Origin of the sequence: Corynebacterium sp. BF-R-2 (assembly GCF_024586525.1) — a bacterium.
Taxonomy (GTDB): domain Bacteria; phylum Actinomycetota; class Actinomycetes; order Mycobacteriales; family Mycobacteriaceae; genus Corynebacterium; species Corynebacterium singulare.
The window spans coordinates 1-56,681 of record NZ_JAMFTP010000001.1; the positions used below are offsets into that span (position 1 = coordinate 1).

Genomic DNA, 56,681 nt, shown 5'->3' on the forward strand with positions numbered 1-56,681 from the left:
GACTCGAGCACCTACGCGGCATCGCCTTAGGATTTAAAAACCTCAACCACTACATCTTGCGATGCCTAATCCACTCCGGACAGCTACAGGACAAAATCAACGCACTCTAAAACCGGAAGGGCCCCTTTGCTTCACGAGTTCAGCATGAGCAGTGAGCTACCGATTGCTCCAGTACCTATATTTTCAATTGACGCGATAATGCGACTGCGATTGTTATGACCCATTCTCTGCTCCTTTTCTTTATTTATGCGAACAAGAAACTTCTTTGAAAAAGGCTGACCTACACTTTCAATAATCCAAAGAGCAATCAGGTATAACACTGCTATTGCTAAGGTACCTAGGATGTCGAGTCCTAGATCACTGCTTAGCTCAACCCGCGAAGCACTATTGATTATATAACAGGAGGGAGACACACTCTCTGGAAAGATGGAACAAATGTTCTTAACGGGTTAGCTTCACAATAATAGAGAACAATAGCTCAGGGAGTCACGTTAAGCGTGACTCCCTCGACAAAACTTCACCACCTGCACCGAACGGCTTCCAGTCCGTTACTTCGGCCGTGACATAAACGACGCGAAATCAACAGAGCTGATAAAAGACCGAGGCCACTCCTCATCGTCGGTCAAAAGCATGTCCTCCCACAAACGTGACACAGCCGCCCCAGGCTCAATAGGCTCGTCGATCGTCCCTAATGCGGTGGAATAGCTATACATATTCCATTCATCCTCGTTAACCGGTTCATCACTCTGAGCCTGGAGATCATGGAGCAAGTTCTTTTTCACAACGGAATCCGACTCATCAATCTCCACATCAGCGACCAGATAGACGGTCGTGAACTGTTTCACGCGCTCCACTCGTTCAAGATAGCGCTGATAAAACCGAGGCAAATCCTCTTCTCTCGCAAGGAAATAGGTCTTTGTCAGGGTAATTTCGCTGGACATCATTTAGGGTTCCAACTCGTGTCATAGGCACCCGACGGACGGTACTTCCGCTGAGGATAGCAATGCCTCTTATGGGCATTGTTAAACTTGCTTTCATACAAATTTGCATCGGATTTGGCAGCATTAGGATCTGTTGGATGATTACCTATGACAAAGCCCACAATAGGATTGCCGGGGGCATTCTCCACTACCTGGCATTTCATGGTGATCATGCCTAGTTCATTTTTAACAACACCCGCTGCTTGCGCGACTTGCGTTTGAGCAAACACTGCAGAAGGAAGAGCGAGTGTAAGCGCCAAAGCACGTAATTTCTTCATTAGCAATTCTCCACTCGATCGATGCGAGTAATACCTGGAACCTTCGACTTGGAAACGGTTTCTTCAGCGCCCGGGGCAACCCCTGTGCACTCAATATCCTGAGAACCCACCCAACCCGTCATGATGACTTTCACCCGAACAGGTGTAGGGCAATTATTCCGAATTTTGATCTCAGATAGATGATGCTCAGCAGACACACACGCAGGGGCAGTGTTTGATGCATCATAGAAGCTTATAGTCGGCTCACCTTCCACATGGATTTCCGCTGACTGTTTCTCCTTGGCATCCGACAGGTCTACAGTCTTGGTTTCTCCGGAAGACAACTCAAATCCCGATTCACTGTCTGCAGCAGGAACCGTATCACCATCCAAGGTCGCTTCTGCATCCTGAGCAAACGCGCTACTGGGGGCGGCAAGAGCCAAGACAGCACCACAAACCAATGCCAAACGAACTTTTCTTGCAGACTTTTTAACCAGATTCTTTACCTTTCTTAGCGTTGGGAATGCACTTCACTCATGACAGTAGATGGAAAGTCCTCTCAAATCCATAGGACCTCCGTTCGGTACGCATAACTAAGAAGGATGAACACACGGATAAGCCCCGCGCCGTCGAAACAAACGATGAACCCAAAACTCACCCCGCACAACCCCAAGCCGTCGAATCAAACGACGAAGGGTCGCGGGAGCCGGGGCCGGAGGGAGATAAAGAAAAGCCTCCCTAATGGTAAAAAGTCGGCGCAGTTTTTTGGAACTGAGCGGAACTTTTAAGAGTTAGGGAGGCTAGATGGCCTGAGAATGCCCCTCGGGGTCCAGCGGGGTTAGGCAGTGATGCCCACGTGTTGCTGCTCGTTATGATGGTCTAGGAAGCTGGATCCTGCTGTCACAGCTGAAGGGATAAAAATGGCTCGATTGATTGCACCGACCACCGTCATCGGGGTCATCATTGCCGGATGTGCGTTGACCATCACCGCATGCTCTGATGGTGGTTCGCACACCACAAATTCACCTGCCTTTAGTTCGGTTGAATCCAGTCCGCGAGTTGCTGAAGCTCCAGCCAGTGAAAAAGTGACCCCAGAGGACTCGGGAGCGCAAAGCAGCTCGCAGACAACGACTTCAGCACAGTTTGCGGGCATGGGTACAGCAGCCCTGGATAATCAGCATCACATGCCCGAACGGCTTGGAGATCTCACGCCAACTAATGTGCGTGTGGGTGCCCACGATGGGTTTACCCGCGTAGTCATTGATCTCGAAGGAAGCGGCGAACCGGGCTGGTTTACCACCTACACAGATAGCCCAACTCAACAGGCCTCCGGTTACCCGGTTGAGGCAGAAGGAAATGCTTTTCTCGACGTCGGAATCGAGGGAACTCCTTGGCCATCTACGCCTGAGCTTGAACAACGGCACATTAAGCCAGGAGTCACTCCAGGTTCCGGCGTCGTGAGTGAGGTCGTCTACACCAGCTCATTTGAGTCACAATCGCAATTCATCATTGGTCTGCAGAAGAGGACGCCGTACTCGGTGACATTTCTCGAGGACCCCAAACGACTTGTACTTGATTTCCAGGACTAGCAGCTAGCACCCAACAAGCTAAGAGCCCCGCCATCGCAGCCCATGAACGAGCTGGAGAGCGGGGCTCTGGCTTATGAGGTTAGGGAATTAGTCTTCCTCAACCGGAACCAGGGAAATCTTGCCGCGGTTATCAATGTCGGCGATTTCGACCTGGATCTTGTCGCCAACGTTGACGACGTCCTCGACCTTTTCAATGCGCTCATCGCCGCCCAGCTTGGAGATGTGGACCAAGCCATCGCGGCCCGGGGTCAGGGATACGAAGGCGCCGAAGGCCACGGTCTTGACTACGGTGCCGAGGAAGCGCTCGCCCACCTTCGGCAACTGTGGGTTAGCAATGCTGTTGACGCGCTCGATGGCAGCCTCAGCAGCCTCACCGGTGGCGGCGGAAACGTAGACGGTACCGTCCTCCTCGATGGAGACGTCAGCGCCGGTTTCCTCGGTGATGGTGTTGATGGTCTTGCCCTTCGGGCCGATGAGCTCACCAATCTTGTTGACCGGGATGGTCACAGAGGTGATGCGCGGAGCCAGGCCGGACATCTCGTCCGGGCCCTCGATGACCTCAGCCATGGTCTCCAGGATGGCGGAACGGGCGTCGCGGGCCTGCTCGAGGGCATCGGCAAGCACATGCGAAGGAATGCCATCCAGCTTGGTGTCCAGCTGCAGTGCGGTGATGAATTCAGAGGTACCGGCGACCTTGAAGTCCATGTCACCGAAAGCGTCCTCGGCGCCGAGAATATCGGTAAGCGCCACGAACTTCTCCTTGCCCTTAACCTCACCGGAGACGAGGCCCATGGCAATACCAGCTACCGGAGCCTTGAGCGGCACGCCGGCGTTGTAGAGGGACAAGGTGGAGGCACAGACAGAGCCCATCGAAGTCGAGCCATTGGAGCCCAAGGCCTCAGAGACCTGGCGAATGGCGTACGGGAAATCTTCGCGGGACGGGATAACCGGAAGCAGTGCGCGCTCTGCCAGGGCACCGTGGCCGATCTCGCGACGCTTCGGAGAACCCACACGACCCGTCTCACCAGTGGAGTACGGCGGGAAGTTGTAGTGGTGCATGTAGCGCTTGGACTCAACCGGGGTCAGGGAGTCGATCTGCTGCTCCATCTTGAGCATGTCCAGGGTGGTCACACCGAGAATCTGGGTCTCACCGCGCTCAAACAGGGAGGAACCGTGGGCACGCGGGATGAGGTCGACCTCGACACCCAAGTCGCGGATGTCGGTGACACCACGACCATCGATGCGGAAGCCCTCGGTGAGGATCTTGGTGCGCACGATATCCTTCATCACAGCGTTGAAGGCGTTGCGGATTTGCTTCGATGCATCGGCTTCGTCGAGGTCATCGAAGTCCTCAAGGAGATCGGCCTCAACCTTCTCCATGTACTCGTTCGTCGCGTCGTCGCGCTCCTGCTTGCCGGGGATGGTGAGCAGCTTCTCCAGTTTCTTGGCAGCTGCCTTCTCGACGGCCTCGTACACGTCGTCACTGTAAGCCGGGAACAGCGGGAACTCCTGGGTCTCCTTCGCGGCGCGCTCAGCCAGTCCAGCCTGGGCTTCACACAGAGTCTTGATGAAAGGCTTGGCGGCTTCGAGGCCCTCAGCCACGGTGGATTCCTGCGGGGCCGGAGCACCTTCCTTGATACGCTCAGCCACGTTGACCCCGGCGCCGGCCTCCACCATCATGATGGCGACGTCATCCTTGCGGCCCTTCTTCACGATGCGGCCGGCCACAACCATGTCGAACAGTGCGCGCTCATGCTGTTCATTGTTCGGGAAGGCTACCCACTGGCCTTCTGGGTGCTTGTCGTCGGCGATGAGTGCCATGCGCACGCCGCCGACCGGACCAGAAACCGGCAGGCCGGAGAGCTGCGTCGAGGCAGACGCGCCGTTGATGGCGACAACGTCGTAGTACTCCTCCGGGTCCATGGACAACACCGTGACAACGACCTGGACCTCGTTGCGCAGGCCCTTGACAAAAGTCGGGCGAAGCGGGCGGTCGATAAGGCGGCAGGCCAAGATAGCTTCAGTGGAGGGTCGGCCCTCGCGGCGGAAGAAGGAACCCGGGATCTTTCCCGCAGCGTACATGCGCTCCTCCACGTCCACGGTCAGCGGGAAGAAGTCAAAGCCTTCGCGCGGCTGGTTGGACGCCGTGGTGGTGGACAGGAGCATGGTGTCCTCGTCCAGGTAGGTGGTCACGGAGCCACCAGCTTGGCGAGCAAGCTGACCGGTTTCAAAACGGATGGTGCGGGTGCCGAAGTCGCCATTGTCCAAAGTGGCGATGGCCTCGGTGATGCCATAGTCATCGTCGATGGCGAACTCGACGGTGTTGGTGGCGGCGTTCTTTACGTTCTTGGCGTTTCTAGCGCTCATCTCTGTGACTCTCCTTGGAGGTGTCCTGGCGATCTTCGGTGTCGCCTCTTCGATTCGGTGTTTCTGACAACGCCCAAGAATTTTACCAGATGGCATGAGAAAACCCCCGCACAGACAGTGCGGGGGTTGGTGGGGTGCGTGCTTAGCGACGCAGACCCAGACGAGAAATCAGATCACGGTAACGATCAACATCGTTAGCCTCCAAGTACTTCAGGAGGCCGCGACGGCGACCAACCATGAGCAGCAGACCACGGCGGGAGTGGTGATCGTGCTTGTGGCCCTTGAGGTGCTCGGTCAGGTTGTTGATGCGGGAGGTTAGCAGGGCAACCTGTGCCTCGGTGGAGCCGGTGTCGGTCTCGTGCAGGCCGAACTCCTTGAGGATTTCTGCCTTCTTCTCGGTGGTCAAAGCCATGGAAAATCTCCTATTGTATTTCAGTCCACATGAAATAGTGCGCTGTACAGCGCTGCCCGTGACTACTGTGAACCGCAGTCAGCAAGCCGAAGAAGAAGTATAGAGGCTGGTGAGCCTCGACATCAAATCAGCGAGGAATCGCTCGGTGTCTACCCCCACCGCCACGCGGGTGGTAGCTGGCGCGGACAAGCGCTCCGGGTCACCAATGGTGCGTCCAGTGTCCTCGCAGCGCAAGTTGAGATCGATGCAGGTCACCAGGGACGGGTCTGCAGCTACAGCAACAGCGAGCGGGTCGTGAAGGCCGCATCCTCCCAGATGTGGCGAGGTCGTCGCGTATGCGCGGATGTAATAGTCCACAATGTCGGCATAGACTCTGCCGACACGGGAATTACGCCACTGTGTCGTGTTCTCAGTGGTGAGTAGCGTGCGCAGCGTGACGTCGAGGCCCACCATCGTGAGGTCGTGAGCATGGCGGAAGACATAATCCGTGGCCCGCGGGTCTTGGTAGACGTTGGCCTCAGCGTACGGGGTGACGTTGCCAGGCACGGTGAGGGCACCGCCCATCATGACGATGCGAGCAGTGCGTGCGAAGTCTGGGCCCTTCTGCATGGCGGCCGCAATGCTTGTCGACGGCCCCGTGGGCACAATCACCAGGTCCTCTCCATGCTCCCGGACGGAGCGAATGAGGAAATCTACGGCGTCGCCCTGTGCAGCGCGACGGGGTGGCGGAAGCAGCACGTCGCCTAACCCATTGCGGCCGTGAATGAAGGCAGAAATGGGGGCCACTAAAAATCCTTCGCGGGTTGGCCCGGTGAAAACGGGAACGTCCTCGGCACCGAGGAGCTCAAGGAGGGCGAGTGCGTTACGTACTCCAAGGCCCACGGGAACGTTGCCATACGTTCCGGTGACACCGATCAACTCGAGGTCAGGGTGTGCCAGCGCATAGGCCAGAGCGAGGGCGTCGTCGATGCCGGTATCGAGATCCAGGATGAGTTTCACTTAGGCCTCCAGGGCAAGAATCTCGCGCACCCGCTCCACATCACGTGCCATTGCGCTCAACAACTCCTCGACGGAGTTGAATTTTTCCATGTCGCGCACGTGGTCCACGAAACGCACGGTGGCCTCGTGGCCATAGAGATCGGCGTCGCGGTCAAGGACGAAAGATTCAACTGAGCGTTCCTCATCACCAAAGGTGGGATTCGTACCCACGGAAATGGCCGCTGGGTACGGAACGCCAGGCTCCATATCACCCTCGACGGGCGCGCCCGTCGGTTCTATGACGAACCAGCCGGCATAGACGCCATCAGCTGGGATAGCTACGGATTCCGGGAAGTACTGGTTGGCCGTCGGAAAGCCCAGCTCTTTGCCTCCCCGACCCGCGCCGCGGACAACGGGCCCCGTTACTGAGAAGTGGCGCCCCAAGGCCCAATTCGCGCGGACGATGTCGCCTCTTTCTAGCGCGACACGGATGTTGGTGGAACAGATGCGCTCCCCATCGTCGTTGAGCAGCGGCACGATGTCCACGCTAAAGCCAAGCTCCGCGCCAAACTCTGCCAATGCAGGCGCGGTTCCGGCAGCACCTGCACCAAAAGTGAAGTTCTCCCCCACTACGACGTGCTCGGCGCAGAGACGTCCCACAAGCAAATCCTCGACGTATTCTCGGGGCTGGGCACCGCGTAACTCTTGGGTGAAGTCGATAACGAGCACCGCATCGATACCCATCTCCTCCGCTAGCTGCAGGCGTCGTTCCATGGTGAGGACGGCCACAGGTGCTCGTTCCGGAAGGAACACCGAGACCGGGTGCGGATCGAAGGTCACCATTACCGCACGTTCCTTATGGTCGCGCGCATACTTGACAGCCCTAGTCACAAGCTGTTGATGGCCGCGATGCAGGCCATCGAAAACTCCGATGGTCACCGACGTCGGACCGAGGTCCGTGGGGATGTTATCGATTCCGTACCAAATATCCACGGACACCATGCTATCCCACAACTACGTTTGCCCTAGACTGCAGTGCATGACTGATCCGCTCGCACGTTCCGGCCTGGTGGTCGTCGATAAGCCCGCAGGCATGACCTCACACGACGTCGTTGGCAAGCTCCGCCGCTACTTCCACACGCGCAAGGTGGGGCATGCCGGCACGCTCGACCCGATGGCAACGGGAGTGCTCGTGGTGGGACTGGAACGCGGTACGAAGTTCCTGGCACACATGGTGGCATCGACGAAGGCTTATGATGCGACGATTCGTCTGGGCATGGCAACCCACACCGATGACGCTGAGGGCGAGCGCACGTGGGGAGAATCCGCCGCTGCACTTGGCGATGCTTCCATTGCCCACGAAATCCAGAACCTCACTGGTGACATCATGCAGCGCCCTGCCGCCGTGTCCGCCATCAAGATCGATGGCAAACGCGCCCATGAAAGGGTACGAGCCGGCGAGGATGTGGACATTCCCGCGCGTCCAGTCACGGTGAGCCGCTTCGAGGTACTGGACACCCGACGTGACGGCGACTATGTGGATCTGGATGTGTCAGTGGCCTGCTCTTCGGGCACCTACATCCGCTCCTTGGCCCGCGATCTCGGCGAGGCTCTGGGCGTGGGCGGGCACCTCACCGCGCTACGGCGCACGGAGGTGGGGCCTTTTACGCTTGCTGACGCCCTCCCCCTCGCCTCCCTGGAGGAATCCCCCGTGCTCTCGTTGAGCCTCGACGAGGCGCTCGCGCGCAGCTACCCGGTCTTGGACGTCACCGAGGAGGAAGCCCAAGCACTGGCCATGGGAAAGTGGCTCGAACCGCGTGGGCTGAAGGGCATCCATGCCGCCGTGGACCCGCACGGCCGCTCGATCGCCCTCGTTAAAGAGAAGGGCAAGCGATTGGCCACAGTTTTCGTAGCGCGCCCGTCGACGCTCTAGCTTGAAGCGATGGAGCTAACCTGTAGCGTTGGCTCTCACCTGCCGCGTTAGGAGTCAAAGTTGAGTGCCGGGACCGAGGCGGACACGATGACGTAGCCTTCCCGGATAATCCAGCGACCCGTGATGAAAGGAACGGGTGTGGGCCGGGCCAAGATGTACGAAATGAGCGTGCCATCAAGGCGGAGATCAATTTCCGCCTGGTCAAAATCGAGCCAGCGCCGCGTCATGGGAAACCACGTTTTGTACGTCGCCTCTTTGGCACAAAACAGCAGACGATCCGGACAGGTGATACCGGCATCCTGCAAGCGAGACAACTGCGGCATCTCCCCTGCCCTGGCAATCATGGTGAGCACATGCTCCGGCAATGGTTCGGCTGGCTCCGCGTCAAGGCCCATCGAGCGCACGTGGGTCGTCGGTGCAGCCACCGCGGCGCGCAGGCCGTCCGTGTGGGTCATCGAGCCGGTGAAACCCTCCGGCCACAGCGGCATGCCACGCTCACCGCGCAAGATGGGCTCACCGCGGGTGTAATTCAATTCTTCGAGGGCGCGATGTGCGCACCAGCGCGCATCACCGAACTCCGCTTTGCGGATATCCACTGCTTGAGAAACCACCGAGCGCTCCTCTGGGGAGAGATGGTTGTAATTCAGCAGATCCGTCATCGACTCATCCGTGCGCACGTAGCAATAGCGCGCGGACTCCGGGAATAGGAAGGGCTCAAGCATGATCTGCCCTCCCTGTTTCCTCATCAATAGTCAGCACCGGATACGGCCACTGCTGTACGTCGCCGTGGGCCTGCCACTCACGTGGGTAGCCAAGAGACACCTCGATGTGGTCCACGCCGTCGATGTTGGTGCGGTTCGGCATGTGCAGGTGCCCGTAGATAACGGCCTTAGCGTTATAGCGCCGCGGCCACGACCTCGTATGGCGGGTGCCACACCACAGTGCGACTTCTGGCCAGCGCATATAGAGCGTCGGTTCCTGCACTAAGGGCCAGTGATTGACCAGAACGGTCTCGCCTTCCACGCGGGATAGGCGCTTGATGGAATAAGCCAGCCGGTCCCAGCACCACGCGCGCACATCAACGAACGGTGCGATGGCAAACTCATCCGTCATGACGATCTGCTTTTGCTTCGCACTGGCGAGTGCATGTTCCACCGTCGTTCCGGGTGGGCGGAAGCTGTAATCGTACAAGGTAAAGAGAGGTACGACGGTGACCCCACCAAAGACCGGAAATGGATCCTCCGGAGTCACGACGCCGATTTCGCGGCAGCCCTCAACGAGGCGATCGTATTTGTTGCGCCCTTGGTAGAGGTCTTGGCCGCGAGAGAACAGCTCATGGTTACCTGGGGCCCAGATGACTGTGGCGTAGCGGTTTTTCAGTCGAGCCAAGGTGCTGAGCACGAGGTCGATTCGCTCGGCAACATCCCCCGCCACAATCAACCAATCGCTGGGGTCTGGGGGGACGAGCTCGTCAATACGCTCACCATTGACGCGCACCGCGGCGTGAAGATCAGAGACGGCCCACAGGGTGGTCATGGCGCCTCCTTCACACGAACAGTCCCTCTACTTTTACCACAGGGTTAGGTTCGCGCCCACTGCATGGAGTAAAAGCGCCACACCACGCCTACCATGCGGATCACGATGAAGGCTGCAATGCCTCCCCAGACCCCAACAAGGCCGGCACCCAGGGCGTAGGCCAGCCACACACCAGGCAGGAAGCCCAGCAACACAGATGCCAGTGTCAACGTGCGAAGGAAGGCAGCGTCTCCCGCTCCCAAAAGCACGCCATCGAGGGCAAAGAGCACACCTCCAATGACCACAAGAAAGGTCATGACCCACCATGGCCCCGAGATCACGTCAAGGACCTCCGGGCTCGTGGTGAAGATGCGTGGGATCGCTCCAGCGCCGAGAGCCAAAACAGCGGCCAAAGCCACGGAGAACGTCGTGGAGTACAGAGTGACCTTGGTTCCCACCGTTCGTGCATAACGCGCGGAACCAGCACCGAGCGCAGCTCCAGTGAGGGCTTGAGCAGCAATAGCAAGCGAATCGAGCACCAAGGCGAGGAAGTTCCACATCTGCATCATGATCTGGTGTGCCGCTAGCTGGGCAGTTCCGATACGGGAGGCGACTGCCGCCGCGGAGAGGAAGGCCACCTGAAAACTCATCGACCGCACAATAAGATCACGGCCCAACACCAGCTGGCGACGGACAACATCCCACTTCACTTCCCAGGAGCCTGTGTGCTCTCGGCGCAGCTCCCGCACGAAAAAAGCCGCGATGATCCCCATGCCGAGGACAGTAGCGACGGCTGAGCCCGGCAGCCCCCACAAATGCACGAAGATGGGAACAGCGATGGCACCTGGGATCATGCCAGCCAAGGTGAAATACAAAGGCTTCCGGGTGTTGTGAACACCACGCATCCAACCATTTCCGGCCATTTCCACTAGCGTGAGAGGAATGGCGAAAGCGGCGATGCGCAGCCACTGGGCGGTGCCCTCAGCAGTCTCTGGGCTACCGGTCAGCCACATGGCAAAGACACCGGCAAACAGCCACATGATGGTTGCCAGCACCAGCCCCACGCCTACCGCGACCCATGTTGCCTGCACACCCTCAGCTACTGCTTCCTCACGTTTGCCCGCTCCAAACAGACGCGACGCGCGAGCCGTGGTGCCATAGGACAGGAAAGTGAGCTGGGTAGTCACAACGGAATGCAGCGTGGCAGCCGCTCCTAAAGATGCCAACTGGGAAGCGCCCAGACGGCCCACCACAGCAGTATCAAGTAGAAGGTACAGCGGCATTGCCGCCAAAACGCCGAGCGCAGGCACAGCAAGCCGAAAGACTTCACCGGCTGTGACCTTGACTGGTTGCTCCGAGGTCATTTAGGTCAGTGCACCTACTAGCTGTGCGGTGACCTCCTCAGGCGTGCCGTGTGCGGTGTAACCTGCCGCCGGGACATGCCCGCCGCCACCGAATGTAAGAGCCACGTCCGCGCAGTTCACAACAGAAGAGCGCAGAGACACCGCCCACACCTGAGGCGCCTGCTCCTTGAACACGACACCAATATCCGTGCCTTTGAGGGCACGAACGTAATCCACGAAAGATTCAATCGCGGAATCCGCGTGGGATGCAACCTCCTCATAAGGCACAAAGAGGACGGCAAGGCGGTGCTCCCCTGCCTTTTCGATGCTGAGTCCGGAGAGCACTCGCCCGATCATCTGCAGATCATCGGCAGTGTTCGAGTCCATAAGCTCGAGCGCAATTTGTTTGGTATCAAGCCCATAGAGCATGAGGCGTGCCGCAATGTCATGCATCGCAGGACGACCCCAGCGGAAATTACCAGTATCGGTCACGAGACCTGCGTAGAGGCAGTGAGCGATGACGCGATCGATCTGAATGGAGACTCTGTCGAGGATGTCCAGAAGCACCACCGTTGTGGACTCGCACACGGGGTCTACCACGTTGATGGAGCCGAAGCCATCATTGGACGCGTGATGGTCAATGCACAAGACTCGGCCGGCAGCCGCCATCTCAGCAATCTCGGCGGCTACTGAGCCTGTGCGATCCAGCGATCCGCAGTCCACGGTGACGTACAGGTCATAGCCCTTAGGGAGATCATCGACCAGCTCAATTTCATCCACGGTTGGAATGGAAAAGAGGTTGGCGGAAATATCACGGCGTTGACCAATCACCGTACGGGTCTCCTTGCCGCGCTGACGCAATGCAAGCGTCAACGCAGCTGCGGATCCCACAGCGTCAGCATCGGGGCGCAGGTGCGTGATGATACAGATGCTGCTGGCCTGGACCAGAGCATCCACTGCGCTTTGGTAGTTGGTTCGTGACACTTAATCCTCTTCTCTCTCCGAGGTTTTGTACGGGTTAGCGTCACCTGCTGGCTTCGCGCCTTCCTTGAGTTTTGCCAGCTCCTCATCGCGCGCGCGGGCGCGGGCGAGCAGATCCTCCATGTGTGCGGAGGCTTCCGGGACAGTATCGAGTTCGAAGGACAGCGTCGGCGTGAATCGCACGGAGAGCTGATCACCCACGATCTTGCGCAGCTGACCTTTGGCACGGTGCAGAGCTTCCGCCGCCTGCTCGAAGTCAGGCTCAGCGTCAATATCTTTACCGCGAACTGTGTAGAACACAGTGGCATCATGCAGATCACCGGTAACTCGGGCGTCCGTAATGGTTACCAGTTCGAGGCGGCGATCCTTGATCTGGCGTTCAATAGCACTGGCCACAATGGCCTGGATGCGCTTGGCCATGCGTGCGGCGCGTGCGTGATCAACCATGGTGATGCTCCTTTAGCTTCTACTCGTGATAACTAGTCTAGGATACCGATCCCCCTCGGCCTGCGAAAACCGCGGGGAAAGAATGCTGAAGCCCAGCCAGGAATCCTGGCTGGGCTTTGCTAACGAGTGTAAGTGTCACACGCGATTAGTCGCGCGGAACCTCGACCTCTTCGTAGGCCTGGATGATATCGCCTACCTGGATGTCCGGGTAGGACAGAACCATACCGCACTCGTAGCCGGCGTTGATCTCGTTGGCATCGTCCTTCTCGTGACGCAGCGACTCGATCTTTGCATCGGTCGTGATGACGTTGCCGTCACGCACGAGGCGAACCTTGCCATTGCGCTTGACCTTGCCCTCGGTGACCATACAACCAGCGATGGTGCCGACAGCGGAGGACTTGAACAGCGCACGAATTTCAGCTGCACCGGTGTCGCGCTCCTCGTAAATGGGCTTGAGCATGCCCTTGAGAGCAGCCTCCACCTCTTCGATGGCGCGGTAGATGACGGTGTAGTAGCGCACATCGACGCCCTCAGCGTTAGCTTCCTCGGTGGCCTTGCCCTCAGCACGAACGTTGAAGGCGATGATGACGGCGTCGGAAGCCGCTGCCAAGGAGACGTTGGTCTGGGTAACCGCACCCACACCACGGTCGATGATGTTGAGCTGTACTTCGTCGTCGACCTCGATGTCCAACAAGGCATCCTCGAGGGCCTCGACCGAACCGGCGTTGTCGCCCTTGAGGATGAGGTTGAGCGTCGAAGTCTCCTTGAGCACTGCATCCAGATCCTCGAGGGACACACGCTTGCGGGCCTTGGCCTGCAGTGCGGAGCGCTTGCGGGCGTCACGCTGTGCGGCAATCTGGCGTGCCACGCGGTCATCCTCGACCACCAGCAGGTTGTCACCTGCGCCAGGCACGCCATTGAGGCCCTGTACCTGAACCGGGCGGGACGGACCTGCCTCTTCGACGTCTTGGCCGAATTCATCAAGCATGCGACGAACACGACCATGCGAATCGCCGACAACGATGGAATCACCGATGTGCAGCGTACCGCGCTGGATGATGACGGTAGCCACCGGACCACGGCCGCGGTCGAGGTGTGCTTCGATGGCAGCACCCTGAGCGTCCATATCCGGGTTCGCGGTGAGCTCAAGAGCAGCATCAGCAGTCAGGATAACTGCCTCAAGCAGCTCATCGATGTTGATGTTGTTCTTAGCGGAGATGTCCACGAACATCGTGTCGCCGCCATACTCTTCCGGAATCAAGCCGTACTCAGTGAGCTGACCACGGATTTTATCCGGCTGAGCTTCCGGCTTATCAATCTTGTTGACTGCCACCACGACCGGGATGTCCGCAGCCTTGGCGTGGTTGATGGCCTCCACGGTCTGCGGCATCACACCGTCGTCAGCAGCGACGACGAGGATAGCCAAGTCCGTGGACTTCGCACCACGCGCACGCATAGCGGTGAAGGCCTCGTGACCCGGGGTATCCAGGAAGGTGATGGTGCGCGGGCCGTCCTCAAGGTCAACGACGGTCTGGTAGGCACCGATACCCTGGGTAATACCACCGGCCTCACCCGCACCTTCGTTGGTCTTACGAATGGTATCCAACAGGCGAGTCTTACCGTGGTCGACGTGACCCATCACGGTGACAACTGGCGGGCGCTTCTCCAGAGCCTCTTCGCCACCCTCGTCCTGGCCGAACTGAAGGTCAAAGGACTCAAGCAACTCACGGTCCTCGTCCTCTGGGGAAACGACCTGAACGTCGTAGTTAATCTCAGAGCCCAGCAGCTGCAGGGTGTCCTCGGAGACAGAAGCGGTTGCGGTCACCATTTCACCAAGGTTGAAGAGTGCCTGAACCAAAGCTGCTGGATCTGCGCCGATCTTCTCAGCGAAGTCAGCCAAGGAAGCACCGCGACGCAGGCGAACGGTCTTGCCGCCGCCGTCAGGCAGGCGTACGCCGCCTACCTCGTGCTTCTGCTGCTCTTCAAACTCGTGGCGCTTCTGACGCTTCGACTTCTTGCCGCGACGCGGAGCGCCGCCTGGGCGGCCGAATGCACCAGCGGTGCCGCCGCGACGACCGCCGCGACCACCGCGGAAACCGCCGGGTCCGCCACCGGGGCCACCGTGGCCCGGGCCACCACGGCCGCCACGGCCACGGCCGCCGCCTCCTCCGCCACCGGAAGACTTGGACGGCATGCTTGCCGGGTTCGGGTGGGACGGCATCATGGCCGGCGATGGACGACGACCGCCGCCGCCCTTGTTTCCGTCACCCTGCGGGCGACCGCCACCCTTGCCGCCGCGGTTATCGCCCGGCTTAGCGCCGGAACGCTGGCCCTTCGAGCCACCCGGACGCGGCCCAGGGGTTGGACGGTCACCGCTAGAGCCACCCGTAGAGAACGGGTTATTAGCTACACGGCGGGTGCCACCCGGCTTCGGCATGGAGCGCGGCGTAGCACCACGCTCGCCACCTTTAGCAGAGCTCTTCTGCTGTGCGCCCGGCTTGGGGGCGCCAGCACCTGGCTTCGGCGCAGCGGCGCCCGGCTTCGGAGCTACAGCACCTGGCTTGGGGGCGCCAGCACCTGGCTTCGGAGCTGCGGCGCCCGGCTTCGGAGCTGCAGCACCTGGCTTCGGCGCAGCGGGCTTAGCGGGCTTTTTCTCTGCCGGTTTGTTCTCTGCAGACTTCTTTGCTGCAGGCTTAGGCGCACTGGAGCCGGAAGCTGCAGGCTTATCCTTCTTCTCGCCGCTCTGAGCTTCCTTAGCTTCGTAGTGCGCGCGCATCTTCTTAACCACCGGGGGCTCGATGGTCGAGGATGCGGTTTTCACGAACTCGCCCTGTTCTTTCAGCGTGGCGAGTAGTTCCTTGCTGGTTACACCGAGCTGCTTTGCCAACTCGTGTACACGTAGCTTTCCGGGCACTTGTCTCCTCTTTAATCTTCCTAGGAGCCAAGGCCGCGAAAATACGGCTTGACCCCTAGTTAATGGCTATGGACTGTCATCGCTGATGCTGCTTCATGGTTGTGCGCTCATCAGTGTTCGGTCTTCCTTTTTAACTCTGGGTCGCACGGACTGACGCCCGCCGACGGCACCTGCTGCTGGGCAGCAAGGTACTCACGTACGTGACCTGTGTCCACGTCAGTGGACATTCGGAGCGCGCGCTTGAAGGCACGAGTTCGCTCCGCCAGCGCTACTGCTTCCAGATCTGGTCTGATCCATGCTCCCCTCCCAGGGAGCTGGCGACGCGGATCCGGAACGACACGGCGACCTTCGGGATCGTCCCTATCGGCGACAACCCTGAGCAGTTCCGTGTCGGGATGCTTCTGGCGCGTAGCGATACAGGTTCGGAGTCGCTGTCCTTGAGACATCCAACTCCTTACGTTGTTTCGCCACTGCTACTACGCCACAGCATTCCTGCATGTGGGCCGTTGTCTAGTCTACGCGAAAATACGCCAAACCTTTAATTCCGCCGCGGGTTAATCACGCGCTGCGTCAGAGTGAATATCAATCTTCCAGCCCGTGAGGCGGGCAGCCAGACGAGCGTTCTGGCCTTCCTTGCCGATGGCTAGGGACAGTTGGTAGTCCGGCACGGTCACCTTGGCCACTTGCGCTTCTTCATCGAGGATCTCCACGCGTACAACCTTGGACGGCGCCAACGCATTGCCCACGTATACGCTGGGATCTTCGTTGAAGTCGATAATGTCGATCTTCTCACCGCCAATTTCGCGCATGATGTTGCTCACTCGCGCACCCTTGGGACCGATACAAGCACCCTTGGCGTTCAGGCCCTTGGCATGTCCCACGACAGACACCTTGGAACGGTGCCCCGCCTCACGGGCGATGGCGATGAGCTCAACGGTGCCATCAGCAACCTCCGGAACCTCCAGCTCAAAAAGACCACGCACCAGCTCCGGGTGAGTACGCGACAGCGTAATCTGCACCTTCGCACCAGTGCGGTTGACGCCCACCACGTAGGCCTTGACACGATCGCCATGCTCGAGCTTCTCCCCCGGCAGTTGTTCGGCGGGCAGGAGAATGGCGTCCTGGGAATCGTGCTCGGTACCTAGCTGCACCACAACAACGCCACGCTTGTTGGCGTGAATGTCGCGCTGCACCACACCAGACACGACGGTGCCGATGAGCTCAGAATAGGAATCATAGGTGCGCTCAGCTTCGTCCTCACGCAGCTTGCGCAGGATGGCGTCACGGACAGCCTGCGCGCCGATGCGGCCGAAGTTCTCTGGAGTGTCATCGTATTCGCTGATGACCTCACCAGTTTCGGGATCGCTCTCCGTGACAATGACCGCCACCGCGCCGGAATCTGCATCGATGTCGACACGTGACTTCGTGCCTGCAGCCTTAGTCTCGGCTGACTCGGTGCGGTAATCCAGATAGGAATACAAAAGGGCACCCGCGATAGCTTCGAGCAGGTCCTTCACGTGGACGCCACGCTCGCGCTGAATCGTACGAAGTGCCTCTAGGTCAATATTCACTTATTAGTCCTCTCGGGTTGCCGAGTTCTGCTCGGCGAAATCGAACGTCTGCTTAGTCGCCTCCAGCTCCTGTACCGAAGGTTGAGCAAATTCAATTTCTACCACCGCACGGGTGAGGTTTTCCAATCGCTCGATCTGGTAGTGCACCTCCTTCTTCACAGTCGTGACGAGCGCCACGGATTTTTCGTTTTCTGAAAGAGCACCGATGCGAGCGACGTGGGTGGTATCGGGGACGTCGGCAAGCGCGAAGCCCACGAGCCGTCCACGGTTACGGCGCCAGTGACGTGCGGCGGTGAGTGGGAAGTCCACGCCGGGGGTTGAGACCTCGAGCGTGTAGCCGGCACCAAAGTTCAGTTCACCGGCGTCTTCCTTCGCATCAAACAGTGCTGAAATCTCCTGAGACAACTCCTCGATAAGGTCTGAACTCGGGCGCTCATCACCGTCAACGCGGATAATAACCTGGGATTTCTTGCCAGCCCTCGTGGTCTTCACGTCCTCGATGTCGAGGCCGCGTGGGGTGACGACTGGCTGCAGGATGTCAGTAAGTTGCGCGGGTGTTGGGAATGCCATGCGCTCTAGACTAGGCCACACGGGTAGGGTCTATCGCGTGAACCGCCGAGTAGTTGTGCCTGCCCTCGCCCTCGTAGCCGCGCCGTGGCTCAGTGGCTGCCAAGCCACCAATGCCGTTGTGGACTATTTTGGTCCGCGCGCGGATCCCGCCTTGACCTCCCTCGCTCATGCCGCGAGCGCCGATGCTGAAGCTTTACAGGCGCTCGATGCCGACGCTGCGGCGTTACGCTCGCAGCACGCGGAAGAACTCTATGGGGAAATTGATCGCCTGTGCGGACGGGATGAGAACGGTCAAGCCCCACGTTCCTGTGCGGTTGACAGGGACGTGGCGCCGCGTGAGGCCGCCGATGTTTCCACAGTGCTTCACGACGCCTCCACGTCCACCGAAGAACAACTCGACCACGTGTCCTCGGAGTCCCGTGCGCTTGTCGTGGCGCAGGCCATCGCACTGGAAGCGTGGACTGGTGACGAGCTCGGCGCGGCCCCGGCACTAACGAAGCCTGAAAGAGACCAAGCGGTCGATCTCCTCGAGTGGGAATACCAACAGGTCTACGCCCTCGACTTCGCGCGCTCCTACGCTGCATCGGAGCTGGAGGAGACCATCGATGAGCGCCTCGACGTACATGAACACCGCATTCTGGAGCTGCAGGTAGTTTTGGACAAGCTCGGCGCTGTGCCCCAACCCGCAGCGGCATATCAATCTCCCGGTGGGGCGCTACCCCAGGATGCAGATTCAGCACGTGAATTCATCGACACCGTCGCACACAATGACACTCTGAAGTGGACCGATGCTGCCACGCAGGCCGCGGCGACTGCAGGAAGCGATAGCGAGGCTGAAGCCACGTCGGCGTGGCAGCGTTGGCTTATCGCGGTTGCGGCGCAATCACACCGCTTCCACACCGCCTAAGCGTGTGGCCTACTTCTTGTCCGCGTACAGCGACCAGGCGTAGCGCATCACCGGGATCTGCAGCGGCAAGCGCACCGCGTGATAGATCTTCTTGCCGGTCGACGCTGTGCCGCTCGAAAGGTCCTTGTAGGCCTGATAGAAGTTCGCTGGCCAGACGGCTGCGAGCAAAGCAAAGGCGGACAGGCCGCCGACCTTGCGCGTCGAGGGATTGGCCAGCAGCCCACCTGTCACCACTTCCCAGGCACCAGAAGTGAAGTTGTAGAAGCGGGCCGGTCCCGGCAACTGCGGGGGAATGATCGACTCGAATGGCTCTGGCTTAGCAAAGTGCAGAATGCCCATTGTGGAAAGGGCGCCGGCCATCGGATATGTCAGGGCGGGCTTGTGTGAACTCATGCCCGCTAGCCTACGCTTGCTCCCCTCTTATCCGCGGATGAGCTCAGTGAGGGTATCGACGATCTCGTCAGCAGGGACCTCACGGGTCTCACCACCGCGGATACGCAGCTCAATGATGCCGTCAGCGAAGGAGCGTCCCAAGATAGCAATAAACGGCATACCGAGCAGCTCAGCGTCCTTGAACTTGACGCCTGGGGAGACCTTCGGGCGATCGTCGAAAAGCACCTCGATTCCCGCGCGGTCTAGGTCCTCCACGAGCTTTTGCCCTGCCTCCATGGCGGCAGCATCCTTGTTGGCCACGGCCACGTGCACCTGATACGGCGCCACAGCCACAGGCCAATTGAGGCCCTTCTCGTCGTGGCGCTGCTCCGCCAGAACAGCGAGCATGCGCGTCACACCGATGCCATAAGAGCCCATAGTCGGAACAGCACGCTTGCCATTCTCATCCAGGATGTGAACGTCAAAGGCCTCGGTGTACTTGCGGCCCAGCTGGAAGATGTGGCCGAGCTCAATGCCGCGCTCCAAGGTCAGAGTGCCCTGACCATTCGGGGCTGGGTCGCCTTCCTTGACTTCAGCGGCCTCGATGTATTCATCGACGGTGAAGTCACGTCCAGCGACGCATCCTTCAACATGGCGGTTCGGGGCATCCGCACCCGTAATCCAGGCAGTGCCCGACACCACGCGGGGATCGGCGTAAACCTTTACCTCGTTAGCGTTGAGGGCGCGCGGCCCCACATAGCCCTTGACCAGGAAGGGGTTCTTCTTAAAGTCAGCTTCACCGGCAAGCTCGAACTCAGCCGGCTCCAGGGACGCCTCGAGGCGCTTCTCATCCAAGCCACGATCACCGGGAATAAGAACCGCAGCCAGCTCCCATTCCTTCTCCTCTTCCGTGGCCGCGGGAGCGGCCACCTTGATCATCATGCACTTGAGGGTGTCGGCAGCGCTGACCTCGTGCCCGTCAACGGTGACGCCCGCGCTCTTGGCCCACTCCACCAGCGACTCGATGGTCTCCGCGTCCGGGGTCTCGTGCTCTTGGGCCTCCGGCAAACCATCGAAAGGAATTTCCTCCGGAGCCTGCATGACGACTGCCTCCACGTTAGCGGCGTAGTCGCCCTCAGTGGAACGCACGAAGGTGTCCTCACCGACCTCGGAGACCGCGAGGAACTCTTCGGAGGCCGAGCCACCCATCGCACCGGAGGTGGCCTTGCAGATGGCGTAGTCGATGCCGAGGCGGTTGAAGATGTTCTGGTAGGCCTTGCGGTGACGAGCATAAGACTCATCAAGGCCCTCATCGGACATGTCGAAGGAATAAGAATCCTTCATGGTGAATTCGCGGCCGCGCAGAACACCGGCGCGCGGGCGCTCTTCATCGCGATACTTCGTCTGAATTTGGTACAGCGTGACCGGGAAGTCCTTGTACGAGGAGTACATGTCCTTCACCGCGGTGGCGAACATTTCCTCGTGTGTGGGCCCGAGGAGCATATCAGCGCCCTTGCGGTCCTTGAGGCGGAAGAGGTTATCGCCGTACTCTGTCCAGCGGTTCGAGGTCTCATAAGGCTCGCGCGGCAGCAGGGCCGGGAACAGCATTTCCTGGCCGCCGATGGCGTTCATCTCCTCACGGATAACGTCCTCAATCTTGCGCATCGCGCGCAGACCCAGCGGCAGCCACGTATACACGCCTGGCGCGACGCGGCGCACATAACCTGCACGGACGAGAAGCTTGTGGCTGGGTACTTCGGCATCAGCCGGATCCTCACGAAGAGTGCGGAGGAAAAGCTCAGAAAGACGTGTAATCATGGTTGTTCAGTCTACATCGCTAGCATGTAGCCATGCTGATCATCCTCCCTCCTTCCGAGACCAAGGCCCATGGCGGCGACGGCGCACCCGTGAACTGGGACGCGCTCTCCTTCTCTGAGCTCACTCCGATCCGCCGCGAGATTGCCGCTGCGTTGTCATCCCTTGAGGTCGATGAGGCCCTCGCCGTACTGAAAATTTCGCAGAAGCTGCGTGCGGAGGCCGAATCCAATCGTGAGTTGGAGTCCTCTCCGACCATGCCTGCTCTTGAGCGTTTCACGGGCGTGCTGTATGACGCTCTCGATGCCTCTAGCCTTCCCGCTGACGCGCGTGAGTTCCTGGCAGTGGGCGATGCCTTGTTTGGGCTTGTGCGCGCCAATGACCTCATTCCCCATTACCGGCTGTCCGGGGGGACGAAGCTGGGTGGGCGCACGCTGAAATCACGCTGGGGCACGGCGATTACTGATGAGTTGCGTGCGCTTGCCGACGTTGAACTGATCATCGACATGCGCTCTGGCACCTACCAACAGTTGGGGAAGCTAAAGGAGGCTGCCACGGTGCGCGTGGAGTCCGTGCAGGAGGATGGCTCACGCAAGGTCGTCTCGCACTTCAACAAGCACTATAAGGGCGAGCTTGCCCGCATACTCGCACTGCGCGGCAGCGAGGTAAGCACCATCGAGGACGCCGCCCACATAGCTCAGGACGCGGGCATGCGCACCGAACTGCGCGGCAGCGAGCTGGTGCTCGTGGTCTGATTTATCTATTTATCAATTTATCAACGCCCGCCGATTTATCTATTTATCAATTTATCTGACTGCTATATACTCTCAGTATGACTGGAAACCCTTTTCGCCCAACCTTTGGCGCTAGCCCGCTAAAGTGGGCTGGCCGCAGTGCAGTTCTCAATGACTTCACGGTTGGGCTCGGCGGCGGAGTTGGAAACCCCAATCGCGCAATGCTTATTAGCGGCCATCGTGGGATGGGCAAAACAGTCCTGTTGACTGAGCTCGAGGACCTCGCAGCCCAACAAGGATGGGCTGTTATTCGAGTCAGTGGCCGAAGCAATTCAGTCACTCAGCTCATCGACTCCATCATTCCAGAAAAGATCAACCAGCTGTCTTCTCCATCAACCCGTCGAATCAAGGACATTCGCATTGCGGGCCTCGGTGGCATTGGTACTGAAGAGATCGGTACGCCACCGGTGCCAACATTGGAATCACGCTTGCGTGAACTCTCCGCTCATCTCAAAGACAGCGGAATTCTACTTACTATCGATGAGATTCAAGACGCCGATCCTCATGGCCTTGAGAACATCGCAGTCGCATTCCAGCATCTTGTTCGCGATGAACTCGACGTTGCCATTGTGATGGCAGGGCTTACTGCTGGTGTTGACAAGCTTCTACACCTACCGGGAACAACGTTTTTGCGCCGTGCCCGCCGATTTCACCTTGGACCTGTCAACCCGCAAGCTACAACCAGCGCTTTCAAAGATACTGCAGCACTAACATCGATTGCTTTCAACGACGAAGCTGCCGACCGCGCTACTGAAGCTAGCCACGGTTATCCCTTCCTCATCCAGCTCATCGGGTACTTGGCCTGGAACGCCGCGTCACAAGCCAGTGAAACGACCATTTCCTCAACAACCGTTGACGCTGTTCTCGATGAGGCAATCACGACAATAGGAACGCATGTGCATGATCCTGCGGTACGTGCACTAAGCCAACGCCAACTTGAGTACCTACACGCGCTGGCAGACATAGCAGATGAAGCTGGAACGGCCACCTCCGGTGCTATCGCTCACGAGCTCAAGACAACAACAACGTCTCTCAGTGAAGTGCGCGCGCGTTTGCTAGAACAGGGGCTTATCGACGCCCCACGGCACGGTACAGTTGCCCTAGCGCTGCCATACCTCCGCAATTATCTTCACGCAGGCGGCGAACAAACCTACGTGGATTAAACCTAGCCGATTACACCAGCGGGTGATAGCGCAAACTGTTGCGCTTGAGATCGCATTCAGTGGCGATGGCGATACCGGAGGCAATCTTCCCGCGCTCGCGAAGTCGGAAGAGAGCGTCCACAATACGATCGCGCAGGCTCCACGGATCAATGGTGTTGATGTAGACCTTCGTGCCGCCTTCAAAGCCGGCGAGGGTGGACACGCGCAGCTTGATCATGACGCGCCACGGCTGCGGCAGATCCATGCTCGGCGGGCGGTGATGCCATTCCTCATTGCAGGCCACATCGGGGCCCACAGCCGCGTGGGCTGCGTGAATGAGATCAGACATGCCGCGGACCTCGCCGGGGCTTTGCTCCCATGGCTCACAACACGGCGACTTGGAGTACACCTCCAAGGTGGGATAGCGGTGACCGAAGCCAGCGAAGAGCACGGCGTACTCGTTCTCCGCGATGACTAGGTTGCGCTTGGCTGCGTAGCCGACCGCCCAGTCGTTGTACATGTTGGGGTGCTTGCGCAGGATGGCGTTTTCCTGGTTAGCGGCCATTCCCAAGGCATCGATGGCAACGAGTTGCTTGTGGAGGTGGTCAAAGGACGCGCCGGCCGGTGACAGCCAATTTTGGAAGACGGCCACATAGTCCGCATAGCGGTTGCGCTGATAAAGCTCCCGCGTGGATTCCGCCGTGAAGGTCGTCAGCAAGAAGTGCTCATCCGGGCTCAGTGTGCCGGAGGACGCGAGCTGACTGTCATCCGTCGCGCCGTCCACAAAGTGCCGCGCACCGATGATGACATCGTGGCCGCCGCCGAAGAAACCATCAGCGAGGGCGAGGAGGGAGTCGTCGTCAAGCGCGGCGTCCCTGCCTGCGGCCTTGAGCTTCGTACGCACCACATTGAGCACGTGCGCACGCCCGGCTTCATCAGCCTCATAGCGTTCCTTATGACGGGCCAAATCCGGGTCCATGGTGTAGCCGTAGTTGTCGTGCCAATAATCATAAGAAACAATCTCAAACAAGTTGGGAACACGGCGGAAAGCCGGAGTCGAACTGTCGAGCTCATGCGGCAGCAGGCCGCTCTGGATCTCCCCAGAAGGGAGAATGCGAGACTTTTCCGGCGGAGTATCGAGCATGCGCCCTGAGCAGAATGCACAGGTCTGAGTATGCGCATCAGCTGTCAACGGCTGTGGATCCTTAGCCGAGTGCGACAACGGGCGGTTGCCGCGGCCAGGAACTGTCCACACCTCAGTCCCAGAGAAGGGGTTGATCTGCTTGACGGTTCCGTCCGCCATCGTCTGGATCGGCTCGACGCGGCTAAAGAGTGCTTCGCTCATGCAGCCCAGAGTAGACCTCCGTGCGGCACCGTGCGACTAGACTTGGAGTCCATGCAGCACCGATTCTTCGAAGTAGATGTCTTTGCCACCGGACCGTTCAGTGGAAATCCACTCGCTGTGATTGCTGACGCTGACGATTTGAGCGCCGAGGAGATGCAGCGCATCGCACACTGGACCAACTTTTCTGAGACCACGTTCCTGTGCTCACCTACTGACCCAGCTGCGGATTATCGAGTGCGGATTTTTACTCCGCACGAGGAATACCCCTTTGCCGGACACCCCACGCTCGGCAGCGCCCGCGTCGTAGCTGAGCTCCACGGCAAGACCGGAACTCTGGTTCAAGAATGCGGCGTGGGCCTCGTCACGGTGCGCCAAGAGGAGGGCCGTTTCGCCTTCGCCACCCCACCACTGGTGCGCGAGGGGGAACTTTCTGAGTCTGAGCTTGATGAAGCCGCCTCGGCCCTCGGCGTCGACGTCGCTGACGTTGTGGACTCAGGGTGGGTCGATAACGGCCCGGGCTGGCGTCTCGTGCAGCTGGAGTCTGCCGATGCCGTTCGTGCACTCACTCCCACGCCGACGCCAGGCGTCAAGGTAGGGGTGGTCGGACTGACCGGCGACACTAGCCCCGCCTACGAGGTGCGCGCCATCACCGCCCAGTTCGAGGACCCCGTTACTGGTTCCTTCAATGGCGGCGCCGCCCAATTCCTCCGCGCCAAGAACGCCGTGCCCGCCAGCTATACTGCCGCCCAAGGCAGTCAGGTTGGCCGCGATGGTCAGGTGTTCATCACCGACGATGGCGATAACATCTGGGTTGGCGGCGAGGCCCACATTCGCGTGCGCGGAACGTTGGTGTCCTAATATGACGGCTTCTTCTCTTCCATTTGACCTTCACCACGACTTTGCTCACCGTCTTCCCAGCATGGTGTCCGCTGCGCGCGGCGAGGAACAGCCCGCCGCACGCCTCATCGTGCTCAATGAGGACCTAGCTACCCAGCTAGGCCTTGACCCGGAATGGCTGCGCACAAACCAGGGCCTTGAGTTTCTCCTCGGACGCGGGCCAGAAACTCCCCATGCTATGGCCTATGCCGGGTTCCAGTTTGGGCAGTACAACCCATCCATGGGCGATGGCCGCGCGCTCCTCCTCGGCGAAATGACCGGCCCCATCACGCCACACAATCCGACAGGACTCTGGGATCTGCATGCGAAGGGAACTGGGCGCACGCCTTATTCACGCTATGGCTCCGATGGCCGCGGCACACTGCGCTCTATGTTGCGCGAGTACCTGTTCTCCGAGGCCATGCATGCGCTCGGAGTCCCCACCACGCGCTCTCTCGCGGTGATCGCCACCGGCCGGCCCCTCCAGCGCCAGGTTGTGGAGGAAGCCGGCGTCCTCGTGCGCGTAGCCTCCAGCCACATCCGCGTGGGCTCTTTCCACTTCGCAGCCCAATCCGAACAACCCGGCCTGCTCAAACAGCTCGCGGAGTACACCACCGAGCGCCACTACCCTGGCGCTGACCATCGTGCTCTCTTTACCAGGGTCATGGAGGCCCAAGCTGCCACCGTGGCCAACTGGATGCAGCTGGGCTTTATCCACGGCGTCATGAACACCGATAACACGACCCTCTCCGGTGAAACGATTGACTATGGTCCGTGTGCCTTCATGGAGGACTACGACCTCGATACATGCTTTAGTTCTATTGATACGCAGGGCCGTTACCGCTTCGGGCACCAGCCGGACATCGTGGGCTGGAACCTGGCTCGTTTAGCGGAGTCGCTACTGCCGCTTTTCGACGACTCCCCCAACACCGCCCTCACCTGGGCGCAGGATGCCATCACTTCCTTCGGCGAGCGCTATAAACGTGCACGCAGGGACGACGCACACCGCCGTCTTCAGCTCCCCGAGGAACTCTTCGAGGAGTACACCGGAGCGCTTAAGCATTCCCGTCCGGATCTCACGCAGGCCAACCGGGCCCTCGTGGCAGCTGCTTCCGGCGACCGCGCTACGGCGTACGAACTCTTCGGCGATGAGCGCTTCGTGGATGAATACTGCACTAGCACCCTCGACGTCGACGTCCTTACAGCATCCACTCCACGGGTTGTGCCTCGCCCACGCCTCGTGGAAACAGCTCTGGCTGATGTGTCCGAGTTTTACCGCTTCCTCCAGGCAGCGACTCACCCCTTTGACGCCGCGGCGGAATACGAGCAGCCCGGCGGCACCGAGGGCTATCTCACGTTCTGCGGCACCTAGGCTCCCTCCGCCCCTCTCTCCTGCGGCTGCACCGACAAAAGAAAACCACCGGCGCCCCGAGGTCTCCGCCGGAAAGGAAACGGAGGCTCGGGGCGCCGGTGTGTCTCTATCTCTCACTGCCGCGCTCCCGGTCGGTTTCTCAGGCCGACCGCCCCGCGCGGCTGGGGTTCTCTCTATCTCTCGCATGCGCTCTCTCAAACGCACAACATAAGTATGGAGCGTTGTCCTTGAGGAAGCGTTCGACAGCACTGAACACTTCCTGTCAGTTCCTGAGAGTTGGCTGGTGGCCTACTTGTTCTCGAGGCGCAGGGTCTTTTGGGTGTACTCCCACATCTCGTTGTAGAGCTTCTTATCCTTGGAGAGCTTAATGCCGTAGGACGGAATCATCTCCTGAATCTTGTCGCCCCACTGGATCATGTGCTCACCGAAGCAGCGCTCCAGCAGCTCAACCATGACGGCTGGGGTGATGGACGCACCTGGGGAAGCACCGAGCAGGCCCGCGATGTTGCCCTCCGGGTTGTTGATGAGAGTGGTACCGAATTCCAAGGAGCCGAAGTGCGGCGCACCGGCCGGCTTGATGACCTGAACGCGCTGGCCTGCAACGACGGTCTCCCAGTCATTCGGATCAGCGTTCGGGACGTACTCCTTGAGGGTCTCGACGCGCTTGTCGAAGTCCTTGAGAACCTCAGAAACCAGGTACTTGGTCAGGCCGAACTCCTGGGCGGCAACGCCAAGGTAGGAGGTGATGTTGTCAGGGCGGATGGACTTGAACAGGTCGAAGTAAGAACCCTTCTTGAGGAACTTCGGCGACCAACCTCCGTACGGCCCAAACAGTAGTCCCTTCTCACCGTCAATGACACGGGTATCAAGGTGCGGCACGGACATCGGCGGAGCGCCGACGGCAGCCTTGCCGTAGACCTTGGCGTTGTGCTTCTCCACGAGCTCCGGGTTCTTGGAACGCAGCCACAGACCAGAGACCGGGAAACCCGCGAAACCAGAGACTTCGCGAACACCAGCCTTGCGCAGCAGATCCAGGGCGTAGCCACCGGCTCCGACGAAGACGAACTTGGCGTGGACTGCCTCATAGTCTCCGGTGTGCAGGTTCTTGGCGGTCACACGCCACTTGGAGCCATCGCGCTTAATATCAACGACCTCGTGGCCGTAGCGAATCTCGGTACCCGCGGCCTTAGCTGCAGTAAAGAACTGCTTAGTCAGGGCACCGAAGTTCACGTCGGTACCAGCGTCGGTCCACGAGATAGCAACCTTCTGGGAGTTGAAGTCACGGCCCTCAGACATGAGCGGCAGGTTTTCCTGGAAGGTAGCGTCATCATCGCTGAACTGCATGTTCGGGAACATGTGGTTGTCCTTGAGCGCATCGTAGCGACGCTTGAGGTAATCCACCTGGATAGAGCCCTGAGCGAAGGACACGTGCGGGACCTGGTTAATGAAGGCGCTCGGGTCGGTGAGAATGCCGTTGTTGAGCTGGTGAGACCAGAACTGGCGAGAAATCTGGAATTTCTCATTAATGTTCATGGCCTTAGAAACGTCAATACGGCCGTTCTTCTCTGGGGTGTAGTTCAGCTCGCACAGTGCAGAGTGGCCGGTACCGGCGTTATTCCACGGGGAGGACGACTCAAGCGCGGGACCATCGAGGCGCTCGAAGACCATCTGGGTCCAGCTCGGCTCGAGCTCGCGGAGCATGGCGCCGAGAGTGGCGCTCATAATACCCGCACCAATGAGGGCAACCTCAACCTCGTCTACTACTTGTGCTGTCTTCTTATCGGAGGACACTGTACTTATTACCTCTTTGAGTCGATGTATTCGATGTGGTCAAGTGCCCTGCGTAGTCGGGCTACACAGAGCGCGGTGAGAAAGCGCTCGACGATGCTAGGAACCAAGCCGGCACGCAGATCACCCGCAGAGGGAGATCCGTCAAGCATTATCTTCACCTTACGCCCCTTGGGGTGAAATAGGCATTCTGTAAGAAAGAAATGCCCGGTCCGCAGCGAGTTACCCCCTTTGTGGTGCAGACCATATCCCCCACCTGAGCGCGATCCGGAGCACTCATTTAGTTCAAGAGCCTACTATATGGGTCATGACTATTAATGAACTCGCGTGGGCCGAGGACATTCTCGGACCTGATTTCCAGTCCGTCCCCCTCGAACTTGGCGCTGATCCTGACGGTGAAGGGGATGTCCGCGCCACACTGGTGCGCTACTGCCCCGGCGGTGACGCAGACGCCGCCCACGACGATCGCCCAGCCCTCGTGTGGGTTCACGGCATGACGGACTACTTCTTCCACAGCCACGTCGCCGAATACTTCTACGAGCAGGGCTACGCGTTCTACGCGCTAGATCTCCGCAAGTGCGGTCGCTCCCGACAGGAAGGCCAGACGTGGCACTACATTAGTGACCTTCGCTATTACGATGCAGATCTCAATGCAGCGCTCGACGCGCTCCCACATTCCCGCGTAGTGATCATGGGACACTCCACAGCAGGCACGATCGTTGCCCTGTGGCTCGATCGTCTTCGCCGAACGGATTCCGCGCGTTTCAAGCGCATTGCCGGCGTAATTTTTAATAGCCCGTGGCTCGCCATGATGGGTGTCTCGGATGCCGCCTATGAGGCGCTAAAGTACGCAATCTATGCCGGCGCCACAATCGCTCCGCGCTTCGAAATCCCCGCCGGCGATCTCACCACGTACGGCGAGTCCGTGCACTCCAGCCAGCACGGTGACTGGGACTTCGACCTCACGTTCAAGCCACTAGGCGGGCATGCGAAATATCTCGGCTGGCTCGCAGCTGTGTTCAAGGGTTTCGACGCCATTCACTCGGGTCACGTCGACATCGGCGTACCGCTATTGACTATGACGTCACATAGGTCGGAACTGGGCAAGGATTATTCAGAATCAGCAAACACGGCGGATACGGTAGTCGATCAGCGCCAAAGCCAGCGCTGGGCAAAGGAGCTCAGCTCGCAGTACACCCTCCACGTGGTAAAAGACGGACGCCATGATCTTTTCCTGTCGCGCCCCGAGCCGCTTGATGATGCCTTCTCTGCCGCCAGCGAGTGGCTCCGCACGGTCGCACCGGTTGAATAGTCAACGCAGCCTAGAATGGCATCTATGACTACCCCACAGCACTTTGACCTCGTCATCATCGGCACCGGCTCCGGAAATTCCATTCCTTCGCCTGACCTTGATGACAAAAGCATCGCCATCATTGAGAAGGGAACATTCGGCGGTACCTGCCTTAACGTCGGCTGCATCCCCACAAAGATGTATGTTTACGCCGCCGACGTTGCTCTCGCAGCCCGCGAGAGCAAACGCCTCGGGGTCAGTGCCCATGTAGATGCAGTGGATTGGAACGGCATCGTCGAACGCGTCTTCCACAACCGCATCGACCAGATCGCCGAGGGCGGCGAAGCGTACCGGCGCGGCGATGAGACTCCCAACATCACGGTTTTTGACCAACACGCTCGCTTCATTGGCCCGAAGACCCTCCAGTGCGGTGACGACATCATCACCGGCGAACACATTGTTATCGCCGCCGGATCGCGGCCAGTCCTCCCCGAGCCCTATGCCAGCACAGATGTCCCAGTGCACACTAATGAGGACATCATGCGCCTGCCGCAGCAGCCCCAAAGCCTCATCATCGTTGGCGGGGGTTTCATCGCGATGGAGTTTGCTCACGTCTTTGACGGCTTGGGCACGGAGGTTACCGTGGTCAACCGTTCCGACAAACTCCTTCGCTTCCTCGACGAGGATGTGAGTACACGGTTCACTGAGATCGCCCGCGAACGCTTTAATGTCCATACCGGCACCGGAACGGCCCTTGAATCCGACGGAAAGGGCGTTCGCCTCACGCTTGATGACGGAACTGTCCTTGCAGCCGATGCCATCCTCGTCGCCACGGGCCGCCGTCCCAATGGCGACCAGATGGATCTCGGGGCCAGTGGCATTGAGGTGCGCAGCGATGGCCGCATCAAGGTCGATGACTTTGGCCGCACCACGTGCGATGGCGTCTGGGCCCTTGGAGATGTCTCCTCACCGTACATGCTCAAGCACGTTGCGAACGCTGAGCAGCGTGCAGTCCAGCACAACCTTCTCCACCCAGAGGACTTGCGCGCTATGCCGCACAAGCACGTCCCTTCAGCCATCTTTACTCACCCACAGATTGCCACGGTGGGCCTCACAGAAGCACAAGCCCGCGAGCAGGGCTACGAGGTCACGGTGAAGATCCAGAACTTCGGGGATGTTGCCTACGGCTGGGCTATGGAGGACTCGACGGGAATCTGCAAGCTGGTCGCTGACCATGCATCAGGAAAACTCCTCGGAGCCCACATCATGGGACCGCAAGCTTCGACGCTGATTCAGCAGCTCATCACCGCGATGGCATATGGCATCGACATGCGGAGCTTTGCCCGTTCACAGTATTGGATCCACCCGGCCCTGCCCGAGGTCGTAGAAAATGCTGTACTCGGCCTCGAGTGGCAATTAGATTCACCGCTGTGACGCATTTCACTTCACAGGGAATGCTGCCACGTAACCGTTGGCAAATCGCACGGTATGCCACCCTTTACAACGGTAACTTCTCACAGCGTACGTCCAGAACTCAACTACATTTGGGGGGTAACAAGCACCCCTACCAAGGTAAATGTTCCAACAAACGTGCATTTTGAGTAGCTGTTGGCTACGTTTTATACAGACACCGGAATGAGTCGATGCTCTCACCGGCTCAGTGTGTTCTGGGGATACCAACTCATCCCTATCCCTGTGAATCTAGGCATCTCCACTCGGAGACCTTGAACGTACGACTTTAAGGACATTTGATATGCGTATCCGCAATGCAGCCCTCGCCGGCGCTACCGCTCTCGCAGTTGTCTTCGGCGGCACCACCGTTGCCACCGCAGCTACTTTCGACGGCTCCAACACCACCACCGCCATCAACGACGCTGAGTCTGGCCAGCCATACGACAAGCCGGAGGGCTCCCTGTCCTCCAAGGTTGGCGGCCAGTTCAACATCTCTGAGGACGACAACATTGGCACCAAGGCCAACGGCCGTGCCCTCTTCGGTTCTTCCAAGTCCGAGTACGGCGACGCTGATGAGTCTCGCCCGACGGAGACCTTCGAGGGTCAGCCGACCTGGGCCAAGACCGCTTACGGTGTTGGCGTTGCTAGCGCAGTCGCTTCCGTCATGGGCCTCATCGGCGTCGTTTACAACTTCTTCGTCCACGGCCCGTCCTTCTAAGACGTCTGACTCACACACACTTTTCCGAAAGGCTTAAACTTCATGCGTAACTTCCGCACCGCCGCCGTTGCTGCTGCAACCGCCGCTTCCGTTGCTTTCGCTGGCACCTCCGTTGCTTTCGCAGCTGAGACCGAGGAGACCACCCTCTCCTCCGAGCTCTCCTCCGCAAACGACAAGGTCCAGGCTGACGACAGCGACGCCACCCTGTCCTCCAAGTGGGGCGACGCTACCGACGCTGACCAGGACGTAGCTGGCGCCGATCTCTTCGGCGAGAACGTTGCTGATGACACCACCAACCCGACCTGGGCTAAGGCTGCTCGCGAGGGCCTCTACGCTTCCCTCGGCACCGCTATTGCTGGCGCCCTGTTCGCTGCCTACAACTTCGCTGTGTACAACCACATCGTTCCGGCACACGTTCTGGATCCGTTCTTCCGCCGCTAATTCTTTAGCGCCGTAAACAGCGCCCCACTCCATTCCGGAGTGGGGCGCTTTTACTCTTCAAGGCCCAAGGCAAGGACCCTAACTGACGCAGATCTTGAACTCGCCGCCGCCAAAATCTAGCGGATCTGCGTCAGTTAGGGCCCTTGGGTTACTTAGTTGGTTTGGTGTGCCAGCGGTTAGCTCTTAGTCAAGCTCACCCGGCAGGGTGAGGATTTCATTGCCGTCCTCAGTGATGACGATAGTGTGCTCGAACTGCGCCGTGAACTTGCCATCAGTGTTCTGCACGGTCCAACCGTTGTCCCAGATTTCATAGTCGAGGGAGCCAAGGTTAATCATCGGCTCAATCGTCAGGGTCATCCCCGGCTCCAAGACGTCGCGATAGGTCATGGAGTCGTAGTGCAGGACGACGAGTCCATTGTGGAAGGTTGGGCCCACACCATGGCCGGTAAAGTCTGTCACCACGTTGTACCCAAAGCGCTTGGCGTAGGACTCGATGACACGGCCAATAACGTTAATCTCACGGCCGGCCTTCGCTACCTTGATGCCGCGCATCATTGCTTCCTTGGTGCGCTCCACAAGCAGCTTGTGCTCCTCAGAAACGTTGCCGGCCAAGAAGGTGGCGTTGGTATCACCATGGACTCCGTTCTTGAAAGCGGTGACATCAATATTGACGATGTCACCGTCTTCAATCACCGTGGTATCCGGGATACCGTGGCACACAATCTCGTTGAGGGACACACAGCACGACTTCGGGAAACCCAAGTAGCCCAGTGTGGAGGGGTAAGCACCGTGGTCACACATGTACTCGTGGGCCACGCGGTCCACCTCATCCGTGGTAACACCAGGTGCTACGGCCTTACCGGCTTCTTGGAGGGCGTTGGCAGCAATGCGGGATGCCTCACGCATGGCTTCGATGACCTCCGGGGTCTGGATGAAGGGCTCGCCTTGAGCCTCCTGCACCGTGTCCTTCCACACGTACTCAGGACGCTCGATGTCCTTCGGAACTGTGCGGATGGGAGTGTCTTTTTCTTGCTTCAGCTTCGCGCGCGTAGTCATGACTACCCATGGTAGCCCTCTGTCCTCAAGGCTCACAAAGGCGGCTGCTGTTCCTCGGCCACGGGTAAGTCGCCGTGGCCTTCAGCGCGATACTCATCAAGGCGCTGGAGGAAATTATCCGTGATATTGACCGAAATAGTTGAGCCACCGCCCAGCACAACCAGCGTGGCGAACGCGATGTCATCGTCACGGTATCCGGTGAACCACGCATGTGATCCTTCGTTGATTTCCGCCTCACCGGTCTTGCCATAGATAGTGCCCCCGGCTTGCATACCTGCAGCTGTACCGCCGACGACCACTTGGCGCATCATGTCGCGCACCTGATTAATCGTTTCTGGACTGGGCGGTTCGACTTGTTCAGAGGTTTTTGTCTTGTGGGACTCGATGAAGGTAGGCGTAGGCGTCTTGCCGGCCGCGACAGTAGAGGACACAAGCGCCATGCCAAAAGGAGAGGCAAGGTCAAGGCCCTGACCGTAACCGGCCTCAGTACGGTCCAGAGGCGTCTCCCCTTCTGGAATGGAACCCGTCACCGTCGACAAGCCAGGAATCTCGTAGTCGATGCCCAAACCAAATTGCTTGCTAATCTTCTGCAGTTCACCTTTGTCCATGTTCGTTGAAATCTCAGCAAATGTGGTGTTGCAGGATTGAGCAAAAGCTTCGCGCAGCGTTACAGAACCCAGCGAGAACCCGTTGTAGTTCGTCACGATGCGCCCGTACAGGTCCTTGGTTCCGGGACACGACACGATGGAATCGGGGTTGAGCCCGTGCTTGTCGACGCTCCCCGCGGCCGTAACAATCTTAAACCCCGAGCCCGGAGGGTACTGGCCCTGCAGGGCAATATCACCCTTCTTATCGGCTTCAGGAGTCTGGGCTACCGCGAGAATCTCGCCAGTCGATGGCCGCATGGCAACAATCATCGCTTCATACTCTGAGCGCAGATTAACTGCTTCTTGGGCCGCGCGCTGCACGTCGTAGTCCAGCGATACCTTAATGGACGGAGCGGCCTCAGGCTCGTGATATTCGACATCGGACAGCGCAGCACCATGTTCGTTCACCACGGACACAGACCATCCGTTAGTGCCGTTAACCTCTTCGGAGACCATGGAGCGAACACGGGCGAGAATATCTGGTGCGAGGCCAGTATCGCGGGTTATGAGTGCCGGTTCTTCGTTGAAACGAATGCCCTTCTGATTCTCCAACGCTGGGCGCACACGGCCTACCTGGGCATCAGTAAGCATGGCGACGGAGTAGGAGCCGTCGGCCTCTTCCATCTGCTTGGCAAGTTCGCCCGCGTCGACTTCGGGAATCGAGTCATCATCGCGGTGGGCTTGGCTCAACGCACTCGAAATCTTAGCCGCAACTGGGCGTACATCACCTGCCGTATCAGTATCGACGACCAACCGGTACTGCAGCCCCGGGGACATAAGCTCCACGCCATCAGAAGACACGACACCAGCCCGCTTCGGAGCAATAGAACGCAGCTCAAGGTGCTGGTGCGCACCCAAATCAGGATGCACAATGCTGGGCTGCCAGCGCACCGTCCATTCCTTGTCCTTGCGGGTCAAGGGCATGGACGTGTCATAGCGCAAGGTACGGTCACGCGGCAGGGTCCATGTCACGGAATAATGAGCGGTGGCGCGGGCATCCTCTTGTTCGACGCCAGTCAGCTCCACGTCGAGTCCCTCGGCTTGAAGGCCAGCAAAGGTGGCGTCGAGGGTTGAGGTGGCGGTCGAGGGATCGTCGATAAGCGCGGCGAGTTCCTCGTTGTTGCGGGTCTCCATGTCCTCGAGGAACTGCTCGGCCACAGGTTCCGCCGAGACCGGCTTCGGAGTGCAGGCAACCACCGAGGACGCCGCGATACTTACTGCGCCCAGCAGCGCCACCAACCTCTTCATGTTTGGGCAGTGTAGCAGGTGGAGGCGACACGACGGCCGCCCCACACCGCGAAAGGTGCTTACTGAGTGACGCGAACCTCAGCCTTGGCGCCCTCGACGGCTTCAAGGCCCTGCTCCTCTGCGAGGCGCATGGCTTCCTCGATGAGGGTTTCCACAATCTTGGACTCAGGGACGGTCTTGATGACCTCACCTTTGACGAAGATTTGGCCCTTACCGTTACCAGAGGCCACACCGAGATCGGCGTCGCGTGCCTCGCCGGGACCATTCACAACACATCCCATGACGGCCACGCGTAGCGGGAACTCCATGCCATCGAGACCTTCGGTGACTTCGTTGGCCAGCTTGTACACGTCCACCTGGGCACGTCCACAGGACGGGCAGGACACGATTTCCAGCTTGCGGGGACGCAGGTTCAGCGATTGCAGAATCTGGTCTCCCACCTTGATTTCCTCTACCGGGTCAGCGGACAGCGACACGCGGATGGTGTCGCCGATGCCCTCAGCCAGCAGGGCGCCGAACGCTACGGAGGACTTGATGGTGCCCTGGAATGCGGGGCCAGCCTCGGTCACACCGAGGTGCAGCGGGTAGTCAGACTGCGCAGCTAGCTGGCGATAAGCCTCCACCATGATGACTGGGTCATTGTGCTTGACGGAGATGGCGATGTCGCCGTAGCCATGCTCTTCAAAGAGGCCGGCTTCCCAAAGTGCAGACTCCACAAGTGCTTCTGGAGTGGCCTTGCCGTACTTGTCCATGACCCGCTTATCCAGCGAACCAGCGTTAACGCCGATGCGGATCGGGATGCCGGCATCACCTGCAGCCTTAGCCACTTCTTTGACGCGTCCATCAAACTCCTTGATGTTACCCGGGTTGACGCGCACGGCAGCACAACCGGCATCAATGGCGGCGAAAATATACTTGGGCTGGAAGTGGATATCCGCGATGACCGGGATCGGCGATTTCTTCGCAATTGCGGGCAAAGCTTCCGCGTCTACCGTCTTTGGGCAGGCCACGCGAACGATGTCACAGCCACTGGCCGTAAGCTGCGCGATCTGCTGCAGGGTGGCGTTAACGTCGTGCGTCTTCGTCGTCGTCATCGACTGCACGGAGATGGGGTGTTCTGAGCCCACGCCTACCTGGCCGACCATCAGCTGGCGCGTCTTGCGGCGCGGCGCCAAGGTGGGGGGTGGGCCGTCAGGGATTCCAAGACCGATGGGGGTCGACATGTGCGCTCCTTGGATAATCGGGGTTTAACGCCCCCACTCTAGCACCGCATGCGCTTATCCAAACAGGCGAACCGGGTTGACCACATCGGCGACGATGATCAGAGCACCCACCGCCATGAGAAGGAATGCGAGTGCATAGGTAATCGGCATGAGCTTGGTGTAATCCGCCGGCCCCTTCGGTTCCTTGTTCAAGAAGCGCCGCACAGCATCGCGCACCTTCTCATACAGGATCACGGCGATGTGGCCGCCGTCGAAAGGCGGGAGTGGAATGAGGTTGAACAGCGCAAGGAAGAAGTTCAGCGACGCCAGCATCATGAAGAAGTACGACCAGAGGCTGCGTTCCACGAGTTCACCGCCCACGCGGGAAGCGCCGACGACAGACATGGGTCCGTTGACATCGCGTTCTTGGCCGAAAATAGAGGCCACGACACCGGGGATCTTCGCGGGGAACTGCGCAATGCCCTGCACCGTCGCATCGAGAACATGCCCTGTGTAGCGGGCAGTGGCGGGGAAGGCCTCAATAAAGGAGTAGGTCTCCACGATGTCGATGGTCTGGTTGGTCATACCGATAGCGCCAACAGTGACGAGCTCTCCCTCGGCATTAAGACGCGTCACGGTGGCCAGTGGAATATCAAAATCCCGGATCGCACCATCGCGCTCCACCTCGAGAGTGACGGTCTCCCCCGGATGCTGCATGACAGAATCACGCAGTTGGGTGAAGTTGTCTATCTTCTCACCGTTAAGAGCCAACACAATATCTCCAGGCTCGACGCCGGCCTCTCCCGCCGGCCCCGTCCCCTGGCAGGGCTCGAGTTCACCATCGATATTCTGGTTCGCGGCACAGGACACCTCACCCACACGTGGGCGCACATCCGCGTCTGGGTTCGGGAGACCCGTGGTCATCGCGATGATGAACAGGATAAAAAAGCCGAGGAGCAAGTTGACCGTGATGCCGCCCGCGAGCACGATGATGCGCTGCCACCACGGCTTCTTAAACATCGCATGCGGTGCCTCGTCCTCAGTAAGAAACTCATCCTGGGCCGTCATGCCAGCGATATCGCAGAAACCACCCACAGGGAAAGCGGCGAGGCCGTATTCGGTATGGCCACGGCTAAACGATGCCACACGAGGTCCAAAGCCGATGAAGAATCGACGCACACGCATGCCAAAAGCACGTGCAGTGAGCATGTGGCCAGCCTCGTGCAGGGCGACCGTAATGCCGATCCCTAGGGCGAAAAGTACGATGCCCAGGATATTTGCCATAGATGAAGGGGCTTTCTAATGAGCGAGCGAATCCACCAGCGCATTTGCGCGGCGGCGGGCCTCACCTTCCACGGTGAGGACATCATCGACGGTTGAGGGTACACCAGCAAACTGCGCAGCCTCCCCAAGGACGTGGCTAACAACGTCAACAATCTCCGGGAAGTGAATCCGACCAGCAAGAAAGGCTGCAGCTGCCTCCTCATTCGCTGCGTTATACACGGCTGCATGCGTGCCTCCCGCAGCAGCCGCCTCGCGGGCAAGACGCACTGCGGGGAAAGCTTCATCATCCAGCGGCTCGAAGCGCCACTCATGCGCGGTGGAGAAGTCCAAAGCCGGTTGCGCCCCGGGCACGCGATGCGGCCAGTCCAAGGCCAGGGAAATAGGCAGCTTCATGGATGGCGGGGAGCATTGGGCCATGGTGCAGCCGTCGGTGAAAGTCGCCATGGAATGAACGATGGACTGAGGATGGACGGTGACCTCGATGCTGTCCGCGGGGACGCCGAAAAGCAGCGTCGCCTCAATGAGCTCCAGCCCTTTGTTGACCAGCGTGGCAGAGTTCAGCGTGTTCATCTGCCCCATGGACCACGTCGGGTGCTGAGCAGCCTGCTGCGGGGTGACATCCCACATCTCGTCCCGGGTCCAGCCACGGAACGGGCCACCGGAAGCGGTGAGAACCAGGTGATCGAGTTCTGCCCCACTGCCCGCGCGCAGGCACTGCGCCATCGCGGAGTGCTCAGAGTCAACGGGAACAATCTGGCCGTCGGTGGCCAGGCGGGTCACGATGGATCCGCCCGCCACCAAGGATTCCTTGTTAGCTAACGCCAGCACCTCCCCCTTCTCCAGGGTGGCAATGGTGGACTTCAGCCCCATCGAGCCCACCAGCGCATTGAGGACCTTGTCTGCATCGACGGCCTGAACGAGCTGCTCTGCGGAGTCCGGGCCGGAGAGCACGGTACCGCCGAGTGCATCGGAGACCTCACGTGCCGCCTCTGGCTTTGCGACGGCCACGTGGTCAAACGAAAGATTGAGAGCACGGGCTTGCTCGATGACCAGCTGCGGATTCGAGCCGCCGGCGGCGATACCGACGACCGTAAATTTTTCCGGGTTATCTGCGATAACCTCCAGTGCCTGGGTGCCGATCGAGCCAGTAGATCCGAGAATAAGAATGCGTTGGGTACTCACCCTGTTAACCCTAGTCGGAGTAGCACGATGGCCGAAGATAATCCCGCGGGGGTGTTTAATCGCGGTTGGCGGCGGGATGTTTTAAACTACTACACAGAATAACTGGCATTTTCGTGCGCTTACCTCAACTAGATTCCGCTAGTCCTGCGGTGAGCTGCGTGTACAGACAAAGGAGAGTAAGTGTCTTCCCACAAGCCGGCATCGCAGGTTTTCGACGGCATATCCACTGACGACGTCCCGTCTGCAGGTTTTGGCTGGTCCCGCATCAGCCGCTCGGGCGTTCAGATCGCTGGCTGGATTTCTGTCCTGTTCCTGCTGGCCTACAACTTCGGTAACCACAAGGGCCACGTGGAGACCATCTGGCTCATTGCCCTTGCCGTAGTTATCGCTCTCGGTTTGGTGATTTACGCTTTGCAGCCGAAGCTCTCCCAGGTTCGCACCCTGACCGCCCGCAACAAGCCGGTGGGCCACCAGGAGCCGGACTGGGCCTACGAGCAGAAGACCGTTCACAACGTCTACGCGGCTCTGACCGATGATGAGCTGCGCGCCCTCAACATTGAGCCGTCCCGCCTCACTCACCTGCGCGGCACCTCTGCTGCTGCGACCACCGGTGTCGATGCCACCCCGGTATCCAGCGGCCGCCATGCCGCCAAGCCGGTTTCTCAGTAAGAGAAATCGCCTCACAAACACAGCTCCCCCGCTTTCCACGATGAGTGGAAACGGGGGAGCTTTTCTTGTGCGCACGTCATTGATGCCCACACACAAGGATGCTAGCTCACGTAGTGATCAACCTTGGAGTAGATCTCGGGCATGTGCTTGTCCGCGTAGTTTCCGGCCAGTCGCCACACCACGACGTAGGCAATCACCGGGAAAAGCAGGGACACAACAGGCCCCACAAAGAGCGGCCAGCCATGGTCATAGGCCATCCACGAAACAATAATGCCCGGCACCACCGGCATCCAAGCGAGGAGCATGCCGGCAAACGCTGCGAGGAAAGCGCCACCGGAATAACCAGACTTGTCATTCCAGCGATTCGCCCCCGGCTCCGACAGAGGATAGGGATTGAGCACGGTAAGCCCCATGCTGATGGCGGCCGTTGAAATAAAGGTACCGACGCCCACCGCTACCGCCAACGCTGCGATGCGTGTGTCCTCAGCACAGACAATGATAATCAGCGCTACGACGAGGTGGACTGCGAAAGGGCCCACGATGTGGGCAAGATGCCGGGCGTGCAAAATGGTGCGCGGGGGAACTGGTGCGACCATGCTCACCCAGTTCGACGGACCGTCAAATCCATAATCGTTGGCCAGGATGGTCGACATCATGACGGCGCTGAAACAGAACATAAAGAAGGCCACGAAGTCATCGCCGCGCCACAGCTGGTAAAAAACAAAGATGGCGAACAAAGGCAGCACGACAATCATGCCCATAAGGCGCCTATCACGGCGAATATAGCGCAATGCGCGAGTGAACTCCATCGCGGCTGGACTCGTATACGACCACGTGCCAAGCTCAAAAGCTGACACTCCCTCCCCTGTTACTTCGGCGGTATGCTCGCTGCCGGCCTCGGGGTTCTGCATGACCCTGGCAACCTGCCCCGCCCACAGCCAGAACAGCGCAACAACGGTGAGAACCGCGATCAGTAGCTGGGCTAAGGCGGCGATGAGGTGACCAGCGGCAAGCGAAAGCCCCCACCCCACCGCAGCACCGAATGGCGTCCAGGCGGCGATGGAACCCATGACTCCGAGAGAGGGAAGGGTCTCCAGCACAGATTGCAATTGAAGGATGCCGTACACGAGCAGGCCGATGACGATCATCACAGCGACTTGGACGCCCGCTTTTTGGGAGTTAGCAATAGCGGAGGCAATGAATCCCACGCACTCGCCAAAGACAATGGTGGTGATACATGCCAGAATCATGCCGACGACAAAGGGAAACGCGTACAAAGCCGCTCCCTGCAGCACAAGGATGATGGCTCCGGCCACCGCATACACCGTGGAAAAGAGTACCGACAAAAGTGCACGAGTCGTCAGCACACTTGCCCAGAGCAGTCCCGGGTACACCTCCTTTGGGGTCAGCGGAAGCGCACCGAGCGTGGACGGTGAAAGCTGGTTCTCCCCCGCCGGCATGAAGATGGCGAGCACAACGTAGATGAGCATGCCGCCGGCTGCTCCAAGGGTCAGGGAATGATAGCCATTGCCTGGCTCTGACATGTCCGTCCACGCCATCAGGAGCAGGCTGACTACTCCGATAAAGCCGTATAAGGCCATCATCAGCATCATCATGATGGACGAAGCATTGGAGGACACACTGCGCCACCACAAAGTGCGATGGAGTCGGAAGAGTGTTGAGGTCATTACTCCCCTCCCTCTGCATCGTGCATGCCTTGTGACGGTGAGCGCAGCCATCCAAACTTCGAGGCATCCAAGTCGCGCCCGCCCACGGCCGCGATGAACAGGTCAGAAAGGCTCTGCCCTTGCCGCACATCATCGACGTGGCCGGCAGTAATGACCTGCCCGCCGTTAATGATGGCGACGTGGTCACACACGCCTTCAACCAGCTCCATGACATGTGAGGACAGAATCACCGTGCCGCCGCGCGAGGCATACGCACGCAACAGCTGCTGGATAAGCCGTCCCGACACCGGGTCCACCGCTTCTAGCGGTTCGTCGAGGATGAGAACCTCTGGGTTGTGGAGGACAGCACCAGCCAAGAGGATCTTTTTCGTCATTCCGGCGGAATAATCCACGATGCGTTTGTCGGCGGCGTCGGCGAGGGAGAGGGCGTCGAGAAGCTCCTGCGCACGACGCAGGGACTCCTCACGATCCAGCTTGCGCAGCGCACCCAAGTAGTGGAGATACTCGGCGCCAGTCAGGCGGTCGAAGACAGGAGCACCATCCATGAGCAGACCCATGGACTGCTTGGCTGGGATGGGCTCTGCCCACACGTCATGGCCAGCGATAAAGCTCTGACCGGCGTCGGGGCGCTGCAGGCCACAGGCCATGGTGAGCATGGTGGTCTTACCTGCACCATTCGGCCCCACGATTCCGTAGATGGAGCCGCGCGGTACATCGAGGTTGAGATGATTGACGGCTGTCTGATTACCAAAGGATTTGCAGAAGTCGCGCACGGCCAAAGCCTGGCTTCGCGGATCCGGCACAAGTGTCTCGCGATAAGGGTGAGTCATAACGGTTAACGGTATCAAGACTCAGTGGTGTCGGGGTGTCTTCCACTGTTTTGTTAGACAACTGTAAGCCGCTAGTTACGCAGTCTCCCGTTCATCAGCTGCCAGCTGGCCGCAGGCCGCGGCAATCTCATCGCCCTTAGTGTCGCGCACCGTGCAGGGCACGCCTTGAGCGATGACGCGACGAACGAACTCATCCTGGCGTGCCTTCGGCGCTGCATCCCACTCGGAGCCCGGGGTGGGGTTGAGCGGAATGACGTTCACGTGAACCTTGGAACCCAGCGCTGCATGCAGTTTCTGGCCCAACATATCCGCTCGGAAGTCCTGGTCATTCTTGTCACGGATAAGCGCATACTCAATAGAGACGCGGCGGCCAGACTTATCGGCATAGTAGCGGGCGGCATCGAGCACATCGTCGACCGGCCAGCGGTTGTTGACCGGCACGAGGCTATCTCGCAGCTCATCATCTGGGGTGTGCAAGGAGACAGCCAGTGTGCAGGACAGATCCTCATCCGCCAGCTTGCGGATAGCCGGCGCCAGACCCACAGTGGACACGGTGACGTTGCGCTGAGACAGTCCGAAACCGGTGAGGTCCTGGCCGGTGATCTGGCGGACCGCCTGAACCACGCGCTTGTAGTTGGCCAGCGGCTCACCCATGCCCATGAACACGACGTTGCTCAGGCGGCCACCTTCTGCCTCCATGAGGCGGGCAGCGTGACGGAACTGTTCCACGATTTCGGCGGTCGAGAGGTTCCGGTCGAGGCCTCCCTGACCCGTGGCGCAGAAGGGACACGCCATACCGCAGCCAGCCTGCGAAGAAATACACAAAGTGGCGCGGCCTGGGTAACGCATAAGCACCGACTCCAGCATCGTGCCATCGTGCAGACGCCAGAGGGACTTGGTGGTTTCACCATCGTCCGTAGAGGTCTGGCGAATGGGCGTCATGAGCTCCGGGAAGAGCTTCTCCTGGACGGCCTCACGGGACGCGGCCGGGATATCCGTCATTTCGGAGACGTCAGCAGTGTGGTGGACGTAGTAGTGCTTGGCCAACTGCTTGGCTCGGAACTTGGGCAGGCCAAGTTCGGCGAGTGCCTCGATGCGCTCGTCCTCGGTCAAGTCCGCGAAGTGCTTCGGGGGTAGACCGCGACGCGGAGCGGAGAAATTCAGTTTCAGTGGTTCAGCCATGGTGAAGCCCATTTTCCACGTTTTTAGCCACATTATCCAATCGAAGTACCGCTGAAGTGGCGAAAGTGACATGTTGACCTATTTAATAGATGTATGACAAATCCCGAGAATCGCTCTGAAGACTTCCGCCCCACGTCCGGTACGTTCCCTGAGAATGAATCACTCACGGACAATGACGCACAAACCCCTAGCTACGACACCACTGGCTCAGCGGAACCAACCCCGAGCGCCGTTGAGTACGATGCGCCCGCAACCACCCCGGCATCCACCACTGAGACGTCCCCGGCAACCACCACAGACGGGTCCGATGGCAAGGTAAAGGGCTCCTTCGCCGCCAGCACCTGGATTGCCCTCATCGTGGGCTTCCTGCTCCTCATCGTGCTGATCATCTTCATTCTTCAGAACCAGCATGAGGTACCGCTAAACTTCCTCAACTGGTCCGTTGAGTTCCCGGCCGGCGTCACGTATCTGATCTGCGCGATTGCGGGTGCGCTCATCATGGCGCTCGTCGGTGGCTGGCGCATGTTCGAGCTGCGCCGTCAGGTGCGCAAGCAGGCCAAGCGCTAAACAACAAACAGACGCTACGGAGTGAGGGTGGTCAGGAAGCTCATGGCCACCCACGTCACCATTGCGGACGGCAGCATGCCGTCAAGGCGGTCCATGATGCCGCCGTGTCCTGGCAGAAGAGCCGACATATCCTTGATTCCCAGTTCGCGCTTGAACTGTGACTCCACCAGATCGCCCAAGGTGGCGCAGAACACGAGGCCAAGGCCCATGAGGGCGCCCACCCAGGGGGTGTGGTGGAGCAGGAAGGCAAAGCACAGCGCGCCGGTTACGGTGCCAAAAATGACGGAGCCGGCGAAGCCTTCCCAGGATTTCTTAGGACTTACCGCGGGGGCCATAGGGTGTGAGCCAAACATAACGCCAGCGATGAAGCCGCCGGTATCGGAGGCTACGACGCAGAGCATGAACACCACGATTGACGCCGCTCCTGAGGCAAAGGGCGTCTCCACCCGAGACAGCATTGCCGCGAAGGTTCCGAAGAGGGGAATCCAGGTCAGCACGAAGATACCGACGGACATATCGCGAAGATAGTTAATCGGTGGGCGGTGCCGCCCATTGTGGAAAAGACGGCCAAACATGAGCGCCAAAACAGCCACCACGTAGACCGCTACGAGCCCCGGGGCGTTGAGAAACCACGACACCCACACCATCGCCTGGCCCAGGACGATAAGCAGCGTGCGTGGTACCTGGTAGGAATGCTCCCGAAGACGGGTGAGAACCTCCCACATGGCCACACCAAGGGCCGCAGCGACAACGAGATACCACACAAAGGGCCCGGCCCAGACCGCGAAAACAACGAGTGCGCCCAGTCCCACTCCGACGCCAATGGCGGCGGGCAGATCACGGCCCGCGCTATTTTTTGGCTTGGGCATTCGGCGGGTATGCCGCGAGTGCTCAGTGGTCACGCTAGCTCCTTGTCACGTGGTGGGTTCCTACACAGAAAAGGCCGCCGTGCTGGTCGGTGCCTTGGCGCGGCGGCAAATCGGAGTTCATTAAAGGAGGTTAAACCTCCATGAGCTCCTCTTCCTTGTTGGCGACGAGCTTGTCCACCTGGTCGATGTAGCCGGAGGTGATCTTCTCCATCTCCTTCTCGGCGGCGATGACTTCATCCTCGCCTGCATCGCCATCTTTCTGAAGCTTCTTGAGTTGCTCCATGGCCTTGCGGCGGATGTTGCGAATAGCAATCTTGCCATCCTCGCCCTTGCTCTTGGCCATCTTGACCATGTCGCGGCGGCGCTCCTCAGTCAGCTGCGGCACGGTGACGCGCAGTACCTGGCCGTCATTAGTCGGGTTAACACCAAGATCCGAGTTACGGATAGCGTTCTCGATCTCGTGAATCATGGACTGCTCGTAGGGCTTGATGAGCAGCATGCGCGGCTCCGGAACAGAGATGGTGGCCATCTGCGTAATCGGGGTCGGAGCGCCGTAGTAGTCAGCCACCAGGCCGTTAAACATGGAGGGGTTCGCACGGCCGGTGCGGATGGTGAGAAGCTGCTCGCGGGCGTGCTCCACCGAGGCGGTCATGTGCTCTTCTGCTTCGAGCTGGATCTCGTCGATCATGAGGGTTTACAACTCCCTTGAAATAGTTAAAAGTTCTGGGAAAGAATCTAGCAGGTCGCGGCTGGTTTGTACTAAGACTGGACCAGCGTGCCGATCTTCTCACCATTGACAGCGCGCTTGATGTTGCCTTCGGTGAGGAGGTTGAACACCAGCATCGGCATGTCGTTGTCCATGCAGAGGCTGAATGCGGTGGCATCAGCCACCTTCAAGCCCTTCTCGATGACCTCACGCGGGGTAATTTCGGAATAGAGCTCCGCATCCGGGTTAGTGCGCGGATCTGCCGAATACACACCGTCAACGGCCTTAGCCAAGAACAGAACCTCTGCGCCAATTTCCAGAGCGCGCTGTGCAGCGGTGGTATCGGTAGAGAAATACGGCATACCCATGCCGGCGCCGAAGATGACGACTCGGCCCTTTTCCAGGTGGCGGTCAGCTCGCAGCGGCAGGTAGGGCTCCGCAATCTGCGCCATGTTAATGGAGGTCTGAACGCGGCAGTCAATGCCCTGCTGGGAGAGGAAATCTTGGAGTGCTAGGGAGTTCATGACGGTGCCGAGCATGCCCATGTAGTCAGAGCGGGCACGGTCCATACCGCGCTGGGAGAGTTCGGCGCCTCGGAAGAAGTTGCCTCCGCCGATGACAACGGCAATCTCGGTGCCTTGACTGGCCACCTCAGCGATCTGGCGGGCGACGTTTTCCACAACGTCGGGGTCAATGCCGACCTTGCCTCCGCCGAACATCTCACCGCCCAGCTTGAGCATGACTCGCTTGTATCCGGTTCGCTTCGATTCAGGGGTGGTCACGGCCTTCATCGTCTCCTTCACGCGTGGCGGTGCTCCAAATTGAGCATCCGAGGTAAGCACTTGAATTATTCTGTTCCATCTTAACCATAGGTGCCGTCGTCATAAATATTCACCCGCGCCTGTCCCCACGCAGTGCTTGGCGACGCCCCCAAACGACAACGTCCCCCTCTCTCTCATCCCAGCAGACGCGGGAGGGAGTAAGGGGGACGCGCGCTAAAAGCACGTGATGCTTAGAGAGGGCTTAGGCGCCTACCTCGTAGCGAACGAAGCTCTTGATGGTGGTGCCGGCTTCCTCAGCAACCTGCTTGACGGTCTTCTTGGAGTCAGACAGGGAAGCCTGCTCAAGCAGAACGACGGACTTGTAGAAGCCGTTGAGACGGCCTTCCACGATCTTCGGCAGGGCAGCCTCCGGCTTGCCCTCCTCGCGGGTGGTAGCCTCAGCGATTTCGCGCTCCTTCTCCACGATTTCAGCCGGGACATCCTCGCGGGTGAGGTACTCAGCGTTCATCGCAGCAATCTGCAGGGCCGCAGCGTGTGCGCCCTCTTCGTTGCCCTCGTAGGACACGAGAACACCCACTGCCGGCGGCAGGTCAGCGGAGCGCTGGTGCAGGTAGACAGCAACGTTGTCGCCCTCGATGGTGACAGCGCGGCGTGCCTGCAGCTTCTCACCGGTCTTTGCGGACTCCTCGTCAACGACCTCGGAGACCTTCTTGCCGTCGAGTTCAAGGTTGTTCAGCTCCTCGCCGGAGTTGACCTTGGCCTCGCCAGCTGCTTCGGCGATCTTGGTAGCGAAAGCCTTGAAGGCATCATTCTTAGCTACAAAGTCGGTCTCACAGTTGATTTCGACCATGGTGTTGCCGGATACGGCAACGAGGCCTTCGGTAGCCTCGCGCTCAGCGCGCTTGGATACGTTCTTTGCACCCTTGATGCGCAGGTACTCGACAGCCTTGTCGTAGTCACCCTGAGACTCGTCGAGGGCCTTCTTGCAATCGAGCATGCCGGCGCCGGTAGCCTCGCGCAATGCCTTAACGTCTGCAGCAGTGTAGTTCGCCATAGTTGGAGCGTTCCTCCTTGGAATTAAACGGTATTCGATGAAACAGCGTAGCTGAATCGCTACCACCACGTCGCGTTGAGGGGGTGTTAGTGATTCTTCAACTCCCCCGCGAGGGTAACGCGTGGAACACCACGCGGCACAGTGTGCATGTGGTGGCGTGTCACACGCCTTGGTCGGGCGCGTGAGAAAAGCCCCCATCGCCGCGGGTGATAAATACCACGCGGTGCGGGGGCTTAGGGGACGCAGATTACTCTGCGGACTTCTCGGCGTCCTCAGCCTTGTCGGCGGAGGCCGGGTCGGAAGCTGCGGCAGCCTCAGCGGCGTCGCGAGCGTCCTTCTCAGCGGAATCGCCAGCGGCTTCCTTAGCCTGTGCAAGCTGGCGCTCCTCGCGGGCCTTCTTGCCCTCTTCCACTGCGGTAGCAATGATGCCGGAGAGCAGCTTGGTGGCGCGGATAGCGTCATCGTTGCCCGGGATCGGGAAGTTCACCTCATCCGGATCGCAGTTGGTGTCCAGGATGGCCACAACCGGAATGTTGAGCTTGTGAGCTTCCTTGACCGCGATGTGCTCCTTGTTGGTGTCAACGATCCACAGTGCGGACGGAGCCTTGCTCATTTCGGCGATGCCGCCCAGAACGCGCTCAAGCTTGATGCGCTCGCGGTTCAGCATGAGAACTTCCTTCTTGGTGCGGCCCTTGTAGCCGTCCTCAGCGGCATCCATGGCCTGCAGCTCCTTCATGCGCTTGAGGCGCTTGGAGACAGTCTGGAAGTTGGTGAGCATACCGCCCAGCCAGCGGTGGTTCACGTACGGCATGCCAACGCGGGTTGCCTCTTCAGCAACCGCTTCCTGAGCCTGCTTCTTGGTGCCCACGAAAAGGATGGTGCCGCCGTGCGCAACGGTCTCCTTGACGAACTCGAAGGCCTCATCGATGTAGGTCAGCGTCTGCTGCAGGTCGATGATGTAGATGCCGTTACGGTCGGTGAAGATGTAGCGCTTCATCTTCGGGTTCCAGCGACGGGTCTGGTGGCCGAAGTGGACACCAGCGTCGAGGAGCTCGCGCATGGTTACAACTGCCATGATTCGCTCGCTTTCTTTTAGGTTGTTTCGGTTTTACAAAAAATTGTGCGGTGTTTTATTCCGCACCCTAGCAACGAAGGCCCAGGCCAACACCCCATTTACATGGGGACCACGTCAACCACGGACTGTCTCTCCCTTAACCCAGGAAGCGACTACTTCGCCGCGCGTAGTCAATCCGATGTTCCTACCTTTATGCTCCGAGGACATCGTGCCCGAAGGGAAGCACAAGCACAGTGAACACAGACTGCTGACGGCCAGCTTAATACCGCAACCATGAGGAGTCCAAAACGACAGGCCTATTTTCACATGCTCTTTGTTGAAGGTTTCACACAATTCTTCACTGCTTCACCATAAGCACCATCATTGACATGTTATCCACAGGGCATCGCTGCCTTCTTCCATCAATGTCACCCCACAGTCATGCTGAGAGCATGGTTCACCGCCTTCATCCTCTCACCGTCACCGTCGCGCTTGTTGTCGTTCTCTGGGCGGCGCTTATCGCCGTTCCCCTCTCCGCCGCCTTCGTCGATCCCACTACCGGGACACCCACCGCCACGCAAGTTGTCCGTGGCTTCGAACCACCAGAAAAGCGTTGGCTGGCCGGTCACCGTGGAGTGGATCTGGCCTTACCCGTAGGCGGCAAGGTACGAACCGCGGGCGATGGCGTCGTGCACTTCGCTGGTTCCGTTGCCGGCACACCAGTGGTGTCTATCGCGCACGCTAACGGTATCCGCACGACTTACCAGCCCGTCCACGCCCGGGTGGCAAAGGGCGAGCACGTGAGCGAAGGACAGGTTATCGGGACACTCGCCCCTTCCGTCGACGGCTATCCTGGGCTACATTGGGGAGCTATTGAAGGCCGCGAGGACTACATTGATCCACTGAGTCTGCTGGGAGAACCCATCATTCGACTCAAGCCCGTGGGTGGGATTGCGCGTACACGTCCTTGAGACGCTGTGCCGAGACGTGCGTATAGACCTGCGTTGTTTGGAGCGATGAGTGGCCCAATAATTCCTGGACCATACGAAGATCCGCGCCGCCTTCTAATAAATGCGTTGCCGCGGAGTGTCTCAGGCCGTGCGGAGTAAGCCCCGAGGCACCACTAACCTGGGCGGCACGCTCAACAACACGCCGAACTTGACGGGCATCAATGCGGCCGCCACGAGTTCCTACGAACATTGCTTCTGTCTGCCCCGCTAACTGGGCACGGCCGGCAGAAAGCCACGCGGTGAGCGCGTCGGCAGCCGCCTCGCCAAAAGGCACAACGCGTTGCTTGTTTCCTTTACCTGTCACGCGTGCGGTACGGCGTGAGAGGTCAACATCGTCCACGTCAAGGCCCACGATCTCGGCTACACGCACGCCAGTGGCATAGAGAAATTCGAGCATGGCACTGTCACGCAAATAGTGAACCTCGTCCGAAGAGACCGCATTGCCCATCAGCTCGCCAGCTGCAGTGGGAGACATGACCGTGGGCAGATGCTTGCCTACTTTTGGTGTAACAAGACGTTGGGCAACATCAGCGTCAAGGTGACCTTCGCGCGCCGCCCACGCCGAGAACGCACGCACGGAAGCAGTGCGCCGTGCCAGCGTGGAGCGCGATTTACCCTCTTCAACGCCTTGGGCTAGCCACGCACGCAGGGAGCTCAACGTGAAAGACTGAAAATCAGGCACGCTGCAAGCCAAAAGCCGCAGATCGGAGCAGTATCCGCGCACGGTGGCCTCGGAACGGCCGCGTACGATGCGCTGGTGCTCGGCGAAATCCTCAATTGCCTCACCTAGCTGCCCACCTACGCGCCGCCCACTTCTTTCACTTGCGCCACTCATGGCTCACAAGTCTACTCATACGCGTTGCCACAGCGCCCCCGAGCGCGCTATCACCCCCATCTTTTGCATCGCCACGAGCAGGTGCACCGTTAAGGCAACCCGCATCCCCGCTGCAGCCGCGATGTCCTCAGCGCTAGCGCCCGAATCCGCAGTTTCCGGCGGGGTCGAGTCATAGACCTTGAGTTCGTTGCGCGAGAGGCGCTGCACTGCCGTGGGTTGAAACTCCAGCTCATACTGCCCTGCTGCGTCCACGGCTCCGGCTTGCCCCACCAAGCCGCGCACTTCATCAGCCGAGGCGACCAACTGGGCGCGCCCTTCTTGGATGCGCTGGTGGCACCCTAGCGACCCAGACGTCGTTATCGGCCCTGGTACCGCCATGGCCACTCGCCCCAAAGCTTCGGCCCAGTTCAACGTGTTCAGTGCCCCTGAGCGAAAACCAGCTTCCACCACGACGGTTCCAGCAGTCATCGCCGCCACGAGGCGATTGCGAGAGAGGAATCGGAATCGCTGCGGCCGCGTTCCCGGCGCGAACTCCGACACCACGCAACCAGAACCGGCGATCTGCTTGAAAAGTGAGGCATTGCGCGCCGGGTAGGAAATATCAATGCCGCAGGCAGCCACGGCCACGGTCTGCCCGCCAGCTTCCACAGCGGCCTCGTGTACCGCGGTATCCACGCCTACTGCCCCGCCGGAAACCACCGTCCACTGGTGTGAGGCTAATCCGCCAGCGAGGAGACGGCTAGCTTCCCATCCATAGCGGCTTATCGCCCGAGTGCCAACCAACGCCACCGACTGTGCCAATGTCTCACGCAGATTGCTGCCGCGTACCCACAGGCTGTGGGGTGGCACCGCTTGATCGTCAAAGGTCGCAGGAGCATCCACCACGCCTTGTTGATAGAAACCGAAAGCACTGGAGAATTCCTCGCCTGGCCACTCGGTATCCTCCGGAGTAATGAGTCTAGCCCCTACCGCCTCGGCAGCAGCTAGGTCCTCCTCTTGGCGGAGCCAGTCACGGCGCGACGCCGTGGTCTGACGCAGCGGACCTATCCAATCCTCTCCCTTGTAGATTCCATGCGCGATTTCCTCCGCTGGATAGTGGGTAAGCAATCCATGAAGTACGGGGGACGGGCCTTCCACCACGCGGTTAAGGTAGGCCCACGTGTGCTGGGGCGTCGACAGATTGAGCTCGCTCATGCCGCCAACCTTTCAATAGTGCCGGAGCCACGCAAATCGAGCGCTCTACTGACATGGTCGAGGTCCGGGCGCTGTGAACCTTCCAGATCCGCCAACGTCCAGGCCAGGCGCAGAACGCGGTCGACTCCGCGTTGGCTCAGCTCTCCTTCGGCCAGGTAGGCCGCGAGCATGACCATAGCGGACTCCGCCGCAGGCCGGTGGCGGCGCAAATAGGATGCCGGTACCGCTCCATTGATGAGTACGTCGAGCCCATCGGATGCCCACCGTTGGGCCATACGCTCGCGGGCCATCGCCACGCGCTCAGCAATCACCGCTGAGGTCTCCTCCCCTTCGGCATTGAGCACGGCTGATTGTCCTGACAGTGACACCACGATGTCGAGACGATCCCGCAGCGGTCCCGACAGATTAGAGAGATAGTTCATTCTGTCGACTGATCTACATTCGCAGCGTGCCGGGTCCTCTGTACCGCACCGACACGGATTCGCCGCGAGTACAAGCTGGAACCGTGCAGGGAAGGTTACTTCCCGGCGCGCCCGCGCGAGCCGTACCTGGCCTTCCTCCAGAGGTGCCCGCAACCCATCGAGAACCTGGGCGGGAACCTCACTGACCTCATCGAGAAAGAGAACGCCGTGATGCGCCAGGCTCACCGCGCCGGGCCGTGGCCTACCTGAACCCCCGCCGATCAGCGCCGCCCTGGTCACTGAGGCATGCGGAGCAATAAAGGGGGCACGTGAAATGACTGTTCCCACTGAACCCGCTACTGAATGAATAGCCGTGGCTTCGACCGCTTGATCCGTGGTCAGGCGCGGAAGGATGCTCGGCAAGCGGGAGGCGATCATGGACTTGCCGGAGCCAGGTGGGCCCACCATCATGACGTGGTGGCCGCCGGCTGCAGCAACCTCCGCTGCCCACTTTGCCTCCTTTTGCCCAGCAATCTCACTGAAGTCAGCTAATTCTTCGCGCACAGGCACCACGTCGCGCGCAACGTGCTCTGCCGCTGGCAAGCAATCATTGCCGCATGCCCAGGCAAAAGCATCCCACAGGGTCTCTGCCACCAGTACCCGCATGCCTGGCACAAGCGCTGCCTCGGCAGCATTGCCCGGCGGGATAATGAGCGTGTCATAGCCCTGTGAACGGGCGGCCAGCAGTGCGGGGATAATTCCAGAGACCGGCCGGACACGTCCATCAAGTCCTAGTTCTCCTAGGACAATAGTGCCGTTGAGCCGGCAATTCTCGGCTTGCCCCGCAGCCAGGATGGCCAACGCCATGGGCAAATCGAAGTGTGCGCCTGCCTTCGGTAAGGAAGCCGGAGACATAGACACAACCACCTTGGTTTTCGGCCAGGGCAGGCGTGAATTACTCACCGCGGTGCGGATGCGGTCACGGGACTCAGAAATTGCAGCGTCGCCTAAGCCCACCACATGAACCCCAGGCAGCCCGGGGCCGACGTTGGCTTCCACAACCACGACTTTGGCCAGGACGCCATCGAGCGCAATGGTGTCGCATCTACCGAGAGCCATGCTCCACCCCCTGGAAATACTCGACATCGAAGTCGGTGCCGGATTTCACTAGGCCGAGGACATCAAAGCGGATTTCGGAGATCGGCTTACCATCCAGCCACTGCGCGGCCGCCTTGCGTAGGCGCTGTAGCTTCCGTTTCGTCACTGATTCCGCCACGCCGTACTCGCGCGAGGCGCGGGTCTTGACCTCGACGAAAACGATGGTTCCATCTGGTTCTCGGACCACGAGGTCAATCTCGCCCACGCGATAGTGGACATTGGCGGCTATCACCTGGCTTCCGCGTGCCCGGTAGAAGTCGGCCGCGAATTTCTCACCAGCGCGCCCTAAAGCGTCCTTCGGACGCATAGTCTGCCCTATAGGCGCATGGAGGTCCCCAACGCGGGGCGTGGTCGCTGTAGATCTGGTCATGGAGGTGCTCCTTGGAGTGATCGTGTTCGTTGCACGCCGCAAGCACGACACAAGCACATTCCTTATGCCGTTAATCTCACGACACTGTCCAGAACACCCCAGTAACGCCCCTCCTGGCGAGGACCTGGCCCCAAGAAGCCATAGTTCTGTGGATAACTAGTCCGGGGTCACCGATTGAGCCCCCTCTCCCCGACGGTTATCCACACTCACCGCAGCCGAGCGAGGACTCAGCTGCTGCTGGCTACCTGCTTATTCCGGCAGCACGAAGTCGGGCTTGTCCAACTCTTCGATGTTGACGTCCTTGTACGTGATGACGCGGACATAGCGCACGAAACGCGCGGAGCGGTACATGTCCCATACCCACGCATCCGACATACGGACCTCGTAGTAAACATCTGGCCCCGAGGTATGCGGAATAAGCTCGACCGCGTTGGCCAGGTAAAACCTGCGTTCAGTCTCCACCACGTAGGAGAATTGGCTGACCACATCGCGATATTCGCGGTACAGCGACAGCTCGACTTCAGCCTCGTAGTTATCGAGTTCCTCAGCGCTCACGGCGTGCTTCTCCTTCGCTCACATGTCCGGTCGTTGTCACTCTTTCTGACAGAACGTGCCTCAGCTTACTTCCCGCAGCGCTCCGAACGGCTCAGGCGCGCGCGAGGAATTGAGCATGAGCGCCTGCCACATTGCGGTAACTCATCCGATGCTCCGGCGTCGCCCCCAAGCGCGCAATGGCATCGTGGTGTGCAGCGGTGCCATAGCCTTTATGGTTTCCCAGCCCGTAGCCCGGGTAGCGCTCCGCCAAGCTATCCATAAGTCGGTCCCGAGACACCTTGGCCAAGATGCTGGCCGCCGCAATGCACCGCGCGGCCGCATCTCCACCAATGATCGGCAGCTGTGGGGCAGGGATGCCGGGGACGCGGAGGGCGTCGGTAAGCACATAGCGTGGTTGCACCTCGAGCTGCGCCACCGCGCGGCGCATGCCGGAGACGTTGGCGTGCTGAATGCCGAAAGTGTCTATGGACCCGGCGTCAATGTGCACAACGGACCACGCCAGCGCGCGACGCTTGATGACGGGCTCCAACTGTGCTCGGGCCGCGGGGCTCAACTTCTTGGAATCATCAAGGCGCTCTAAGCCCTGAATAATACGGTCCGGAAGGATACAGGCAGCAATTGTCACCGGTCCACAACAAGCCCCGCGCCCGGCCTCATCCACGCCTGCCACTGGGCCTAAACCGGCCTTTGACAGGGCTACCTCATAGGTGCGCTTCTGTTTGAGACGTCTCATAACCCTGGGTGGTCGATGAGCTGCGCCCGGCTCACCGGCAGTACTACGGCCGCTACTTTGCCACGCACATTGCCTACGGGTACCGTCCCCTGCAGCTTATCGCCCAGATGTGCGCGCGAATCCAGGGAGTTCGTGCGGTTATCCCCCATGACCCACAGGTGCCCCTCCGGCACCGTGACCGGACCAAAATAGGCGCCGCCACAGGCCTGTGAGCCAACCCGGTCATCAATGGGAATTTCCGGCGGGTCAAGCACCACCTCCTGATTCGTGGCGTGGCCGTCCACCATTACGGAGGGGTCACCCTCCTCACAGGAGACGGTTTGTCCACCCGTGGCAATGACGCGCTTGACCAAGATGTTGTCACCATTGGGCACGAGCCCCACCACGGCACCGAGGTTTTGCAGACCGCGCAGCATGACATTCTGGGAGCGGTCAACGTTGAAAGAGGTATTCCACGAGTCCGGCCCCGAAAAGACCACGACGTCCCCTGGGCGAGGATCGGAAAAGTAATAGCTGACCTTCTGCACCACTATGCGGTCATTCGTGCAACCGGGGCAGCCGTGTAGCGTCGGCTCCATCGAGGAGGAGGGAATGAGGTACATCCGCCCCACACAGGCCTGAATCAGCGCCAGCACGGCGAAGGTGACCGCGAGTGCCCACACCACATCCCGGGTGCGCAGCCGCGCGGTCTCCGCGCAGCGCTTAGGACTGGATGTCCGGGTCATCGACCCCACCGATGCGGTTGAAGGGGAAGAAAACAAACATCACCTTGCCGCGTACATTCTCCACGGGAATGGTGCCCTGGTACTCGTCCTGCATGTGGTAGCGCGAATCCGCCGAGGCGGTGCGGTTGTCACCCATGACCCAGATATTGCCCTCCGGCACGGTCACGGGCCCAAAGTAGGCACCGCCGCAGGCATAGGAACCGGTGGTTTCATCCACTCGGTAGGTTGGCGGGTCTTGGACATAGTCTTGCTCAATCGGTTCACCGTCCACCATGACGGCAGGATCCCCTTCCTGACAGGAGACGGTCTGGCCACCGGTAGCCACCACGCGCTTGACCAACGTGTTCTCATCCGGCGGAGTGAGGGACACATAGCTCAGGGCGTCCTGTATGCGGTGAATGACAGGGTTATCAGAGCGCGGGGACTGCCAGTTGGTATCCCAATCCTTGGTCCCCTTGAACACAACGACGTCACCGGGTTCTGGTTCCTTGTCGCCGTAGTAGGAAACCTTCTCAGTGAAGATGCGGTCATTGTTGCAGCCAGTGCAGCCATGCAGGGTGGGCTCCATCGATCCCGACGGGATGACGTACTGCCGGCCCACGAAGTTCTGGAAGACGCCTACCACTGCGAGCACGCACACCACCACGATGATGGTCTCAAGGAACCACGGCATCTGCTTCTTGTCTTCGCGTGACGCCGAAGCCGGCTCCGCAGTGCTTGGCGACGTCCCCCCTACCGCAGCGCCTTCACTTCGAGCAGCGTCAGCCCAGTCCGCGTCAGCACTGTCCCGCGCGGCACCCTTAGTGACATCTTCAGCGACATCTTCGGTCATGTCCTTGTCTTTATTCACGGGCTAAATCCTAGCAATGCCCCGCGACATCTCGGTAAGGCGGCGCGGCGCGGGCCTAAAACAGCACAGGCCCTCCGCCTCCCCACCGAACGATGGTGAGAGACGAAGGGCCGAAGCGCACGAGGATTAGCGGCGCTCCTTGATGCGGGCCTTCTTACCGCGCAGGTCGCGCAGGTAGTACAGCTTGGCGCGGCGAACGCGACCGCGGCGAACAACCTCGATGGAGGCGATGTTCGGGGAGTGAACCGGGAAGGTACGCTCCACGCCGATGCCGAAGGAAACCTTACGCACGGTGAAGGTCTCGCGGATGCCGGCACCCTGGCGGCGGATGCAGACGCCCTTGAAGAGCTGGGTACGCTCGGTGTTACCCTCGATAACCTTGACGTTGACGTCGAGGGTGTCGCCCGGGCGGAAGGACGGGATATCGTCACGCAGCTGGGCTGCGTCGATCTTGTCAATGAGGTTTGCCATTGAATGTTTTCCTTTTCAGTTTAAGACAGAGGACCCTAGCGCCACCTCACGGCGGCTGACCGGTTCGTGCCTGTTACACAGAACAGGGATATCTTTCCATATCCCATCCCCACCGGACAAATTGCTTCAAACGCCTGACACGGATGTTGTTTGCATTCTAAGGTGGGTAACGCACTGATACCCCACGGG

Annotated in this window: 56 protein-coding genes and 1 riboswitch (1 of these 57 running past the window's edge); of the genes, 14 read left to right on the forward strand and 42 right to left on the reverse strand. The window is 59.6% G+C overall.

Translation table 11 applies throughout. The features are described from left to right. Positions 1-548: 548 nt before the first annotated feature. The 3 genes from M5J09_RS00005 to M5J09_RS00015 are packed head-to-tail and all read right to left on the reverse strand — an operon-like array spanning position 549 to position 1,680. Positions 549-944 carry a hypothetical protein gene (locus M5J09_RS00005; RefSeq protein WP_042531285.1) on the reverse strand — a complete coding sequence of 132 codons (396 nt, stop codon included), beginning with the start codon at positions 942-944 and terminating at the stop codon, positions 549-551. Further along, entirely contained in the window at positions 941-1,258 is a 318-nt protein-coding gene (locus tag M5J09_RS00010; protein ID WP_141754606.1) for a hypothetical protein, read from the reverse strand. Before M5J09_RS00010 ends, M5J09_RS00005 begins: the two co-directional genes overlap by 4 nt. Then, positions 1,258-1,680: a hypothetical protein gene (locus M5J09_RS00015; protein ID WP_257156569.1), complete on the reverse strand. Its 423-nt coding sequence runs from the start codon at positions 1,678-1,680 to the stop codon at positions 1,258-1,260. Before M5J09_RS00015 ends, M5J09_RS00010 begins: the two co-directional genes overlap by 1 nt. 477 nt (positions 1,681-2,157) lie before the next feature. Between M5J09_RS00015 and M5J09_RS00020 the strand changes: the two genes are divergently transcribed. Beyond that, positions 2,158-2,826, forward strand: coding sequence for a hypothetical protein (locus M5J09_RS00020; protein WP_042531288.1), 669 nt, complete (start codon positions 2,158-2,160; stop codon positions 2,824-2,826). An 87-nt stretch (positions 2,827-2,913) separates the two neighbouring features. Here M5J09_RS00020 and M5J09_RS00025 read toward each other — a convergent pair whose 3' ends face one another. The 4 genes from M5J09_RS00025 to M5J09_RS00040 all read right to left on the reverse strand — a co-directional run bounded on the left by M5J09_RS00025 (position 2,914) and on the right by M5J09_RS00040 (position 7,585). Then, entirely contained in the window at positions 2,914-5,193 is a 2,280-nt protein-coding gene (locus tag M5J09_RS00025; protein ID WP_257156570.1) for a polyribonucleotide nucleotidyltransferase, read from the reverse strand. A gap of 142 nt (positions 5,194-5,335) precedes the next feature. Beyond that, a complete protein-coding gene (gene rpsO / locus M5J09_RS00030; RefSeq protein WP_042531292.1) occupies positions 5,336-5,605 on the reverse strand; it encodes a 30S ribosomal protein S15 in 270 nt (89 codons plus the stop codon). Positions 5,606-5,683: 78 nt separating this feature from the next. Beyond that, positions 5,684-6,604 (reverse strand): nucleoside hydrolase, encoded by a 921-nt coding sequence (locus M5J09_RS00035; RefSeq protein WP_257156571.1) that lies wholly within the window; start codon positions 6,602-6,604, stop codon positions 5,684-5,686. After that, positions 6,605-7,585: a bifunctional riboflavin kinase/FAD synthetase gene (locus tag M5J09_RS00040; RefSeq protein WP_257156572.1), complete on the reverse strand. Its 981-nt coding sequence runs from the start codon at positions 7,583-7,585 to the stop codon at positions 6,605-6,607. Positions 7,586-7,622: 37 nt separating this feature from the next. Here M5J09_RS00040 and truB point away from each other — a divergent pair, with 37 nt between their 5' ends. Further along, a complete protein-coding gene (gene truB / locus M5J09_RS00045) occupies positions 7,623-8,516 on the forward strand; it encodes a tRNA pseudouridine(55) synthase TruB (RefSeq protein ID WP_257156573.1) in 894 nt (297 codons plus the stop codon). 47 nt (positions 8,517-8,563) lie between these two features. On the opposite strand, the gene M5J09_RS00050 is transcribed toward truB, so the two are convergent. From M5J09_RS00050 to rimP, 9 genes are all read right to left on the reverse strand, one after another. Then, the gene (locus tag M5J09_RS00050) at positions 8,564-9,238 is read right to left on the reverse strand and encodes a 4'-phosphopantetheinyl transferase (RefSeq protein WP_042531302.1); all 675 of its coding nucleotides are present in this window, start codon (positions 9,236-9,238) and stop codon (positions 8,564-8,566) included. Next, positions 9,231-10,052 carry a metallophosphoesterase gene (locus tag M5J09_RS00055; RefSeq protein ID WP_257156574.1) on the reverse strand — a complete coding sequence of 274 codons (822 nt, stop codon included), beginning with the start codon at positions 10,050-10,052 and terminating at the stop codon, positions 9,231-9,233. Before M5J09_RS00055 ends, M5J09_RS00050 begins: the two co-directional genes overlap by 8 nt. 44 nt (positions 10,053-10,096) lie before the next feature. Continuing rightward, positions 10,097-11,395: an MATE family efflux transporter gene (locus M5J09_RS00060; protein ID WP_257156575.1), complete on the reverse strand. Its 1,299-nt coding sequence runs from the start codon at positions 11,393-11,395 to the stop codon at positions 10,097-10,099. Further along, a complete protein-coding gene (locus M5J09_RS00065) occupies positions 11,396-12,358 on the reverse strand; it encodes a bifunctional oligoribonuclease/PAP phosphatase NrnA (protein ID WP_257156576.1) in 963 nt (320 codons plus the stop codon). Further along, complete coding sequence (gene rbfA, locus M5J09_RS00070) at positions 12,359-12,802, reverse strand: 30S ribosome-binding factor RbfA (RefSeq protein ID WP_042531309.1); 444 nt, start codon at positions 12,800-12,802, stop codon at positions 12,359-12,361. It lies immediately after the preceding gene. 145 nt (positions 12,803-12,947) lie between these two features. Continuing rightward, positions 12,948-15,716, reverse strand: a complete 2,769-nt coding sequence (gene infB / locus M5J09_RS00075; RefSeq protein ID WP_257156577.1) for a translation initiation factor IF-2 — start codon at positions 15,714-15,716, stop codon at positions 12,948-12,950. Positions 15,717-15,826: 110 nt separating this feature from the next. Next, on the reverse strand, positions 15,827-16,162 hold the full coding sequence (locus M5J09_RS00080; protein ID WP_144790235.1) for a YlxR family protein: 336 nt from the start codon (positions 16,160-16,162) through the stop codon (positions 15,827-15,829). 108 nt (positions 16,163-16,270) lie between these two features. After that, complete coding sequence (nusA, locus tag M5J09_RS00085; protein ID WP_042531316.1) at positions 16,271-17,287, reverse strand: transcription termination factor NusA; 1,017 nt, start codon at positions 17,285-17,287, stop codon at positions 16,271-16,273. 3 nt (positions 17,288-17,290) lie between these two features. Beyond that, positions 17,291-17,857, reverse strand: coding sequence for a ribosome maturation factor RimP (gene rimP / locus M5J09_RS00090; RefSeq protein WP_257156578.1), 567 nt, complete (start codon positions 17,855-17,857; stop codon positions 17,291-17,293). Positions 17,858-17,894: 37 nt separating this feature from the next. Here rimP and M5J09_RS00095 point away from each other — a divergent pair, with 37 nt between their 5' ends. Further along, a complete protein-coding gene (locus tag M5J09_RS00095) occupies positions 17,895-18,764 on the forward strand; it encodes a hypothetical protein (protein WP_257156579.1) in 870 nt (289 codons plus the stop codon). A gap of 9 nt (positions 18,765-18,773) precedes the next feature. Here the strand turns inward: M5J09_RS00095 and M5J09_RS00100 are convergent, their stop codons facing one another. Beyond that, entirely contained in the window at positions 18,774-19,157 is a 384-nt protein-coding gene (locus M5J09_RS00100; protein ID WP_257156580.1) for a hypothetical protein, read from the reverse strand. Between the two features lie 27 nt (positions 19,158-19,184). Continuing rightward, complete coding sequence (locus M5J09_RS00105) at positions 19,185-20,954, reverse strand: proline--tRNA ligase (protein WP_257156581.1); 1,770 nt, start codon at positions 20,952-20,954, stop codon at positions 19,185-19,187. A 32-nt stretch (positions 20,955-20,986) separates the two neighbouring features. Between M5J09_RS00105 and yaaA the strand changes: the two genes are divergently transcribed. Together yaaA and M5J09_RS00115 are read left to right on the forward strand one after the other, a co-directional pair. Further along, positions 20,987-21,706 carry a peroxide stress protein YaaA gene (gene yaaA / locus M5J09_RS00110; protein WP_257156582.1) on the forward strand — a complete coding sequence of 240 codons (720 nt, stop codon included), beginning with the start codon at positions 20,987-20,989 and terminating at the stop codon, positions 21,704-21,706. A gap of 77 nt (positions 21,707-21,783) precedes the next feature. Then, positions 21,784-22,908: an AAA family ATPase gene (locus M5J09_RS00115; RefSeq protein ID WP_257156583.1), complete on the forward strand. Its 1,125-nt coding sequence runs from the start codon at positions 21,784-21,786 to the stop codon at positions 22,906-22,908. 10 nt (positions 22,909-22,918) lie between these two features. On the opposite strand, the gene M5J09_RS00120 is transcribed toward M5J09_RS00115, so the two are convergent. Further along, positions 22,919-24,232, reverse strand: a complete 1,314-nt coding sequence (locus tag M5J09_RS00120) for a DUF4921 family protein (protein WP_257156584.1) — start codon at positions 24,230-24,232, stop codon at positions 22,919-22,921. A gap of 51 nt (positions 24,233-24,283) precedes the next feature. On the opposite strand from M5J09_RS00120, the gene M5J09_RS00125 reads away from it, so the two are divergent. Together M5J09_RS00125 and M5J09_RS00130 are read left to right on the forward strand one after the other, a co-directional pair. After that, positions 24,284-25,090 (forward strand): PhzF family phenazine biosynthesis protein, encoded by an 807-nt coding sequence (locus tag M5J09_RS00125; protein ID WP_257156585.1) that lies wholly within the window; start codon positions 24,284-24,286, stop codon positions 25,088-25,090. A 1-nt stretch (position 25,091) separates the two neighbouring features. Beyond that, positions 25,092-26,480: a protein adenylyltransferase SelO family protein gene (locus tag M5J09_RS00130; RefSeq protein WP_257156586.1), complete on the forward strand. Its 1,389-nt coding sequence runs from the start codon at positions 25,092-25,094 to the stop codon at positions 26,478-26,480. A 288-nt stretch (positions 26,481-26,768) separates the two neighbouring features. Here the strand turns inward: M5J09_RS00130 and mqo are convergent, their stop codons facing one another. After that, on the reverse strand, positions 26,769-28,271 hold the full coding sequence (gene mqo, locus M5J09_RS00135; RefSeq protein ID WP_257156587.1) for a malate dehydrogenase (quinone): 1,503 nt from the start codon (positions 28,269-28,271) through the stop codon (positions 26,769-26,771). A gap of 304 nt (positions 28,272-28,575) precedes the next feature. Here mqo and M5J09_RS00140 point away from each other — a divergent pair, with 304 nt between their 5' ends. The 4 genes from M5J09_RS00140 to M5J09_RS00155 all read left to right on the forward strand — a co-directional run bounded on the left by M5J09_RS00140 (position 28,576) and on the right by M5J09_RS00155 (position 32,170). Further along, entirely contained in the window at positions 28,576-29,580 is a 1,005-nt protein-coding gene (locus tag M5J09_RS00140; protein WP_257156588.1) for an alpha/beta hydrolase, read from the forward strand. A gap of 15 nt (positions 29,581-29,595) precedes the next feature. Then, positions 29,596-30,993, forward strand: coding sequence for a mycothione reductase (gene mtr / locus M5J09_RS00145; RefSeq protein ID WP_257156589.1), 1,398 nt, complete (start codon positions 29,596-29,598; stop codon positions 30,991-30,993). Between the two features lie 319 nt (positions 30,994-31,312). Further along, positions 31,313-31,729, forward strand: a complete 417-nt coding sequence (locus tag M5J09_RS00150) for a hypothetical protein (protein WP_042531341.1) — start codon at positions 31,313-31,315, stop codon at positions 31,727-31,729. Between the two features lie 42 nt (positions 31,730-31,771). Continuing rightward, a complete protein-coding gene (locus tag M5J09_RS00155; protein ID WP_042531343.1) occupies positions 31,772-32,170 on the forward strand; it encodes a hypothetical protein in 399 nt (132 codons plus the stop codon). 183 nt (positions 32,171-32,353) lie between these two features. Here the strand turns inward: M5J09_RS00155 and map are convergent, their stop codons facing one another. Genes map through dxr form a run of 5 tightly spaced genes read right to left on the reverse strand, consistent with a single transcriptional unit; the run spans position 32,354 to position 38,789 of the window. Next, complete coding sequence (map, locus tag M5J09_RS00160) at positions 32,354-33,226, reverse strand: type I methionyl aminopeptidase (protein WP_042531345.1); 873 nt, start codon at positions 33,224-33,226, stop codon at positions 32,354-32,356. Between the two features lie 32 nt (positions 33,227-33,258). Next, the gene (locus M5J09_RS00165; protein WP_257156590.1) at positions 33,259-35,121 is read right to left on the reverse strand and encodes a penicillin-binding transpeptidase domain-containing protein; all 1,863 of its coding nucleotides are present in this window, start codon (positions 35,119-35,121) and stop codon (positions 33,259-33,261) included. A 59-nt stretch (positions 35,122-35,180) separates the two neighbouring features. Next, positions 35,181-36,344 carry a flavodoxin-dependent (E)-4-hydroxy-3-methylbut-2-enyl-diphosphate synthase gene (ispG, locus tag M5J09_RS00170; protein WP_257156591.1) on the reverse strand — a complete coding sequence of 388 codons (1,164 nt, stop codon included), beginning with the start codon at positions 36,342-36,344 and terminating at the stop codon, positions 35,181-35,183. 54 nt (positions 36,345-36,398) lie between these two features. Next, on the reverse strand, positions 36,399-37,607 hold the full coding sequence (locus M5J09_RS00175) for an RIP metalloprotease (protein ID WP_257156592.1): 1,209 nt from the start codon (positions 37,605-37,607) through the stop codon (positions 36,399-36,401). Between the two features lie 15 nt (positions 37,608-37,622). Then, positions 37,623-38,789 (reverse strand): 1-deoxy-D-xylulose-5-phosphate reductoisomerase, encoded by a 1,167-nt coding sequence (gene dxr, locus M5J09_RS00180; protein WP_257156593.1) that lies wholly within the window; start codon positions 38,787-38,789, stop codon positions 37,623-37,625. A gap of 180 nt (positions 38,790-38,969) precedes the next feature. Here dxr and M5J09_RS00185 point away from each other — a divergent pair, with 180 nt between their 5' ends. After that, positions 38,970-39,458 carry a DUF2631 domain-containing protein gene (locus M5J09_RS00185; protein ID WP_070535800.1) on the forward strand — a complete coding sequence of 163 codons (489 nt, stop codon included), beginning with the start codon at positions 38,970-38,972 and terminating at the stop codon, positions 39,456-39,458. Positions 39,459-39,559: 101 nt separating this feature from the next. On the opposite strand, the gene M5J09_RS00190 is transcribed toward M5J09_RS00185, so the two are convergent. The 3 genes from M5J09_RS00190 to rlmN form a co-directional block, all read right to left on the reverse strand. Next, a complete protein-coding gene (locus tag M5J09_RS00190) occupies positions 39,560-41,146 on the reverse strand; it encodes an ABC transporter permease (protein WP_257156594.1) in 1,587 nt (528 codons plus the stop codon). Further along, positions 41,146-41,976, reverse strand: coding sequence for an ABC transporter ATP-binding protein (locus tag M5J09_RS00195; protein ID WP_257156595.1), 831 nt, complete (start codon positions 41,974-41,976; stop codon positions 41,146-41,148). Before M5J09_RS00195 ends, M5J09_RS00190 begins: the two co-directional genes overlap by 1 nt. A gap of 75 nt (positions 41,977-42,051) precedes the next feature. Next, entirely contained in the window at positions 42,052-43,158 is a 1,107-nt protein-coding gene (rlmN, locus tag M5J09_RS00200) for a 23S rRNA (adenine(2503)-C(2))-methyltransferase RlmN (RefSeq protein WP_042533308.1), read from the reverse strand. A gap of 93 nt (positions 43,159-43,251) precedes the next feature. Here rlmN and M5J09_RS00205 point away from each other — a divergent pair, with 93 nt between their 5' ends. Then, positions 43,252-43,725, forward strand: coding sequence for a lipopolysaccharide assembly LapA domain-containing protein (locus tag M5J09_RS00205; protein WP_042531359.1), 474 nt, complete (start codon positions 43,252-43,254; stop codon positions 43,723-43,725). A 14-nt stretch (positions 43,726-43,739) separates the two neighbouring features. Here the strand turns inward: M5J09_RS00205 and M5J09_RS00210 are convergent, their stop codons facing one another. The 5 genes from M5J09_RS00210 to rpsB all read right to left on the reverse strand — a co-directional run bounded on the left by M5J09_RS00210 (position 43,740) and on the right by rpsB (position 48,211). Continuing rightward, entirely contained in the window at positions 43,740-44,594 is an 855-nt protein-coding gene (locus M5J09_RS00210; protein ID WP_201773999.1) for a phosphatidate cytidylyltransferase, read from the reverse strand. A gap of 130 nt (positions 44,595-44,724) precedes the next feature. Then, positions 44,725-45,282, reverse strand: coding sequence for a ribosome recycling factor (gene frr, locus M5J09_RS00215; RefSeq protein WP_042531361.1), 558 nt, complete (start codon positions 45,280-45,282; stop codon positions 44,725-44,727). Positions 45,283-45,353: 71 nt separating this feature from the next. After that, the gene (pyrH, locus tag M5J09_RS00220; protein ID WP_257156689.1) at positions 45,354-46,091 is read right to left on the reverse strand and encodes a UMP kinase; all 738 of its coding nucleotides are present in this window, start codon (positions 46,089-46,091) and stop codon (positions 45,354-45,356) included. A gap of 232 nt (positions 46,092-46,323) precedes the next feature. Next, positions 46,324-47,136: a translation elongation factor Ts gene (tsf, locus tag M5J09_RS00225; RefSeq protein WP_042531365.1), complete on the reverse strand. Its 813-nt coding sequence runs from the start codon at positions 47,134-47,136 to the stop codon at positions 46,324-46,326. A 247-nt stretch (positions 47,137-47,383) separates the two neighbouring features. Next, entirely contained in the window at positions 47,384-48,211 is an 828-nt protein-coding gene (gene rpsB, locus M5J09_RS00230) for a 30S ribosomal protein S2 (protein ID WP_042531367.1), read from the reverse strand. A 431-nt stretch (positions 48,212-48,642) separates the two neighbouring features. Between rpsB and M5J09_RS00235 the strand changes: the two genes are divergently transcribed. Beyond that, a complete protein-coding gene (locus M5J09_RS00235) occupies positions 48,643-49,161 on the forward strand; it encodes a M23 family metallopeptidase (protein WP_257156596.1) in 519 nt (172 codons plus the stop codon). Here the strand turns inward: M5J09_RS00235 and M5J09_RS00240 are convergent. The 9 genes from M5J09_RS00240 to rplS form a co-directional block, all read right to left on the reverse strand. Beyond that, positions 49,124-50,035, reverse strand: a complete 912-nt coding sequence (locus tag M5J09_RS00240) for a tyrosine recombinase XerC (RefSeq protein ID WP_042531370.1) — start codon at positions 50,033-50,035, stop codon at positions 49,124-49,126. The two genes, M5J09_RS00235 and M5J09_RS00240, sit on opposite strands and share 38 nt — an antisense overlap. A 15-nt stretch (positions 50,036-50,050) precedes the next feature. Beyond that, positions 50,051-51,229 carry a DNA-processing protein DprA gene (dprA, locus tag M5J09_RS00245; RefSeq protein ID WP_257156597.1) on the reverse strand — a complete coding sequence of 393 codons (1,179 nt, stop codon included), beginning with the start codon at positions 51,227-51,229 and terminating at the stop codon, positions 50,051-50,053. Continuing rightward, complete coding sequence (locus M5J09_RS00250) at positions 51,226-52,749, reverse strand: YifB family Mg chelatase-like AAA ATPase (RefSeq protein ID WP_070535808.1); 1,524 nt, start codon at positions 52,747-52,749, stop codon at positions 51,226-51,228. Before M5J09_RS00250 ends, dprA begins: the two co-directional genes overlap by 4 nt. After that, positions 52,736-53,158, reverse strand: a complete 423-nt coding sequence (locus M5J09_RS00255; RefSeq protein ID WP_042531376.1) for a YraN family protein — start codon at positions 53,156-53,158, stop codon at positions 52,736-52,738. The genes M5J09_RS00250 and M5J09_RS00255 overlap by 14 nt, the downstream gene beginning before the upstream one ends. A 249-nt stretch (positions 53,159-53,407) precedes the next feature. Then, positions 53,408-53,713: a DUF2469 domain-containing protein gene (locus M5J09_RS00260; RefSeq protein WP_005528899.1), complete on the reverse strand. Its 306-nt coding sequence runs from the start codon at positions 53,711-53,713 to the stop codon at positions 53,408-53,410. Between the two features lie 91 nt (positions 53,714-53,804). Next, positions 53,805-54,446: a ribonuclease HII gene (locus M5J09_RS00265; RefSeq protein ID WP_257156598.1), complete on the reverse strand. Its 642-nt coding sequence runs from the start codon at positions 54,444-54,446 to the stop codon at positions 53,805-53,807. Next, positions 54,443-55,171, reverse strand: a complete 729-nt coding sequence (gene lepB / locus M5J09_RS00270) for a signal peptidase I (protein ID WP_042531381.1) — start codon at positions 55,169-55,171, stop codon at positions 54,443-54,445. Before lepB (M5J09_RS00270) ends, M5J09_RS00265 begins: the two co-directional genes overlap by 4 nt. Further along, positions 55,149-55,844, reverse strand: a complete 696-nt coding sequence (gene lepB / locus M5J09_RS00275; protein ID WP_042533312.1) for a signal peptidase I — start codon at positions 55,842-55,844, stop codon at positions 55,149-55,151. Before lepB (M5J09_RS00275) ends, lepB (M5J09_RS00270) begins: the two co-directional genes overlap by 23 nt. Before the next feature lie 303 nt (positions 55,845-56,147). Then, a complete protein-coding gene (rplS, locus tag M5J09_RS00280) occupies positions 56,148-56,492 on the reverse strand; it encodes a 50S ribosomal protein L19 (RefSeq protein ID WP_042531383.1) in 345 nt (114 codons plus the stop codon). A gap of 174 nt (positions 56,493-56,666) precedes the next feature. Next, a riboswitch (TPP riboswitch) is annotated at positions 56,667-56,681 on the forward strand; it runs 100 nt beyond the window's last position.

What these genes read in the sequence shown, in the direction of transcription:
- M5J09_RS00005 (WP_042531285.1), bottom strand. Translation starts at nt 944, where the DNA reads ATGATGTCCAGCGAAATTACCCTGACAAAGACCTATTTCCTTGCGAGA.
- M5J09_RS00010 (WP_141754606.1), bottom strand. Translation starts at nt 1,258, where the DNA reads ATGAAGAAATTACGTGCTTTGGCGCTTACACTCGCTCTTCCTTCTGCA.
- M5J09_RS00020 (WP_042531288.1), top strand. Translation starts at nt 2,158, where the DNA reads ATGGCTCGATTGATTGCACCGACCACCGTCATCGGGGTCATCATTGCC.
- M5J09_RS00025 (WP_257156570.1), bottom strand. Translation starts at nt 5,193, where the DNA reads ATGAGCGCTAGAAACGCCAAGAACGTAAAGAACGCCGCCACCAACACC.
- rpsO (WP_042531292.1), bottom strand. Translation starts at nt 5,605, where the DNA reads ATGGCTTTGACCACCGAGAAGAAGGCAGAAATCCTCAAGGAGTTCGGC.
- M5J09_RS00040 (WP_257156572.1), bottom strand. Translation starts at nt 7,585, where the DNA reads ATGGTGTCCGTGGATATTTGGTACGGAATCGATAACATCCCCACGGAC.
- truB (WP_257156573.1), top strand. Translation starts at nt 7,623, where the DNA reads ATGACTGATCCGCTCGCACGTTCCGGCCTGGTGGTCGTCGATAAGCCC.
- M5J09_RS00050 (WP_042531302.1), bottom strand. Translation starts at nt 9,238, where the DNA reads ATGCTTGAGCCCTTCCTATTCCCGGAGTCCGCGCGCTATTGCTACGTG.
- M5J09_RS00055 (WP_257156574.1), bottom strand. Translation starts at nt 10,052, where the DNA reads ATGACCACCCTGTGGGCCGTCTCTGATCTTCACGCCGCGGTGCGCGTC.
- M5J09_RS00060 (WP_257156575.1), bottom strand. Translation starts at nt 11,395, where the DNA reads ATGACCTCGGAGCAACCAGTCAAGGTCACAGCCGGTGAAGTCTTTCGG.
- rbfA (WP_042531309.1), bottom strand. Translation starts at nt 12,802, where the DNA reads ATGGTTGATCACGCACGCGCCGCACGCATGGCCAAGCGCATCCAGGCC.
- M5J09_RS00080 (WP_144790235.1), bottom strand. Translation starts at nt 16,162, where the DNA reads ATGTCTCAAGGACAGCGACTCCGAACCTGTATCGCTACGCGCCAGAAG.
- rimP (WP_257156578.1), bottom strand. Translation starts at nt 17,857, where the DNA reads ATGGCATTCCCAACACCCGCGCAACTTACTGACATCCTGCAGCCAGTC.
- M5J09_RS00100 (WP_257156580.1), bottom strand. Translation starts at nt 19,157, where the DNA reads ATGAGTTCACACAAGCCCGCCCTGACATATCCGATGGCCGGCGCCCTT.
- M5J09_RS00105 (WP_257156581.1), bottom strand. Translation starts at nt 20,954, where the DNA reads ATGATTACACGTCTTTCTGAGCTTTTCCTCCGCACTCTTCGTGAGGAT.
- yaaA (WP_257156582.1), top strand. Translation starts at nt 20,987, where the DNA reads ATGCTGATCATCCTCCCTCCTTCCGAGACCAAGGCCCATGGCGGCGAC.
- M5J09_RS00115 (WP_257156583.1), top strand. Translation starts at nt 21,784, where the DNA reads ATGACTGGAAACCCTTTTCGCCCAACCTTTGGCGCTAGCCCGCTAAAG.
- M5J09_RS00120 (WP_257156584.1), bottom strand. Translation starts at nt 24,232, where the DNA reads ATGAGCGAAGCACTCTTTAGCCGCGTCGAGCCGATCCAGACGATGGCG.
- M5J09_RS00125 (WP_257156585.1), top strand. Translation starts at nt 24,284, where the DNA reads ATGCAGCACCGATTCTTCGAAGTAGATGTCTTTGCCACCGGACCGTTC.
- M5J09_RS00130 (WP_257156586.1), top strand. Translation starts at nt 25,092, where the DNA reads ATGACGGCTTCTTCTCTTCCATTTGACCTTCACCACGACTTTGCTCAC.
- M5J09_RS00140 (WP_257156588.1), top strand. Translation starts at nt 28,576, where the DNA reads ATGACTATTAATGAACTCGCGTGGGCCGAGGACATTCTCGGACCTGAT.
- mtr (WP_257156589.1), top strand. Translation starts at nt 29,596, where the DNA reads ATGGCATCTATGACTACCCCACAGCACTTTGACCTCGTCATCATCGGC.
- M5J09_RS00150 (WP_042531341.1), top strand. Translation starts at nt 31,313, where the DNA reads ATGCGTATCCGCAATGCAGCCCTCGCCGGCGCTACCGCTCTCGCAGTT.
- M5J09_RS00155 (WP_042531343.1), top strand. Translation starts at nt 31,772, where the DNA reads ATGCGTAACTTCCGCACCGCCGCCGTTGCTGCTGCAACCGCCGCTTCC.
- map (WP_042531345.1), bottom strand. Translation starts at nt 33,226, where the DNA reads ATGACTACGCGCGCGAAGCTGAAGCAAGAAAAAGACACTCCCATCCGC.
- M5J09_RS00165 (WP_257156590.1), bottom strand. Translation starts at nt 35,121, where the DNA reads ATGAAGAGGTTGGTGGCGCTGCTGGGCGCAGTAAGTATCGCGGCGTCC.
- ispG (WP_257156591.1), bottom strand. Translation starts at nt 36,344, where the DNA reads ATGTCGACCCCCATCGGTCTTGGAATCCCTGACGGCCCACCCCCCACC.
- M5J09_RS00175 (WP_257156592.1), bottom strand. Translation starts at nt 37,607, where the DNA reads ATGGCAAATATCCTGGGCATCGTACTTTTCGCCCTAGGGATCGGCATT.
- M5J09_RS00190 (WP_257156594.1), bottom strand. Translation starts at nt 41,146, where the DNA reads ATGACCTCAACACTCTTCCGACTCCATCGCACTTTGTGGTGGCGCAGT.
- M5J09_RS00195 (WP_257156595.1), bottom strand. Translation starts at nt 41,976, where the DNA reads ATGACTCACCCTTATCGCGAGACACTTGTGCCGGATCCGCGAAGCCAG.
- rlmN (WP_042533308.1), bottom strand. Translation starts at nt 43,158, where the DNA reads ATGGCTGAACCACTGAAACTGAATTTCTCCGCTCCGCGTCGCGGTCTA.
- M5J09_RS00205 (WP_042531359.1), top strand. Translation starts at nt 43,252, where the DNA reads ATGACAAATCCCGAGAATCGCTCTGAAGACTTCCGCCCCACGTCCGGT.
- M5J09_RS00210 (WP_201773999.1), bottom strand. Translation starts at nt 44,594, where the DNA reads ATGCCCAAGCCAAAAAATAGCGCGGGCCGTGATCTGCCCGCCGCCATT.
- frr (WP_042531361.1), bottom strand. Translation starts at nt 45,282, where the DNA reads ATGATCGACGAGATCCAGCTCGAAGCAGAAGAGCACATGACCGCCTCG.
- pyrH (WP_257156689.1), bottom strand. Translation starts at nt 46,091, where the DNA reads ATGAAGGCCGTGACCACCCCTGAATCGAAGCGAACCGGATACAAGCGA.
- tsf (WP_042531365.1), bottom strand. Translation starts at nt 47,136, where the DNA reads ATGGCGAACTACACTGCTGCAGACGTTAAGGCATTGCGCGAGGCTACC.
- rpsB (WP_042531367.1), bottom strand. Translation starts at nt 48,211, where the DNA reads ATGGCAGTTGTAACCATGCGCGAGCTCCTCGACGCTGGTGTCCACTTC.
- M5J09_RS00235 (WP_257156596.1), top strand. Translation starts at nt 48,643, where the DNA reads ATGGTTCACCGCCTTCATCCTCTCACCGTCACCGTCGCGCTTGTTGTC.
- M5J09_RS00240 (WP_042531370.1), bottom strand. Translation starts at nt 50,035, where the DNA reads ATGAGTGGCGCAAGTGAAAGAAGTGGGCGGCGCGTAGGTGGGCAGCTA.
- dprA (WP_257156597.1), bottom strand. Translation starts at nt 51,229, where the DNA reads ATGAGCGAGCTCAATCTGTCGACGCCCCAGCACACGTGGGCCTACCTT.
- M5J09_RS00250 (WP_070535808.1), bottom strand. Translation starts at nt 52,749, where the DNA reads ATGGCTCTCGGTAGATGCGACACCATTGCGCTCGATGGCGTCCTGGCC.
- M5J09_RS00255 (WP_042531376.1), bottom strand. Translation starts at nt 53,158, where the DNA reads ATGACCAGATCTACAGCGACCACGCCCCGCGTTGGGGACCTCCATGCG.
- M5J09_RS00265 (WP_257156598.1), bottom strand. Translation starts at nt 54,446, where the DNA reads ATGAGACGTCTCAAACAGAAGCGCACCTATGAGGTAGCCCTGTCAAAG.
- lepB (WP_042531381.1), bottom strand. Translation starts at nt 55,171, where the DNA reads ATGACCCGGACATCCAGTCCTAAGCGCTGCGCGGAGACCGCGCGGCTG.
- lepB (WP_042533312.1), bottom strand. Translation starts at nt 55,844, where the DNA reads ATGCCGTGGTTCCTTGAGACCATCATCGTGGTGGTGTGCGTGCTCGCA.
- rplS (WP_042531383.1), bottom strand. Translation starts at nt 56,492, where the DNA reads ATGGCAAACCTCATTGACAAGATCGACGCAGCCCAGCTGCGTGACGAT.